The following is a 57,671-nucleotide window of genomic DNA, read 5'->3' as shown; positions in this document are numbered from 1 at the left end:
GGGTGGACGTCCATTCGTGCTGGAAACGGGCAAGCTGGCCAAGCAAGCGACGGCAGCTGTCAACGTTCAGTACGGAGAGACAGTGGTTCTGGCGACGGTTACAGCGTCGCAGGAACCGAAGGATTTGGACTTCTTTCCACTGACGGTCAATTATGAAGAACGACTGTACGCAGTCGGTAAAATTCCGGGCGGTTTCATCAAGCGAGAAGGGCGGCCGAGCGAGAAGGCCATCTTGGCGTCGCGATTGATCGACAGACCTATCCGTCCGTTGTTCCCAGAAGGCTTTCGCAACGATGTGCAAGTGGTCGACATTGTGATGTCGGTGGATCAAGATTGTGCGCCGGAGATTGCGGCGATGATTGGCACATCCGCGTCGTTGACGATTTCGGACATTCCGTTTGACGGTCCAATCGGCGGCGTTATCGTCGGTTTAATCGACGGCGAATTTATCATCAACCCAACGGTCGAGCAGGCGGAGAAGAGCGATCTCCATCTCGTGTTGGCGGGAACGAAGGACGCCATCGTGATGGTGGAGGCAGGCGCCAACGAGGTTCCCGAAGAAACCGTTTTGGAAGCGGTTTTATTCGGCCATCGCGTGATTGGCCAGATTTGCGATGAAATTCAAGTCTTTGCGGAAAAGGTCGGCGTGACCAAGCGCGAAGTCGTGCTTCATCAAGTGGATCCCGAACTCAACGCCGCTGTGCGCGAGTATGCGACGGATCGAATCAATGTAGCCGTTCGCAACGCGGACAAGCTTGCCCGCGAAGCCGCGCTGTCCGAGGTCAACGCGGAAATCCAGGAGCACTTCGCCGAGGCGTTCCCGGAGCGGGAGGCGGAAATTGCGGAGATTTTGCACGACATCCTGAAGGAGGAAGTCCGCAGGGCTATACTCAACGATGGCATCCGTCCGGACGGCCGCGCTTTGGATCAGATTCGCCCGATCTCTTGCGAAGTCGGTTTGTTGCCAAGAACTCACGGCTCCGCGCTGTTCACGCGCGGTCAGACACAGGCTTTGTCCATTTGCACGCTTGGCGCGATGGGCGACGAGCAAATGCTCGATGGACTCGAAGTGGAAAAGTCGAACCGCTACATGCACCATTACAATTTTCCTCCGTTCAGCGTCGGTGAGGCCCGGCCGCTGCGGGCACCCAGCCGCCGCGACATCGGGCACGGGGCTTTGGGCGAACGCGCGCTCGATCCCGTCATCCCTTCCCCGGAAGAGTTTCCTTACGCAATCCGCGTGGTGTCGGAGATTCTCGAATCGAACGGCTCGACATCGCAGGCGAGCATTTGCGGAAGCACGATGGCGCTCATGGACGCGGGCGTTCCCATCAAGGCGCCTGTCGCCGGCATCGCCATGGGACTGGTGAAAGAGAACGACCAAGTGGCCATCCTGAGTGACATTCAAGGGATGGAAGACCACTTGGGAGACATGGACTTCAAGGTGGCTGGCACCGAAAAGGGCGTCACCGCGCTCCAGATGGATATCAAGATCAACGGGATCGATCGCGAGATTCTCGAACGGGCATTGAAGCAAGCGCACGATGGACGGATGTTTATTCTCAGCAAGATGATGGAGGCCATCTCCGCGCCGCGGACGGATTTGTCGAGACATGCGCCGCGCGTCATCACGATCCGCATCAATCCAGACAAGATCCGCGACGTGATTGGACCGGGCGGACGTGTCATCAACAAGATCATCGAAGAGACAGGCGTCAAAATCGACATCGAACAGGACGGCCGTGTGTTTATCCACTCGTCGAGCGTGGAGCAGGCGGACAAGGCGAAAGAGATGATTCAAAACATCGTTCGCGAGGTGGAAGTTGGCGCAACGTACGTGGGCAAAGTCACGCGCGTCGAAAAGTATGGGGCGTTCGTCGAGATTCTGCCTGGCAAGGAAGGTCTCGTCCATATTTCGCAGCTCGATGTCGGGCGGGTCGCCAAGGTTGAAGATGTCTGCAACGTGGGGGATCCCATCACGGTCAAAGTCACCGAGATCGACAATCAGGGGCGGATCAATCTCTCCCGCAAAGAAGCTTTGAAAGCGCAAGAAACCGAATCGCCTGGCGCACATCCGTCGACGCGGGAATAAGCCGCGAATTCTAGTTTCATAGGCCGTCGTGACTGGCCGAATTGGCTATCTGTCCTGCACACAAGAGGGATGGATAGCCTTGTTTGCGTTGTCGATGCGTCAAACCAGGTTTGTCGGGCATTCTATCCACAGGATCAATTTGGGGGAATGACGATGAAACGTTGGCTACTATGGATGACGGTCGGAGCCTCTCTCCTCACCGGAGGCGGTAGCGTCGTCCACGCGATGCATCACGCCGCCGCAGGTGCTCCAGGCCACCCGCACAGTGTGGCGCCTGTCAAGACGTTTGCCGAACAACTCCAAGCGTACGATCACGATATGGGCACAGAACCCGTCGACGCCCGAACCCACCGCGTGTGGCACGCGATTCCCGGGCTTGCCGGCTGGCGGTTGGACGTGCCTGCAAGCGAGCGGGCCACCAAAGCGAGCACCGACGGCCGGACGCACCTTGTCTGGAACATGGTTCCGCCGCGGGTTCGGCTCTCGATGCTGCCTGCGGATCCCATCTACCGCGGACCCAACGTCGAAAAGTCGGTGGCTTTGATGGTCAACGTCTCGTGGGGCGAGGAATATGTGCCTGCCATGTTGAAGGCGCTTCGCGACGCCAACGTGAAGGCGACCTTTTTTCTCGACGGCAAATGGGTGAAGGCCCACCCGCAGTTGGTCAAGGCGATCACCGCCGACGGCCACGCCATTGGTTCACACGGAACCGGTCACCCGGATTTCCGACAACTGTCCGCGGGCGCGTTGGCCCGGCAACTCGACGAAACCAATGAGACGATTCGCCAAGCGACGGGCAAGGCCCCGCAACTGATCGCGCCGCCTGGCGGCTCGTACGACAATCGACTCGTGAACATGGCGCACGAGCGCGGGATGTATACGATCCTCTGGACCACCGACACCGTCGACTGGCGGCGGCCGCCTGCCGACGTGATCGTGGACAGGGTCAAACACGGCCTCACGCCAGGTGCATTGGTGCTGATGCATCCAACGGCTCCGACGGTGCAGGCGTTGCCGCAGATTCTGAAGCTGATTGCCGCTTCCGGTTTTCACACGAAGACCGTGGAGGACGTCGTCGCTGAGCGGCCCGCTTTCCATCCACCAACTGTCTTGAGTCCGGTCCCCACCTTTTGATATAGTGGGTCTATTGCGATTGTTGTGCGGTCAAGCACGGATCGGCGTAAGGAGGCACATCTTTGACGTACCGGGTGCAATTAGCAAACGGACTGCGAATTGTTGGTGAAGAAATCGACAGTGTTCGTTCCGTCAGTCTCGGCATTTGGATCAAAACCGGATCGCGTTACGAAACGCTGCGCGAGAACGGCGTGAGCCATTTTCTTGAACACATGTTCTTCAAGGGTACGGATAGATTTTCGGCTCGTGACCTTGCACAGGCGTTCGACGATCTCGGTGGACAAGTCAACGCCTTTACCTCAAAGGAATACACGTGTTTCTACGCGCGCGTCCTCGACGAGCACTTTTCCATTGCGCTCGACACGCTCGCGGACATGTTGCTCCATTCGAAATTCGCGCCGGACGAAATCGAGAAGGAGAAGCGTGTCGTGATCGAAGAAATCCGGATGTACGAAGATACGCCGGACGAGTTGGTGATGGATCTGCTCGCGGAAGGGATCTATCGGAAACACCCGCTCGGTTACACGATTCTCGGGCGTGAGGAAAACCTGCTGAGTTTTTCCCGGGACGATCTGTTGTCCTACATTGATCGGCGTTACCGGCCGGAGGAGATTGTGGTCTCCATCGCGGGGCACATTGAACAGTCGCAGGCCTGCGCGGAAGTGGAACGGCTGTTTGGCGGCCTTCGCCGTCCGCCTCTGAGCGCGGCGGTGCGTGTGGAGGAGCCCCCGTTCCACGTCTCCCTGCAGACGCGGGAAAAAGACATTGAGCAGGTGCATCTATGCCTTTCCTCGCCTGGATTCCAGGCTGGCAGCCGGGAAATGTATCCGTTGATCCTGCTGAACAACATCTTGGGCGGAACGCAGTCGTCGCGGCTGTTTCAGGAGATCCGCGAAGAGCGGGGCATGGCGTATTCGGTGTATTCATTCCACACCGCGTACCAGGATGCGGGGATGTTCGGCATTTACGCAGGTACTTCGCCGGAGAACGTCGAGGACGTGATGCAGGCGATTTACCGGGTGTGCGGAGAATTGCGAGACCGCCCTCTCAAACCTGCCGAACTGGAGAAGGCGAAGCAGCAGGTCAAGGGCGCCATGATGTTGGGACTTGAGAGCACGGGGAGCCGGATGAGCCGGATCGCGAAAAATGAGCTTCTGCTCGGCCGTGAAGTGACGATCGACGAAACGCTGGCGGGCATCGAGGCTGTGACGGCTGAAGACGTTCAGCGCATCGCGGAAAGGGTTCTCGGCCAACCGTTTGCGCTGTCCGCAGTCGGCCCTGTGGCGGATCTGGATCTGGACAAGTGGGTCGGGGAGAAAGCGTTGCAATGACCGAGCCCATTCCAGTGAAGCTTGCCATCGTCTCGCCGTTGTTTCAGCCGTCCTACATGCCGGCGTACGCCACGTCGGGTGCCGCCGGATTGGATTTGCACGCGTGCATTCCTCAGCCGGTGCTGTTTGAGCCAGGTGCGCGTATTCGCATTCCCACCGGCATTGCCATCGAATTGCCGCGCCAGGACGTCGTCGCGCTCGTGTACGCGCGAAGCGGCTGGGCGGCCAAGTACGGAGTCGGTTTGACCAATGGCGTCGGCGTGATCGACAGCGATTACAGGGGCGAGATCGCGGTGCTGCTGAGCCACCACGGCGACGAGGCATTGCGCATCGAACCTGGGGATCGAATCGCCCAGATGGTGATTGCGCCCTTGTACGTCGCCAACTGGACCGTAGTCGAGAGGCTCGACGACACGGATCGGGGCGCCGGCGGCTTCGGATCGACGGGCCGTTGAAGCTCGAATTTCAATGACGAATTTCAATGACGAATTTCAATGACATACGAATCGACGTCCTCCTGGGACTGTGGCCAATGCGCAACAGTCTTCGGGAGGATTTTTTTGGTTTGGCTCCAGATTCGGCCGCACCCTCGGCTGTGGCTTGGTCTTTCGGAACGGCTCCGTATCGCATCACCCCAATGGGCGATCCGACATAAGCTATCACACACGCAGAGGGGTGAAGGTCATGCTCACTGGAAAGCACCTCGTGTTTGTTGGCGGCGATGCCCGGCAACTCGAGGTTATCGCATATGTGACGGAGAACGACGCCAGTGCGACGTTGATTGGATTCACGCAAGCGAAACGGACGTTTGCGGACACGCAGTTGGGGGAACTGGCCGAGAACGTCTTCGCGGCGGCCGACGCCTTGGTCCTGCCGGTCGCGGGCATGGAGAACGACGGCAGGGTCGACACCCAGTTCGACGCCGATCCGATTATGCTGACCGAGGCGCACTTTCAAGCGATGCGCCCTGGCACCTTCGTCTTTACGGGAATCGCTCGCAGGGTGCTCACCGAATGGTGTGAGAGGTACTCCTTGAATCTCGTGAAGCTGATGGAATTGGACGAAGTGGCGATATTGAACTCCATTCCTACGGCCGAAGGCGCCATTGCCATCGCGATGCAAGAGACTGAGATCACGCTGCATGGAGCGAATGTGGTCGTTGTCGGGTTCGGACGATGCGGTCAAACGCTCGCCCACAAGCTTCGGGCGATGGGCGCCAACGTGCGCGTCTGTGCGCGATATCAACCCGAACTGGCGCGCATTCGCGAGCAGTCGATGGCCCCTTTTGCGATGAAGGATATCGATCACGCCATGCACGACGCGGACATCGTCTTCAACACGGTGCCAGCGCCTGTACTGTCGGCCGCGGTTCTGCGCAGTATGCCGCGCGACGCGGTGATCATCGACATCGCTTCGAAGCCTGGCGGCACCGACTTTCGGTACGCGGAGCGCCGCGGCATGAAGGCGATTCTGACGCCGAGTTTGCCTGGGCTGGTCGCCCCGAAGACGGCAGGCCGCATTATCGCGGTGTCGCTCACACGGATTCTGGCGAACGCAGACGAAGAAGAGGCGCAACACGAGGAGGAAGATTTATGGACCTGAAGGGAAAGACCATCGGTTTTGGTGTGACCGGCAGCCATTGCACGTACGAAGAGATTTTTCCGGAAGTGAAACGGCTGGTAGACCTTGGGGCAACGGTCGTTCCAGTTTTCTCCCACCATGTCATGGCAACTGATACACGTTTCGGGGAAGCAGGGGAATGGGCTCGTAAAATCGAAGAGGTGGCAGGGCAGCAAGCCATCACGTCGATCCCGGAAGCGGAGCCGCTTGGGCCTTCAAAGCGTTTGGATGTCATGTTGATTGCGCCTTGTACGGCGAGTTCCATGAGCAGGCTCGCACAAGCAAACACCGATTCGCCTGTGCTGATGGCGGCGAAGTCGACGCTTCGCAACGGCCGCCCGGTGGTCCTTGGCATTTCGACGAATGACGGACTGGGACTGAGCATGTATAATATCGCACGACTCATGAATACCAAAAACATTTACTTCGTTCCGTTCGGTCAGGACGCGCCGCATGATAAAATAAACTCACTCGTGTCCTTGATGAGTCTCATTCCCGACACGCTGTCAGCGGCCTTGGAAGGTCGACAGCTGCAACCGGTTCTCATCGAACGCTGGCGGGTATCGCGTCCATCCTGAGCGATTCCCGGCTACAGTGACCGAATGATTCTAGTTTCGACGTCCGTGTTCGGACTGTTTACAAGAAGAGGGGATCGCACATGCAAAAGAGAGATCGCTATTGTTTTGCGGTCCTCGGCGCCACTGGTGCCGTGGGCCGAAAGATGTTGAGCACCTTGGAGCGCCGCAATGTGCCGGTGGAGTCTGTGAAATTGCTGGCTTCGCCGAGATCGGCAGGCGAGAAGGTCGTCTTCCGCGGACAAGATTTGGTGGTTGAAGCGGTCACGCCGGATTCGTTCGAGGGTGTCGACATCGCTCTCTTCAGCGCTGGCGCGACGGCCAGCCAGATCTACGCGCCGGAGGCGGTCAAGCGCGGCGCTGTCGTGATTGACAATAGTTCCGCGTTCCGGATGGCCGATGATGTTCCGCTCGTCGTCCCGGAAGTCAATGCCCACGCCCTCGAAGGCCATCACGGGATCATCGCCAACCCCAACTGTTCGACCATCCAGTTGATGGTCGTGTTGAACAGCTTGCGATCGTTCGGCCTGGAGCATGTCACCGTTTCGACCTATCAAGCGGTCAGCGGCATGGGGCAAAAGGCTGTTGACGCCTTGGCCAGCGAGATCGGGGCGTGGCAAGCTGGAGAAGCGAACGCGACAACGATCTTCCCGGTCGTCAACCAGGAGCAGCACTACCCAATGGCGTTCAACGTGCTGCCGCAGTGCGATGTCTTTCTGGACAATGGTTATACAAAAGAAGAAATGAAGCTTGTGAACGAGTCTCGCAAGATTCTTGAACTGCCTGATCTCCTCGTGTCGCCGACCGCGGTTCGGGTACCTGTCCTGTACGGACACGCTGAATCGGTGTCCGTCCGCTTCCGGCAACCCGTGACACCCGAGGTCGCCCGCGAAATGATGAGAAAGTCGGAAAATCTCATCGTGGTCGACGATCCGGAACGGTTCGAATACCCACATCCACGCATGGTCGAGGGTACGGGAGAGACGTATGTCGGTCGGATTCGGCAGGATCTGGCGGATCCGAATACGCTTCTCCTGTTTGTCGTAGCCGATAATCTGCTCAAAGGCGCGGCATGGAACGCAGTGCAAATCGCTGAAGCGCTGATTGAGCGCGCGCAACACGTGTAAGGGAGACGACTTGCTTTGAAAATTGTCGTTCAGAAGTTTGGAGGGACGTCGGTTGCCACGCCGGAATCGCGGGCTGCGGCGTATCGTCACATCGAGCGGGCGAAGGCGGACGGCTACGCTGTCGTGGTCGTCGTTTCCGCGATGGGCAGGCGAGGCGATCCGTACGCGACCGACACCCTGTTGTCCCTGTTGGACGGAGAATCGGACGGCTCGTCGCGCGGACCCGACCTCCGCGACAAGGATCTGCTGATGGCTTGCGGCGAGACGATCTCTGCGGTCGTGTTCGCCCATGAACTCCGCAAGCGGGGGCATCAGGTCCGCGTACTGACCGGCGGCCAGGCAGGCATCATCACGAACTCGGATCATGGCAACGCGCGGATTCTCGACATTCGCACCGACACCTTGCTGTCCATCCTCTCAAGTGGAGAGATTGCGGTGGTAATGGGGTTCCAGGGTGTGGACGATCGCGGCGAGATCACCACGCTTGGCCGCGGCGGCAGCGATACCACCGCGACTGCGCTCGGTGTCGCGTTGCAGGCCGAGGTCGTCGACATCTTTACCGACGTGTCGGGCATTATGACGGCCGATCCGCGTTTGGTCGAAGACGCTCGCCAACTGACGCAAGTGACATACACGGAGATCTGCAACCTTGCCTATCAAGGTGCGAAAGTGATTCACCCGCGGGCTGTCGAGATCGCGATGCAGAAGAACATTCCAATTCGCGTGCGCAGCACGACTTCAGAGGATCCCGGAACGCTTGTCACGCAGTCGCAGCACCTGCTCGAGCACGCGGCTGTTCTCGATAAATTGGTGACTGGTATCGCACATACCGCCAACGTGTCGCAAATTCGGCTTCGCGGTGAAGGTATTGGCACAAGTTCGGTCTTTCAGTTGATGGCGGAACATCATATCTCCATCGATTTTATTTCCGTCACGCCGACGCAAGTCGCTTTCACGGTTCCAGATCACTTGGCGGGATTGGCGGTCCGTCATTTGGAAGCGCTCGGTTATCAAGTGGACGTTCGCAGCGGCTGTGCGAAAGTATCTGCCGTCGGCGCCGGCATGATGGGCGTCCCTGGCATCATGGCGCGGATTGTCGAAGCACTTGCGGCGAAGGGAATCGAAATTTTGCAATCTGCGGATTCGCACACAACCATTTGGGTACTTGTCGATGGTTCGCAGCTCGTTGAGGCTGTACGCGCCTTGCACCAGGTATTCCAACTGGCTGAAAAGGATGCGTAACGGCATTGGGGGAGAAGCATATGGATTTCGGTAGTCTCATCACGGCAATGGTCACACCGTTTGACGCGGCGGGGGAAGTCGACGAAAGCAAATTGCGGCCATTGGTCGATCACCTCATCAACACGGGCACTACGGCGATTGTCGCCGTCGGCACGACGGGGGAATCGCCGACGCTGACACACGACGAAAAGCTCCGCGTATTTGATGCGACGCTGAAGGCCGTCGATGGGAGAATTCCTGTTCTTGCAGGCACGGGCAGCAACGCGACGCGCGAGTCCGTCCAGTTGACGATAGAGGCCGCTCGCCTTGGCGTGCAGGGCATCCTGTTGGTCGCTCCGTACTATAACCGCCCATCCCAGGACGGACTTTACGCGCATTTCACGACGGTGGCGGAATCCACCACGCTTCCAATCATGATTTACAACGTGCCAGCGCGAACCGGGGTCAATATTCAGGCTGAGACGGTCCTGGAGTTGTCGAATGTGCCCAACATCGTGGCACTGAAAGAAGCCCACAGCGACTTTTCGCAAATTCTCCACATCGCGGCCGAGAAGCCGGACGACTTCTTGCTGTATTGCGGAGACGACAAACTGACCTTGCCGATGTTGAGCGTTGGCGCCGCGGGCGTCGTCAGTGTCGCCAGTCACGTGGTCGGTCGCCAGATGCGAACCATGATGGACTTGTTCTGGCAGGGACAGACCGACGAGGCGGCGTACTGGAGCGGAAGGCTGCTCCCGATTTTTGAAGCGATGTTCGCGACGGCGAGTCCCGCGCCGCTGAAGGAGGCCCTGTCGATTATTGGTCTTGATGTCGGCAGCGTCCGGGCTCCGTTGGTGCCAGCCTCCAGCGCACTGCGCGAGCACCTCGTCACTCTGCTGAATCGGCTTGGCGAAGTGTGATTGGGGCGATTGGGGCGAGACCGAACGGATTCTCGCCGCGGCGTTGAACTTCAAAGCGAAAAATCGTGTGATTTTTCTAGGCGGATGGGGGAACTTACCCATACCGCCTTTTTTTCATCCAGTGGCGTCTGTCCGGACAGCTTGTTGAGATGCGATTTAGCAGGTATAATGGTATCCGATAGTGACTTGTGCGGCCTTTTGAACATTGTGATCTAAAGCGCGTGACCGGGAGCATCCTTTTGTTCGGGATCATGAACTTGACATGGACACAAGATTGAGCGCGTAGGACTCTCTGCGAGTTCGGCGAACGGGATAGACCGAACAGACGTGGGTTCGCGGATGAAATACGCTCAATATGGCATCGACGTACGGAAATGAGCGCTTTCGTAAAGATCTGGGATTCTGTGGAATGATCGGGAAAGCGAAAACCATACGGACGAGCTGTGTGGCTTGCACGGCCTGTTTATGCATGGGCAGAATATCTTACTTACTTTGTTATTTCTTTACGGAGGTGCCGAATTGGCGAAGGGAAAAGCGAGACTTTCCATCGTTCCGCTCGGGGGCGTTGGAGAGATCGGGAAAAATATGACTTTGTATTGGTATGGCAACGACATGATTCTGGTCGATGCCGGACTCAAATTTCCGGATGAGGATATGCTTGGCATCGACATCGTGATTCCGGATATCACGTTTTTGTCAGAAAATCGCGACAAACTGCGAGCTATTTTTCTGACGCACGGTCACGAAGATCACATTGGCGGACTGCCGTACGTGTTGCGTGAAATGAATATACCGGTGTACTCGACCCGCCTGACGTTGGGACTTGTTGAAAACAAACTGAAGGAACATGGTCTGTCGGACAGCGTGAAAATGAACGTGATTCACGGCGATTCCCGAGTTCAAATCGGTGAATTTACCATCACGCCGTTTTACGTGAACCACAGTATTCCAGATACAGTTGGATTCGCGATTGAAACCCCGGAAGGGATCGTCATCCACACGGGCGACTTCAAGTTTGATCAAACCCCTGTCGATGGTCGTCACGCCGACGTCCACAAGCTGGCGCAATGGGGAGCGCAGGGCGTGTTGGCTCTGGTTGGCGACAGCACGAACTCGGAACGGCCTGGTTATACACCGTCCGAATTGACCGTCGGCGAGAAGATCGACGAGATCATCGCGAACGCCCCTGGCCGCGTCATTATGTCGACGTTCGCGTCGAATATCCACCGTCTGCAATTGATGATCCGGTCCGCCGAGAGACACGGACGGCGGGTCGCCGTCGTCGGGCGGAGCATGGTCAACAATATCCAAACGTCGCTGCAGCTCGGCTATTTGGAAGCTCTCCCCGAAACGTTTGTCGATGCGGACGACGTCAACAAGGTAGACCCAGAAAAGCTCGTGATCCTGTCCACCGGCAGCCAGGGCGAGCCGATGTCCGCACTCACGCGGATGGCCCGGGCGGCGCACCGGAAAATCGAGATCGTCCCAGGCGATACCGTCGTCTTGGCCAGCTCGCCGATTCCAGGCAATGAGAAGTACGTGGCTCGGACGATTGATCAATTGTTCCGTGCCGGCGCGCACGTGATTTATCGCGGTGTTCACGCGTCTGGACACGGCAGCCAGGAAGAGCTCAAGTGGATGCTGCAACTGGTGCGGCCGAAGTATTTCCTGCCTGTTCACGGTGAATTCCGCATGCAGCGGACGCACGCCAACTTGGCTATCGATCTCGGCGTCGACCCAGACAACATCTTCATCATGGAACTCGGCGACGTGGTCGAATTCGAAAACGGCCGCGGCCGCCTCGGCGGAAAGGTGCCGGCGGGAACTGTGATGATCGATGGGCTTGGCGTCGGAGACGTGGGCAATATCGTGCTCCGGGATCGCAAACTGTTGTCGCAGGACGGCATCCTCGTCGTGGTTGTGACGCTGTCGAAGGCGACAGGGCACGTCCTGTCCGGCCCAGACATCATTTCGCGCGGTTTTGTGTACGTCCGCGAGTCGGAAGCGCTGCTCGAGGAAGCGAACAAACTGGTCGAAAACACACTCGCGAAGCTTGTGTCCGACAACGTCAGCGAATGGTCGTCGTTGAAAACGGCTGTGCGCGACGCTTTGGGCCGCTTCCTGTATGAACAAACGAGACGCCGACCGATGATTCTGCCAATCATCATGGAGGCGTAACGGCAGAAGCATGGCAAGGGCCGCAAGCAGCGGCTGGAAGCGCGATCCCAACGGGATCGCAAAGATCAGAATCGACTGCCATCGACGGGCCTGCGGAGGTATTTCCGACAGGCCCGTCGTTCATACTACCCCGGTAGAGAGGGGTAGGACGACAGATGACACCAATCGATGAATCGAAATATGCAATGGTCATGAGAGCCGGCCGCGTTGGGAAGTTCGCGGCGGTGCGGGACGAGGCGCAACCCGAGGAACCGGACACGCCTGTCACTACCAATATCGAAGCGCTGGGAACGCCGGATCCTGCCTCCGCGCCGGACAGTCCAATCTTTTGTCTCTCCATCATTGGACAAGTCGAAGGGCATATGGTGCTTCCACCTCAAAACAAGACCACCAAGTATGAGCACATCATTCCGCAGTTGGTCGCGGTCGAAGAGAGCGAGAAAATCCGGGGCTTGTTGCTGATTCTCAACACAGTCGGTGGAGATGTCGAAGCCGGACTCGCAATCGCGGAGCTTGTCGCCTCGCTCAGCAAACCGTCGGTTTCGATTGTTCTGGGCGGCGGCCATTCCATTGGCGTACCCATCGCCGTCAGTTCCGATTACACGTTCATCGCCGAGTCGGCCAGCATGACGATTCACCCCGTACGTCTCAACGGGCTCGTCATTGGCGTTCAACAGTCGTTCGAATACCTGGAGAAAATGCAGGAGCGGGTGACGCGGTTTGTCGTCGAACACTCGTCCATCACTGAGGAAAAGTTTCGATCGCTCATGCTCAACACCGGTGAATTGGCAAGGGATATCGGGACCACCGTGATCGGGCGGGACGCGGTCAAGTACGGGCTGTGCGACGAGGTCGGCGGGCTGGGGCAGGCGATGCAGAAACTGCGTGAGTTGATTCGCCTGCGCGACGAATCGACGGCGAAGGCGAGTGTGGTGCAGTGATGCACTGGACAACGCTTTCGGATGTCGAGATCTTCACGTGGCCGAATGAGCAGAATGCCGTGGCCGCTGGCGTGCGGCAAGAAGTCGTGATGGGCCACGCGCGATTGATCGTCCTGCGCCAGGCGGACGGAACGGCGACGGTCGAACGGCTGATCAGCCCATACCCCGGGGACTACTTGAATCCCGCTTGGCAACCGGGGCAGCCGTATCGCGTCTAACCCTTGGCAGGAAAAGCTCGTCGGCGCCACGAAATCATCAGTCAGTAGGAAGGACTGGTGGGTAGTTCGTGGCGCGAAAACAGCAGCAGAAGAACATCTTGAAGTACGAAGTCACCGGGCTGGCCATGCTGACCGGGTGCGCGCTGGCTCTCGGTCGGCTCGGTGCCGTGGGCCAATTCTTGGCGAGCGTCAGCATCTATTTGGCTGGCAGTTGGTATTTTCTCATTCCCATCCTTGTCGGCTATGCGGCGGTGTACATGATGGTTCGCCGATCGCGATTCATCTGGGACAGCCGCCATCTTGGCCTGTTCATTCTCCTCCTCTGCGTACTCTCGATTATTGAGATGAATTTTTATTCGACACTCGCCGATCTCGGCCAGCAGAACCACTATTTCAGTCGTGAATGGAACGCGCTTCAGCAGCTGCGCATGTACATATTTCATCCGACGTCGAGTCAGCCGCCTTCCGCCGGCGGCGGCCTGATTGGGTTCGCCGTCTTCGATTTGCTGCGGATTCTCTTCAACTCCCCGCAAACGCACGAGATCGGGCCACGTTTGGTGATTGTGGCGGGCGGTCTGATTGGGATTGCGCTGGTCCTTCAAGTGTCGCTTGTGGCGATGGTGGGAAGGGGCACGCGCTTTACAGAAAAGCTGATGGACGGTCTCTGGCAGACGGTGAAGCGGCAGACAGGCGTCCTGTTCAGGGCGGACGACGAGAAAGCGGCGCCAGAACCCGTTGTGGCGGCACCCCGCCGGCGGCGGCCCACGCTCATCGTCGATGGAGAAGTCTTCGAAAGCGGTGCCAGCCAGGCTCCGCCGGACGAACCGGAGGTTGGTGCGGCGCCTGCGCCCGTTCCCATTATTCACGATTTTACGGCCCGAGCGAGGCAGCCGGGACTGGCCGACGATGCGCCTGAATCGGATTTGGCCAACGAACCATTGGCCGGTGACGACAGGATTGTTGAAGCGGGCGATAAAGGTCTTGTCGTCAAATTCCCGGATGTGGCCCAGGAGCGGCGCCCAATCACGACGCCGAAGCGGGAGCACGCGGTGGATCAGGATTACGAAGTTGGACCGATGGTTCACGACGACAACTACCAACTGCCTCCTCTGTCTCTCTTCTCGTTGCCGACGAACCAGGTCAGCGGATTTTCTTCCACCAGCGCTCAGGAAAACGCGGCGAAACTGCAAGCCACATTGCAGTCGTTCGGCGTTCAAGCGACAGTGGTCGAGATCAGCCGCGGTCCAACGGTGACCCGTTACGAATTGCAGCCTGCTGCAGGCGTCAAAGTGTCTCGAATCGTCGGTTTGACCGACGATATCGCGCTGGCGTTGGCGGCGCGCGATATTCGGATGGAGGCGCCCGTTCCCGGCAAGTCGGTGATTGGCATCGAGGTGCCAAACGACGAAGTCGCAGTGGTATCGCTGCGGGAAGTGCTGCAGTCTCCAGAGTTTCAGCAGACTTCGGCCAAGCTTGCGCTGGCTCTTGGCCGCGACATCTCCGGTGCGCCAATCGTCGGCGACTTGCAGAGAATGCCGCACTTGTTGGTCGCTGGAGCAACCGGCTCGGGCAAGAGCGTCTGTATCAACGGCATCATCGCGTCGCTCTTGATGCGATTTAAGCCGCATGAAGCGAAATTGTTGATGATTGACCCGAAAATGGTCGAGTTGAGCGGCTATAACGGCATTCCGCACCTTCTCGCGCCAGTCGTCACCGATCCGCGCAAAGCCGCGTTCGCGTTGAAGAAGATCGTCCAGGAGATGGAGAATCGATACCAGTTGATGGCCGAACGCGGGGCCCGCGACATTGAACGGTACAATCAACTTCTCCGCGAGGAGGGCCTGGAGCCGCTGCCGTTTATTGTCGTGATCGTCGACGAATTGGCGGATTTGATGATGGTGGCGCCAGGCGACGTCGAGGATGCCATCTGCCGCATTGCGCAGATGGCGCGTGCCGCCGGTATTCATTTGATCGTCGCCACACAGCGTCCGTCGGTCGACGTCATCACAGGCCTCATTAAGGCGAATATCCCGAGCCGGATCGCCTTCGCGGTATCGTCGATGGCAGACTCGCGGACGATTCTCGACAGCGGCGGCGCCGAGAAGCTGCTTGGCCGCGGCGACATGCTGTTTTTGCCTGTGGGCGCGGCAAAGGCGACTCGCGTGCAAGGCGCATACGTGTCGGAAGAGGAAATCGAACGTCTTGTCAATTACGTGAAAGAGCAACAGCAGGCGGTATACACGGTCGACTTGCATTCTGGCGCGGAAGATGAGGCCAACGAAGGGGACGCGGGCCCTGAACTCGACAGCCTGTTTATGGACGCGGTCGATCTCGTCGTCGAGATGGGGCAGGCGTCGGTCTCGATGCTACAGCGGCGCTTTCGCATCGGCTATTCGCGAGCAGCTCGCATCGTCGATCAAATGGAGTTGAGCGGCATCGTGGGTCCGTTCGAAGGCAGCAAACCGCGGGAAGTTTTGATTTCCAAGGAACAGTGGCTGCAAGCGAAGTCGTCGTTTACCCGTCCTGCCGAATAAATCTCGTCGCATACCGACGCCGTCTCGTCCATATATGTAGATTATGAGGATTGAGATCGGACAAGGGGTGGCGAGATGAGAACTCCGTCGAGAAGACGTCGGACGTTGACCGGATTGATCGCGATTGCGGCCTTGCTCGCTGTAGGCTATGGCCTGGTTGAGGAACAGCTCTTTCCGTCGGCGGATCGCGGCACAGGTGGACAGAGTCAAACCGTGTTGGCGTCGAACACCGTCGTCTCGAACGAAGCCGCGGATCCGGCGCCATCCGATGCGAGCCTCGCGAAACTGACGAAGGCTCTTGCGAACGTTTCTGGACTTTACGATATGGCTGTTCTGCCGGATGGGCTCGGCGACGGTTCGTTCGTGGTGTCCGCGATGGTCGATGTCAGCGAGGCGAACGGAAGCGTGCCATCCGCAAGCAGCGCGGATGAGACGATGAATCGCATGGTGGATCGATATTTTCAGGATGTGTACAGCGTCGACATGCCGATCAGCGAGGCCGAAGTGACATTTACGGAGGATGGCACGATGGTCGGCTCGGCGGGGCTGGGAAAGGCGGCGTACAAATCGCTCGCGTCGTCGGCCATGAACGGCGATTTGGCGTCCGCACTGCTTTCTTCGCCCATGAATACAAATAACTCCGCACAGGAAGAGTGGCTCGAATTCAAGCCGGAAACCGACGTGACACAGTAAACGCGATTCGTCAAAGAAAAAGGGCTGTTCCCTGGCACTGTAGGTGCTTCAGGGACAGCCCTTGCTATATGCTTGCAAACGGGATACGGTATACTTATGTGTGTCGCCGAGGCGTTGCTCCGTACATGAATCGCTGTGTGATCCCGATTTGCTCGCGGCGGAACGACCTCATCAACGCGCGAACAACAGGTTCATGACCCGTTCTCAGCAAGGTATCGACAATCGTCTGCAGTGTGAACGATTCGTCGAGGCAGTGCTCGACGTCCGGATTGTCGTCCAGATAGTACAACCAGCGCTCGTCGTATTGACTGCCGCGCTGTTCCTTGTACGCTGCAGCATATAAATAGTAAATATCAAACGGGGCGTCGAGCTGATCCAGGTAGAATTCGAGTTGGTAGAGTGCTTTTGCTACCGACAAATGTTCGCCGTGCATGTTGGCCAACGGTTTTCACCCTTTCATACATATTATGTGAGAGGGCAAACATAAAGGCAAGTGGAGATTCAGTAGAGCAGAGATAGGAGAAACGCATCTATGAACCGTACGTCGAAACCGTTCACGGCTTTCACCGTGATTCTCGCGCTCGGATTCGCCGCCGGATGTGGTGCGCCGGATCTTGCGGCCATGCGGCCTCAAGTGAGCAAGTCGTCAGCCGCCATTTTTTACGTCGACCATCCGAGCATGGAGTCGGGAACCGGTTTGAATCACGACGAAGAGGGCAGGATGGTATATAAAACCATCGACGTTTCGACAGGAGATTTCGAGACGCAGATTGCTTCGGCCCTCACCAATGACGATCTGAATTTCGTCGTGGTTGTGGTCGACAACGCTGCGCCATATTCCACATTCCTATCGCAACTGGCGCAAAAGTATGCGGACATTCACTTTGAAGTTTTGAGCGATCAGCCAGGCACCTTTCCATCCTTGCAGAACCTCCGCACCGTGTCGGCAAATCCCGATCTCGTCGCATACGGCATCGGCTATCTGGTCGGAACCTACCTGTCTTGGCTTGCAACGAAGGCGACGGTGAGCTCAACGTACGGCATGGTCGTTCAACCGACGCTGGGCTACGTGAAGTCGACCGCACCGAAAGATCAGCAAGAAGCCTTCTTCGCGGGATTGTATACCGCCGATGCAAGCGCACAGGTCGTTCCTCTTGCTTCGAGCAGCGGGACAAGCGCGTCGCAAGGCTATCCAGGATCTTCGACCGCGTTCGGTTATGTGAACGCTCTGCCGCTGAGCGGTGTCGTATACAGCAGCGCCTTGTCGAAATCGACCATCGCGGCCCTGGCTTCCCAGACGAACACATTTTTCTCGTTCGGCGACGAGTTCTCTGGTCTGCCGTGCTTGATACGTCCAGGCCATTTGTCTCCGACTGAAGTAAGCGACGCAATTTCTGCGGCCGAGAGAGGACAATGGCAGCCTGGGAACGAAGAGAAGATAGACTTTTCATCGATTGCTCTGCAAACTTCTGCACTGCCGCCGTCTGTGTCCGAGATGTGGGGCTCATTGCAAACCACCTTGTCGACATCGACGACTGACTGGCGACAAAAGTTCGAGCAGTTGCCGACACAGACGCGAAGCATGTTGTCGACGCAATTTGGCTCGACGTAGGTGCCGGATCGAAAGGGGATCTCGAAGCGGCGTGTCCGAGTATTACTTTCAGTACCACATTCGTCGAGACCGTCCAGGACTGCTTGGCGACATCGCCTCGCTCCTTGGCATGCTCGGGGTGAACATTCGCCAGCTTTCCAGTGTGTCTGAACACGGCCGGGGCTTTCTCATCCAGGCGGACAGGCCGGATTCGCTGGACGTGCTGATGACCATGCTGTCGTCCATGGAAGATATCGAAGTGACCGCCTTGCGGGAACCGACCCTGCGGGATCGGCTGGCGCTTCGCCACGGTCGTTTCATCGAACGGAGCGACACCGAGACTCGCACATATCGTTTCGTTCGCGACGAATTGGGCGTGTTGGTCGATTTTCTCGGCGAGATTTTGCAAAGGCCGGGCAGGCACGTGATTGGCGTTCGCGGACAGCCGCGCGTCGGCAAGACGGAAGCCTTGGTCGCGGCGAGCGTATACGCGAACAAGCGGTGGCTGTTGATCTCGTCGACCCTATTAAAGCAGACGATGATGCGAGAAATGCCATCCAACGATTTTTTATCTGACCATTTCGTGTATATTATTGATGGAGCTGTATCAGCCCTCCGGGGCGATGAAGCGCATATGCGCTGTGTCGATGAGATTCTTCGGATGCGAGGTTCGGTGGTGATCGAGCATCCTGATATTTTTGTAAAACGGTCTCGGTATACTTGGGACTTGTTTGATATGATCGTCGAACTGCGCAGGGATCCACAAGAAGAATTGCGGTACGACGAGATTGAACGTGAATCCGCTGGTTGGGGCGGCGAGTGAGTCCATCGGACAAGGGGGGACATACATGCAGGAACTTGGCCGGATTTTGCGCGAAAAGCGCGAGTCGCTTGGTTTGACGGTCGAAGACATCGAAGACAAGACGAAGATCCGAAGGCGCTACGTCGAAGCGTTGGAGAACGGGGATTGGACCGTGCTGCCGGGTCGCGTGTATGCGCGCGGTTTCGTTCGCAGCTACGCTGAAGTGATTGGATTGGACGGCGTCGAATTGCTGCAGCGGTATGTGGATGGCCAGGAGATCCCTGGAATGCATGGCGATCACGAGACAGGGCAGTTTGACGACGCGACGATTCGCGTCAAACGCGTCGATTCGTCCGCTGTCTCCGACGCCGCAGGGCCAGTGCGAAAGCCAGCCGCGAAGATGGTGGAACCGAGATCGTTGAACGAATTTCAGCGCCAACGGGCTGCCGAGAAGGTTGACCGGACCGAGCGGGTGGAGCGCCAGACTGAGGCAAAAGCCCCGACGCAGTCAAGGACGGAACGAATCGGGACCGACACGCCGAGAAGGTCGCTCAACGCGTCTCGGGGAAGCCGCCACGTTGGGGGATTCGTCGGCCAAATGGCGATGATCGTGGGAGCGCTCGTCGTGATCGGCGGAGCGTATATGTACCTGCACGACCGACATCGCACGAGCGGCGCTGCGACACAGAATACCACGCCCGTTGCCGGCAGCGGCGTCAACGCGACGAACGCGGCCTCGGCGAATTCCAGTGCCGCGAACAACACGGCCAATCAAGTTGCGAATGGCGCGAGCAACAACTCGAATGGCAATTCGGCGGCAGGCAATCAGACCGGATCGGGCAACACGGCCAATCAGACGTCTCAGGCGCCGCCTGTTACCGTGACGGCGGAGCCGTTCGCGAACGGCAAGTATACATATGACGTGAAGAACGTCAAGAACTTGCAGGTTCAATTGAAGGTCGTGAGCGGTCAATGCTGGATCAGCGTCTACAGCGACGGCAGCGGAGTGGATCCGAACGACATCCTCAATCCGGGCGAGACGAAGACCTTTACCGCCAACCAGGCGGTGACCATGACGCTCGGCCACGTACAAGGCGTGCAGTTGATCGTCAATGGGCAGCCGGTGCCCCTGCCAGTGACGGGGTCCGCGCCGACTATCGTGATTCAGAAGCAAGGTTGAAGGTGAGGGAGTAACATGGCAAAAGACGCGTCTTTTGACGTCGTTTCGAAAGTCGACCTGCAGGAAGTGAGCAACGCGATTGACCAAGCTCGCCGCGAAATCGAAACGAGGTTCGACTTTAAGGGCAGCAAGAGCGAAATCCGTTTTGAAGACGACAAGATCACGCTGATTTCGGACGACGAGTACAAACTCTCGCAAGTATACGATGTTTTGCAGACCAAACTGGTGAAACGGGACGTGTCGCTGAAGGCTCTGAAGCCTGGCAAGATTGAACCGGCCGCGGGCGGCACAGTCCGTCAGGTTTGTGCGCTGCAGCAAGGTATCGACGCCGATGTCGCCAAGCGGATCACGAAGGCCATCAAGGACTCCAAACTCAAGGTGCAGGCGCAAATCCAGGGCGACCAGGTTCGCGTAACGGGCAAGAGCCGCGACGACTTGCAGGCGGTCATTCAGCTCTTGCGCCAATCCGATATCGACATTCCGTTGCAGTTCACCAATTATCGGTAACCGGGCCGACGGCTGTAACCTGGTTTGTCTTCATAGGCAACTGTTGCCTTCCGACAGGAGCGTGAACACTTGAATCTCGCGAATCGAATCACGCTGGCCAGAATTTTCTTGGTTCCAGTTGTCGCTTTGGTGCTGCTCATGCACTACGACTTTTGGTCCTTCACCATCAACGGCCAGACGACGACGGGCAGCGAAATTGTCGCCACCCTCGTGTTTTTGCTCGCCGCGAGCACCGACGGTCTGGACGGCTATATCGCACGCAAGCGGAAAATTATCACGAACTTCGGCAAGTTTCTCGATCCTTTGGCAGACAAACTGCTCGTTTCCGCAGTGCTGATCAGCTTGGTGCAAATGCAGAGGCTGCCAGCGTGGGTTGCCATCGTCATCATCAGTCGGGAGTTTGCCGTGACAGGCCTTCGCTTAGTCGCCGCTGCCGAGGGTTTGGTAATCGCGGCCAGCTCGTTTGCAAAATTGAAGACGGTGACGCAGATGATCGCGATGGCGGCGCTCATCCTGAACAACTTCCCGTTTTCGCTGTTTGGCTTCCCATTTGCGAGTGTGATGTTGTATATCATGGTTGTTGCCACAGTTCTCTCGGGTCTCGATTACTTCGTGAAAAACAAGCAGATTATTCGAGTGACGGATTGACGGAGATGATGCGAATGGCGCGGGATTGCCGCGTTGAACTATTGGCTGTCGGCACAGAGATTTTGTTGGGCCAGATTCATAATGCGCACGCTCAGTACATCTCGCAGGAACTTGCCAAATTCGGTTTCTACGTGTACCATCACGGTGCAGTGGGAGACAACGAAGCACGGATTTCAGCGGCGTTTGACGTTGCCGTGAAACGGTCGAACGTGGTCATTGTCACAGGCGGCCTCGGGCCGACCGGCGATGATTTGACCAAGGAGGCCCTGGCCCGTTTTTTGAAGCGGGATTTGGTGTTGTCCAACGAAGCACTTGATCACCTCATGCAATACTTCGCGAATCGACAGCGCCCCATGCCGGAGGAAAATCGCAAACAAGCATACTGCATCGAGGGTGGCACCCTCATTCCGAACGAAAATGGCACCGCACCTGGTCAATACATTTTCGCGCAAGGAGTCCACTTCTTTCTCCTTCCGGGACCACCCCTTGAAATGCGTCCGATGCTGAAAACGTACGTCCTGCCCAAGCTCATGGAAGTATTCGGAGGAGCGCAGGTACTCATTTCACGCGTACTTCATTTCTGCGGAATTGGCGAATCGGACGTCGATGAGCAGATCCGCGATTTGACCGCGCAAGACAATCCAACCGTTGCGCCGCTCGCGGGTGAAGGGGAGATGCTGTTGCGCATCACCGCCACAGGGAAGACGGAGTCCGAGGCGAAGCAGCGCATCGCTCCTGTCGAGGCCGAACTTCGCAGGCGTTTCGGCGATTTCCTCTATGGAGTGGACGACGAGACGCTGCCGTCGGTGGTGATCGATCGCCTCGTCGAGAGAGGCCGCACACTGGCGGTCGCCGAGAGTTGCACCGGCGGCATGATGGCGGAGATGTTGACCGACGTTCCGGGGAGTTCACAGGCGTTTCAAGGTGGGATTGTCGCGTACGACAACCGCGTGAAGCAGCAATTATTGGGCGTTCCTGCCGATGTGCTGGATCTCGACGGCGCCGTGTCGGAACAGACCGCGATCGCGATGGCGAAGGGTGTCCGCGAACGGCTTGCCACCGACTATGGCGTCGGCATCACCGGGATCGCCGGTCCGGGGGGCGGCACGCCCGAAAAGCCGGTTGGACTCGTGTTCGTCGCTGTTGCGGACGCCGCGGATACCGCGGTGTATCGGTTGCAACTTCGCGGATCGCGGGCACAGATTCGCCTGCGTACCTGCAAACAAGCGTTTTGGCGGCTCCTGCAGCACATACAAAGACAAGTGTAACGAGATTCTGATGTAGGAAGGTTGAGAAAATGTCCGTTTTTGAAGAATTGGGTATACATCGCCGTGTCGTGCAGGCGATTCACGATATGGGTTTTGAAGAGCCATCTCCGATCCAACAAGCCTGCATTCCCATCGTCATGGAAGGCGTCGACGTCATTGGTCAGGCGCAGACCGGTACCGGCAAGACTGCCGCGTTCGGCATTCCGCTCGTCGACAAAGTCACGCCGGAGGGCCATGTGCAGGCCATCGTGTTGACACCGACGCGTGAACTGGCCATTCAGGTCGCTGGCGAGGTGCGCAAGCTTGCCAAGTACAAGCGCGTGCGTTCGGTGCCGATCTACGGCGGCCAATCCATCGGCCACCAGATTCGCGCGCTCAAGCAGGGCGTGCACATCGTCATCGGCACGCCGGGCCGTGTGCTGGATCACATTCGCCGCGGCACGTTGCAGTTGAATCAAGTGCGCACAGTCGTGCTCGACGAAGCGGATGAGATGCTGGATATGGGCTTCATCGACGATATCGAGGCAATTCTGCGCGAGACGCCGGCGGATCGACAAACCCTCCTGTTTTCCGCGACGTTCCCGAACGAAGTGAAACGACTGTCCGGGAGGTATATGCGGGATCCGCGCCATGTCACGGTGAATCGGGGCGAGATGACCGTTCCCCGAATCGATCAAATCGGCTACAAAGTCCTTGATCGGAACAAGCTTGAAAGCCTCTGCCGGATCGTGGACAGCGAGGAAATCCAGTTGGGCATCATCTTCTGCCGGACCAAGCGCGGCGTTGACGATCTCGTCGAAGCTTTGCTCGCCCGCGGCTATATGGCGGACGGTTTGCACGGAGATCTCAGTCAGGCGCAGCGCGATCGCGTGATGCGGCGCTTCCGCCGCAACGAGATCGAACTGCTCGTTGCGACCGACGTGGCCGCACGCGGCCTCGACGTCGACGATGTGACGCACGTCATCAACTACGACATTCCGCAGGACCCCGAATCGTACGTTCACCGGATCGGCAGAACCGGCCGCGCGGGCAAGCATGGCCTCGCCATCACGCTGGTGACGCCGCGCGAGTTCAAGCTGCTGAAGCAAATCGAGCGCGAGACCAAAGTGACGATGGATATGCGGGAAGTGCCGTCACTTGAGGATGTCGCCGAGCGGCAGGCTGAAGTCTGGCGAAATCGCGTGCTCGAGGTTCTGCGCAGCGAGAGCCTCGGCCAATATCGCGCAATCCTTGGCACCTTGGTCGACGAGCACGATCCGATCGACATCGCCTCAGCGCTCCTGAAGCTCTTGACATCGGGCGAGAGTTCCCAGGGCGAAGGCGAGGATTACGATTTTGGCGACACCGGCGCTCGTCCAGGCATGGTTCGCTTCTTCGTCAATATTGGACGGACCGCTCGCATGAGTCCGACCGACTTCGTGCGCGCCATCTCCGAAGAAGCCGGCGTGCCGAGCGAAGCCGTCGGGCGGATCGACATGTTTGACAAGTTCACCTTTATCGAAGTGGATCAGGACAGCGCCCCGTTTGTCTACGAGGCCCTGCGCCAAAGCCGGATCAACGGCGCTCGCGTCAACCTCGAACCCGCGAAGCCTCGCGCCAGCCGTCGATAAGGTTTGCCGGGCAACGCAAATCCGAATCGGCCCGAGTGAGGGCCGATTCGCTTGTCTGGCGCTGGACAGGCGGCTCACAGAGACCGTCGATTAACAAGGTGACAGGAGTCGGATTTTTCGGGGAGGTTCCGTACTCGCGGAGAAAATTTCAGGGTTCGAAATGGACTGTGTCCCCCATTCTCACACAAGGCCGATTGCCACGACCAACCGCCTTTTACAATCTGTCTGAAAAGTCTGACATATATTGATGCGTTCCATGAGTCGACAGTGTCTCTAAGTATGCAACTGGGGCTGGCAGTAGGCGGCGGCAGATGGCCGAACGATCGCGAGGGGGGGGAACGCCACCCTATTTAAGGCGGCGCGATCGCGGCGATGGACGATGGGGCGAAGGCAAGCACTGGTGATGCACTGGTGATGCACTGGTGATGCACTGGTGATGCACGGGTCAGCCGGAAAATAAGCGGCCCTGGGCCGCTTATTTCGAAGAAATCACCGGATGAAGGGCAAATAGGCGGCCGTGGGCGGCTTATTTGTCCTCTTTGCCCCCGGAGTGGCCTCGTTTCAACCACTTAAGCAGCCGTGCACCGCTTATTTGGCACCCATCAGACGATTCGACACACATAAGCGGCCGCGGGCGGCTTATGTGCCATGGCCCTCGGAGCAACGCGCCCGGTTGGTGGCAATAGGGCGACGCGATCGCGCTGGCGGGAACAGGCGGGAACTGCTGCTGGCGGGCAAATAGGCGGCCGTGGGCGGCTTATTTCCGCGAAAAGGTCGGAGTGTCAGCAAATAGGCGGCCCTGAGCCGCTTATTCGCCGATGGTGGCCCTGAAACAGCGGGGTGACAGTCACTTAAGCGGGCGTGGGCCGCTTATTCAAGGCGAATGAGACGATTCGACACACATAAGCGGCCGCGGGCGGCCTATTTGCCACCGCATCCGGAACGACGCGGCCAGTTGGTGGCAATGAAGCTGCGCGATCACGCTAACGGCGCTAACGCGCCTTGATCGGCTATCGATGAACCGGGTTACAAAGAGTGGTTTTCCATGTTCGAGGGATATCTCATATTTTGAGGATATCCCACATTATCAGAACCGATTTCAGCCAATTCCAGCCTCGCCGAGGATGAAGTTTTTCCGATTGAACTCTTCAAATCGAACCCAAGGCAGTTTCAGGGTCCGAAAGGGTCCTGCCCCAGCCCCGGTCCGCCCCTGGCACAAGACCAATGCGCGCGACCGCCCTTCAAAATCGCTCCAAAAACTCCAATGGGCAGTTGTGGACCCAAATAGACAGGCTCTGTGAAGCGCTCGCGCTCCCGGGCATCGCCTTCCGTCCTCACTCCTTCCGTCCTCACTCCTTCCGTCCTCACTCATTGCGCCTAACTCCTTCGGTCCGGCTATGGGATAGGGCTGCGCGAGGTCGAAATCCAGCCCGTCCTCGCTGACTGCCCCTATTCTATGTACCTCTTCTATGTCACTCCCCAACCACTGCTAAAATCCCTGGCTGAAACGCGAACAAATGTTTGCATTTCAGAGTGGAGTTGATACAATATGATCAGAGGAAAGACGATAGAAAGCTAGAACTAGTAGACGAACGAATTGATGTGGCTAGCTACCGAGGGATGGTGTGGTATGGGAGACAATAAACGAGCGGCCCTGGATATGGCCCTGAAGCAAATTGAGAAACAGTTTGGCAAAGGGTCCATCATGAAGCTGGGTGAGGCGTCCGCTACGATGAATGTGGAAACGGTGCCTACTGGTTCCATCGCGCTCGATATCGCGTTGGGAGTCGGCGGCTTGCCGCGTGGACGTATTATCGAAATTTATGGACCTGAATCCTCCGGTAAAACGACGGTAGCGCTGCACGCGGTCGCTGAGGTGCAAAAGCTCGGCGGGCAAGCGGCGTTTGTGGATGCTGAACACGCGCTGGATCCTGCGTACGCGCAGAAGCTTGGCGTGAATATCGATGAATTGCTGATTTCACAGCCGGATACCGGGGAACAGGCGCTTGAGATCGCCGAGGCGCTCGTTCGAAGCGGAGCTGTCGACGTCATTGTCATTGACTCGGTGGCGGCCTTGGTTCCGAAGAACGAACTTGAAGGCGACATGGGCGATTCGCACGTCGGCCTGCAGGCGCGCTTGATGTCGCAGGCGTTGCGCAAACTCGCGGGTGCGATTAGCAAATCCAAGACCATTGCAATTTTCATCAACCAGATTCGGGAAAAGGTCGGCGTCATGTTTGGCAATCCAGAAACGACGACGGGTGGACGCGCGCTCAAGTTCTACGCGACGGTTCGTTTGGAAGTGCGTCGGGCTGAAGCCATCAAACAAGGCAACGACGTGGTGGGGTCGCGAACGCGGATCAAAGTGGTGAAGAACAAAGTGGCGCCGCCGTTCCGACAAGCGGACGTCGACATCATGTTTGGTGAAGGAATCTCTAAAGAAGGCAGCCTTGTCGACATGGCGACGGACCTCGACATCATCCAAAAGAGCGGCGCTTGGTATTCGTACCAAGAAGAGCGACTGGGTCAGGGACGCGAAAACGCCAAGCAGTACTTGAAGGAACATCCTGATATTGCGGCCCAAATCGAAACGGCGATTCGACAACACTTCAACGTCGTCGCGAGCAAGGCCATCGAATCGGTCGACAGTTCCGATGTCGAAGAGGATGATTTTGAGTTTGACACACTCTGATTCAATCCAAATTGTAGGGAGAGGATCCTCTCCAAGCGGGGACCCGGATGTGATTCGGGTCCTCTTTTCCGATTCATCCACATGTGTGCTGACTGTTGCGGACTGGGTGGATTTGGGCCTGCGCGTTGGGAAAGAGGTACCGCATTCACTCAAGCAGGAAATCGATGCGCGATCTCGGTGTGTCGAAGCCGAACGGATCGCGGTTTCATACTTAACCGGCCGCGTGAAGACGGCCGCGCAAGTGCGCCAATACCTGCAGCGCCGCGAACTGGAGGCCGACGTGATCGACACCGTCATTCGACGCTTGGAAGCGCGCGGCATGATTGACGATGCGCTGTATGCCGCGTGGTACGTCGAACGGGAGGGGCAGCGTCTCGGACGGGCTCAGTTGATACAGCGCTTGAAACACCGCGGTATTGCACCCGATGTCGCGCAATTCGCGGTCCGCGACCATTTGGCGCCCGATGTCGAATTGGACACCGCCCTTCGACTCGCCCAGAAGTATCTTCGGCGCAGGGGCTGGTTCAAGACGTCGGCGGATCGGTTGAAATTCATGGCGTATTTGTATGGCAAGGGCGTCAGCAGCGAATTGGCAGGCCGCGTGTTACGGAGCTTGGAGCGAACGCGCGAGGATTCGTCAACGACCGATTCTTGACACAATTCTGGACAAACACGTAGAATGTATGTGCGTATCAGTTACGGCCTCTAGCTCGAATTCGTCAGTTGACGCGAACAGTTGATCTTGGAAAGATTGACTGGAGCAGGGAGGCATTGCCTTTGAACGTTCCCATTTGGTCGTGTATCGTTATAGGATTGGCTTGTTTAGTTGTCGGATTGTTTATTGGTTACCTTGCTCGGCGCATGATGGCCGAGTCGAAAATTGGTACCGCAGAAGCGCGTGCCTTGCAGATTATAGAATCGGCTCAACGTGATGTAGAGGCTCGTAGAAAAGAAGCGGTGTTGGAAGCGAAGGAAGAGACGCATCGGATTCGACAGGAAGCGGAGAAGGAACTTCGCGAGCGTCGAAACGAAATTCAGCGGTTGGAGAGAAGAATTCTTCAAAAGGAAGAATCGCTGGATAGGAAGCTGGAGCTCCAAGAGCAAAAAGCGGAAGAATTGCGTGCTCAAGAACAGTCTGTGCAGTTGCTGAAGGACGAGATTGAACACTTGCGACAGGAACAGGTTCGGGAACTTGAGCGGGTGTCTGGATTGACACGTGAAAGTGCCCGCGCGCTGATTCTGGAACAAGTGGAGCGCGAATCGCGCCATGACGCGGCGATGCTCGTGAAACAAATTGAACAGGAAACCAAGCGTGAAGCGGATCGGCGGGCTCGCGAGATCGTGGCGAACGCGGTTCAGCGCTGTGCAGCAGATCACGCATCCGAAATCACGGTTTCCGTCGTCACCTTGCCGAACGATGAGATGAAAGGTCGAATCATCGGACGTGAAGGTCGGAACATTCGAACACTTGAAACGCTCACTGGAATCGACCTGATTATCGATGATACACCGGAAGCGGTGATTTTGTCCGGATTTGACCCGATTCGACGAGAGATTGCTCGAGTCGCGTTGGAACGATTGGTCGCTGATGGCCGAATCCACCCGGCCCGCATCGAGGAAATGGTGGAAAAGGCTCGCCGCGACGTGGATGATTTGGTTCGCGAAGAGGGCGAACAAGCGACGTTTGACACCAACGTTCACGGCTTACACCCGGATTTGATCAAGCTCCTTGGAAGGTTGCGTTTCCGTACCAGCTATGGACAAAACGTATTAAAGCATTCCATTGAGGTGGCGCATTTGGCAGGAATGATGGCTGCCGAACTGGGGTTGGATGTCGCGTTGGCGCGCCGCGGTGGATTGCTTCACGACATTGGCAAATCGGTTACGCACGAGGTGGAGGGTTCGCATGTCGAAATTGGTGTGGATCTCGCCCGTCGGTACAAGGAACATCCTGTCGTTATCAACTCGATTGCCGCGCACCACGGGGATGTGGAGTTCTCGTCGCCGGTGTCCGTCATTGTAGCTGCGGCTGACGCGATTTCTGCGGCACGCCCCGGAGCTCGACGCGAGACTTTGGAGATCTACATGAAACGGCTGGAGAAGTTGGAAAACATCGCAGAATCATTTGCCGGTGTCGAGAAGAGCTACGCAATTCAAGCTGGGCGTGAAATTCGCATCATCGTCAAACCGGAAATGGTTGACGATGCGGAGTCGGCGTTGGTTGCGAAGGAGATTTCCAAAAAGATCGAGAACGAACTCGATTATCCTGGTCAAATTAAAGTGACCGTGATTCGAGAAACTAGAGCCGTTGAATACGCAAAATAGAGTAGCCAAATGGGCTACTCTATTTTTCTTCCATGGCGTGAAGGTTGCGTGAAGGCTGATTGGAACGCAGGAGGTGGATGTGTGAAAGTTTTGTTCTTGGGGGATATCGTGGGCGAACCAGGGCGCAGGTACGCCGCTCAGACGTTGTCATCCATCATCGACGAGCTTCGACCCGATTTGGTGATTGCCAATGCGGAGAATGCGACCAAAGGGCGCGGGTTGTCGCTGAAGTCGGCGGAGGAGTTGTACGACGCCGGGATCGAAATTGTCACGATGGGGAATCACACTTGGGATCAACGCCAGATTTTTGATTTTATCGACGATGACGCTCGGATTGTCAGACCGGCCAATTATCCGGCTGGTACTCCGGGACGTGGATATACCGTATGCAAAGTGAATGGAGTGGACGTGCTCATCGTCAGTCTGATGGGACGCACGTTTCTCAGTCAACTGGACTGTCCATTCGCGACGTTGGAACGCATTTTGGCCGACCATGCGCAAATCAAACACGTCATTGTCGACATGCACGCGGAAACGACGTCGGAGAAACTGGCCCTGGCATGGGACTTCGACGGACGCGTTTCGGCGGTCATTGGAACGCATACCCACGTGCCGACTGCCGATGAGGACATCCTGCCCAATGGCACGGCCTACATCACGGATGTGGGCATGGTTGGCCCGCGCGATGGGATCCTTGGGATGCGCCGGAGAGAGGTGATTTTGCGTATGCGGACCCACTTGCCTCAGCGTTTCGAAGTGGCGGATGGCCCGCGCCAATTTTGCGCCGTTTGGTTTGAGTTGAACGCGGAGGGTAAGGCGTTGAACATCCAGCCGATCCGGCGGTGCGAACCCCGCCAGGAGCAGCGCTTCTAACTTTCGGGCACTGAGCCGGCTGCGCCACTTTCTCCAAGCTGCTTGGCATAAACGGAATACCGAAGAATATCGTATAGTGTCCTACTGCCGAAGGGGGATAGAGGAGGTCATTTCATAGTGGATGTGTTAAAAGTCTCGGCTAAGTCAAATCCGAACTCAGTTGCGGGGGCTTTGGCAGGGGTATTGCGGGAACAGGGTACTGCTGAAATCCAGGCGATTGGGGCTGGCGCGTTAAATCAGGCGGTCAAGGCCGTGGCCATTGCCCGTGGGTTCGTCGCTCCAAGCGGTGTGGATTTAATTTGTATACCAGCATTTACAGATATCCAAATCGATGGTGAAGATCGCACAGCCATTCGGCTGCTTGTCGAGCCCAGATAATCACACGGACCATGCGCGTTCCGAATGAAAGGAGAAGCTTCTTTGGACCAGTTATTCGTCGCAGACGCGCACGTAGACGTTTTAATGAAATTATTGAATCCTAAAATTCACTTCGGCGTTGATGATCCTCGATTGGCCGCAAATCTGCCTTCCCTTGCGGCCGGTGGCGTAGCCACGCAAGTATTTGCACTGTTCGTGATGCCGGACGCCGACGCGTCCGCGCAACTCCACGATGTTTTACTCGAGATTGACGCGTTTTACAACCAAGTTGCGTCCGTGCCCACGGTCCGCCCCGTACAAACCCGGGACGACCTTCGAATGGCCAGACAGCATGGCCAAATGGCTGCCATCCTGTCTTTGGAAGGCGCCGGATGCCTTCGAGGAAGCGTGGAAATTCTTCGAATTCTGTATCACCTTGGCGTCCGCGGCGTAGGACTCACCTGGAACGACGCCAATGAATTGGCCGATGGCTGCGGCGAATTGCGCGGCAGCGGTCTGACGCGTGCTGGCCGCGCCGTCATCCGGGAGATGCAGCATCTCTCGATGTGGATCGATTTGGCGCATCTTCACGATCGCGGTGTCAGGGACGTGTTGCGGCTTACGGATGGCCCGGTGATGGCTTCTCACGCAAACGCCCGTGCCATTCACGATCACCGGCGGAATCTGACGGACGACGTGATTCGAGAGTTGATTCGTCGAGACGGTTGGATCGGCCTTACCTTTGAACCAAGTTTCGTGGCGGACGGTTCGGTGACCATCGACGACATCTTCGCTCATCTCGATCACGTCATTGAACTCGGCGGAGTGCGAAACGTGGGGTTCGGTTCCGACTTCGACGGTACCACCAACGAGCTGCCGGGGCTCGCCAAGAGCAGCGACTACGCGGCATTCGCCGAACGTGTGGTGCAACGGTACGGGAGCGATCTCGGACGAGCCATTTTGTTTGACAACTTCGAGTCTTTCCTCAACCGCCAACTTCCGCTGTAACTCTCACCACGCACGACAATTGGGCTGTCCCTGAGGCATGAGGTGCCTCCTGGACAGCCCAATTTTGATCCGCGTGGCCTCCCGCCGGAAGTGCGCCCATTTTTCGTGGGCGAAATGCCCGCAAGGCGCACGTTTATGGGCAAACGCATACGATGTGCTGTGGTTGCGAATGGGCGAAGGCACGCACCAATGATCGTTGGCACGGCATTCACCACCCCTACTCGCCCCGCATACCGATAGACCATCACGCTCGGGCGCGAGTCACGCCTACCCGCCCGGGGACTCACAGAGGAGGTTGCCGCATGGTGCTTTCAAGTAAAGACCTGAACTACCGCGAGATCATGGCGAATGCGGTCTGTGGCCGGGGCAATAAATACGCTCAAACGACGTACACAGTACGCCCCACCCATCGACCAAGCACGATTGGCGGTTGCTGGGTCATGAACCATGTGTATGAAGCGGAACTAGTTGGCGATTACGTCGAAGTTCGCGGTCGTTTTGACGTCAACGTATGGTACTCCTACAACAACAACTCCGACACGGCAGTTGCCAAGGAGACCGTATCCTATGTGGAGCAAATCGCGCTTCGCGATGTCGATCCCGAATGCATCCGCGATTCTCGGGAAGTTCGGGTCAGCGTTCTGCAAAGCCCGAATTGCCTCGACGCGACGCTGACTGGCAATGGCTCGGAAGTTTTGGTTCGAGTCGAGAAGGAGCTTGGTGTCGAGATTATCGGCACGACGAAGCTCTGTGTGTTGACCTGCGAGATGGTCGAGAAGAAAGACGAGGACTTCTTCGAGGAAGAGAGTGTGCTGGAAGAAGTCGAGATCGAAGACTGACTTCGGTTCGGAATGAACTTGGGGCGATGTGTCGCCCCATTTTCGTTTCATCAGGCGCAATCCGACAGTGGTATCTCTCTGCGCTGCTGTCGAGGGGCTGTTGAGAGGGGAGCGAGAGCGATGGAAGGTAAACCCGTGTTGGGGCTGTACATCGAAGGCGTCCAGCGTGGAGACCGTCCGTTTGGGGAACAAACCCGTATGTTTGAGGAAATGAGTACATATGGAGACGAGATGGGGGTCCGCGTGATTGTCCTCACCCCAGGCGATTATGGGACAAACCAAGGTCTCCGCTACAACCCAGAACGGCGGACGTGGGTGCGCGAACGCGCGGTGGTGCCAGATATCGTGCTGAGGAGATCGAGTTCGTTCAGCAAGGCGACAGCGGCCCTGGCGACAAGAGAACTCAATCAGTTGAAGGCAATCGGCAAGCTCCACACACTCCCTCGCATCGCCAGCAACAAGTGGACGTTCTACAAACTGCTTGCACGAGTGCCACAACTGCGCGGGCATCTTCCGCGAACGTCCCTGTGCAGCAGCGGACGTGAACTATTCAACACCTTGCAATCGCGTTCTGACGTCTACATCAAGCCGCTCGGCGGATCTCGGGGCGTGTCGATCTACCGATTGAGGAGGGACGGCGCCGCCCTGCTCGCATCGTGGGAAAGGCGAATCGTGCCGCGCAAGCACGATCAGACAAGCAACGTGTTTCAACCGGACACGCGGATTGAAGAAAGGGCCATCCCCACGCTGGCAGATTGTCTGGCTTTCTGGAAGGAGACGAAACTCCGCCGGGCCATCGTCCAGGACACGGTTTGTCTGCCGAAGCGCGACGGATCGCCGTACGATTTTCGGTGGCTGATGGGCGGGAGCGACAAACCTCAGGTCGTGGCGAGAATCGCTCGCTTGGGGCGTCCGCAGTCGATCACGACCAACATTCACACCGGCGGGCGCGCCGTCGAGGCGGAGGAGATGATCGAGGATATCGTCGGCAAGAGCCAACGCGACCAGACCGTCCGCCGATTGGATCAGGTCGCGATGCGGGTGGTCCAAACGCTGGCCAAGGCGTACGGCCCGTTTGCCGAAGTCGGGATCGATCTCGCGCTCACGGAGAATGGGGACATCTACATCTTTGAAATGAATCCAACACCAGGCCGACGCATGCTGCGAAACGTGGACTCCAGCCTGCATCGTCTGTCACTTGAAGCGATCCTTGAATATGTTATCAGGGCCACGGCCCCCTCGCGGGGACGTTCGGGAAAGGAGCGCTGACTATGAGCGGTGAACAGATGAGACTGCGAGTGGCGACATTCGACGGACAGGAGGCCACAATTCGCGTGTACCCTACATTTGGCCGCGGTCGACCACTTTGGCAGCGGCCTTTCGTCGCATGCGTGCACGGAGAGCGGCGAAAGGATGTCAAATTGGTCGTCGATCCGTTTTTGCCGGAGGGTACTGTCGCAATCAGTCGACCTGTCGCCGTTCAGTTGAGACTAGCGGAGTTGCCCTGGCCCAATGTGGTGCAAATCTCCGACCAAGAGATCCGGTTCGGTCCGCTCATCGGCATCTTGGCGAATCCGCGTTGGGACAAGGAAAAGGGTACGTTGCGCCAGACATCGCAATTGGAAGGCATTCGGAAGATGATTCAATTTGCCGACGAACAAGGGGCGCGCTGTTTCGTCTTCAGTCTGTCAGCGGTCGACTTGAGACAGCGACTCATCAGGGGATACACCTTGTACGACGGGAAGTGGTTCAGACGAACGTTCCCGATGCCTGACGTGATTTACGACCAACTCGTCTCCCGAAAGCTTGAACGTGATCCCAGCATGCGAGACAAGCGATCCGCGATTTCGCGCGAGTACGGCGACAAGTTTTTTAACGATGGCTTCTTTGACAAATGGCAGGTCTACGAATGGCTCCGAGAAGATACCGAACTGCGCCGCCATATTCCGCAAACCATTCGGCACAAATCGGTGCAGGAGGCAGTCGCCTTTATCAACCGCCATCCCATCACATTTCTCAAACCGCTTCACGGCAGTCTCGGACTCGGGATCATTCGCATCGTCAGACATCGCGACGGCAGTCTGACGTACGAGATCAAACACAACGCGACCAGCGTGACGCGCGGCAAAGGCAATTCGACGCGAGAAGTCGTCGAGTCGTTCCGCACGCGTTTGAAGCGACGGCCGTATATCTGGCAAGAGGGTCTTACGCTTGCGACATACCAGAACCGCCCACTCGATATTCGCATCCTGATGCAACGAGACGGGACGGGCGAGTGGAAGCGGACCAAAATGTTTGCCCGCGTTGCGAAATCTGGGGAATTTACGTCGAATCTTGCGACAGGCGGCGACGCGATGTCGGTCGACAAAGCGCTCGCCGAATGTTTTCCCAGCGCGCAACAACGGAATCGGGCGAAAGCGCAAATTCGCAGGTTGTCCAAGCGGATCGTGGAAGCGATGGAAGAAGCGTCGGGCCGCAAGTTTGGCGAAATGGGCATCGATTTGGGCTTGGATGAAACCGGAAAGGTCTGGGTCATTGAGGTGAACTCCAAACCTCGCAAAGCGCCGTCGACGAAGAGCGGACGGCAAGACCTTGTCGACTTGTCGTTTGAACGGCCCATCAGCTATGCCATCTATCTGGCGAAACGGTAGGTTAGTGGAAGTCATGCGAAGATAAAGGGGGAGTAGAGGATGGCATTCTATCTTCTATATAAGAATCAACCCTCCGCGAAACGACTGTTGTCCGGCGTGCCTAAACTCGCCCGGTATGTTGCGAGCAACCGTGTGACAGATCGCGATGTGCTGTTTCGGTGGGGCGCCGCAGACGAAAGCGATCCGCCGCAAGGCACGGTGATCAACACGAAGGAGGCCATCGCGCGGGTGGCTTCGCGTGCGCAGATGGCCAGGTTCCTTCGCCGGATCGGCGTGCGCGTCGCGCCGCGAGTGACAAAGTCCGGGATGCCGTCGTCGTTCAGCCGGCAATATCGGATACCGATGTTCGATCTCCTGCCCTTGGCATGCTTTCGATCCGACTCGGGAGCGAACTGGACGCAGGCTCGCATTTCGCGGATCCACGCTTCCTTTCAGGAGATCGATCCGAGGGAAGACAACCAAGCGCGCCGCGCAGTTTATCTCGCCACACGCACGCTGCACGCGCTCGGTTTGGACTTTGGGCTCGTCAGCGTCGGCGTGTCGGAAAAAGGATTCTTGCAGCTGCTCGACGTCAGCGCGACCCCGGTGCTCGAGGGCCGAGTGCTGGAACTGTTTCGCACCGCGGTCGCCAACTTCGTCGAGCGGGAGGAGCGTGCTCGGCTCAGCAGCAGCCAGACGGTGACCTTGGGAACGGACGTGGAAATCATGCTTCGCAATCCACAAGGAAAGATGGTGCTCGCAAGCAACTACTTTCCGAGGCGCGGGCGAATTGGCTGCGATGACCGAAGCGTCAACTTCGACGGCCGGCGCTTGCCTCTTATGGAACTTCGTCCGCAGCCTGACACAAACCCGAATGGACTCATCCTGAATTTGCGGGCGTTGATGCGCGAAGCCAGCGAGAGAATCAATCGGAAGGGCGTCGAATGGCGAGCCGGCAGCATGCCGTTTCGCCCCTATTGCACGGGCGGCCACATTCATTTCTCCGGCATCCCGTTCTCGAGCAAACTGGTCAAGGCCTTGGACCATTATTTGGCCCTGCCGTTGATGGCGGTGGAGGACCGCGTTCGCGCGCAAGGCCGTAGGCCGAAATACGGTTATTTGGGCGATGTTCGCCAAAAAGACTACGGCGGTTTCGAGTATCGAACGCCGTCCAGTTTTGTCTGCAGCCAGACAGCGACCATTGCCGCCTATCATCTGGCGCATATGATTGCGCTCCATTATCGCGATTTGCCGCTTCTCGATCTCTATGCGCCAGCGACGCAGTACGCCTTTTACGAAGGCCAATTACACGCGCTTCGGCCGATCATTCTGCGGAACATAGAAGCGATTCGGATGCATCCTGCATACAGTCAATATCGGGAGTACGTCGAACCGCTCTTCGGCATGGTCGAGCGTGGTGAAACGTGGGATGAGACGCGAGACGTCCGTGTCGAGTGGGATGTTCCGCTTGCTCGCACCGTGGTCCGCAAGGCAGTCAAATCTAGGCGCACGCGCGTTGCCGCGTATTGAGAAAAGAGGTCTCAGAAGTTGAACAGCCTCTCGAACGCTGAACTAATCTGGTATCGCCGAGACGGCGAGATTCGCATGGCGGTGCGGCCCGTGGCTCCGCAGAGTATCGACAGAGGCATGACGGTCGCCCGCTTTTCACACTTGGATTTGGCTGTTCCGATTTTGCGCCGGAGACCGGCGGGAGTGCTCTATCACGCGCCGACGAGCCTCTCCTCGGCCTTCGGAACCGCGCGGATCGAGGGCGATGTGTTTGCCATCTTGGCTGGCTCGGGCCGAGATGGTTTTGCCGGCGCGCGCCTCAATTTCCGCGACGTGATTGAGGAAGGGCGGAAACAAGGCGCACTTGTCTACGTCGTTTCGACGGACGATGTCACGACGGATCGGATTTGGCAAGGTTATGTCCGCCTGGGATACAAACAGTGGATCCGTTTGCCGATGCCGCGCCCACAGGCGATGTACAATCGGATACCCACGCGGGCCCTCGAACGCAACGGGAGCTCGCTGCGCGCGCGCGATCTCGTGAGGCGTCTGTCGATCCCGATGTTCAATCCCAGTTATTTCAGCAAGGCTGCCATGTACGGCATCGTCTCCCGACACGGCCTGTCCGCCAACGTACCTGAGACGTTGACCAGCCTCGAACGGGATTCGTTGCTTCGCATGTGCGAACGATACGAGGGTGTGTATTTGAAGCCTTCCGGCGGCAGCGTCGGCCACGGGATGATTCGTGTCGACAAACGTGCGGGGGGCGGATCGGAACATCCCGAGTATACGATCGCCGTGTTGAAGCATGGGAAGACGGAGCGATTTGCGGCACATTCGGGGGCTGAACTGTGGCAGATTGTGTCACGGCAACGCGTCCTTGGCAAGTACGTCGTTCAGCAGGCGATCCCACTCGTCCTCTATCGGGGCCAGCCATGCGATTTTCGAGTTCTTCTTCAGAAAGTTCGAGACGAGTGGACGCTGGTTGGCGTTGGCGTGCGCGTGAGCGGGAAAGGGCGAATCACCACGCACGTGCCGAACGGAGGCACCATTGCCAACGCCGACACCGTGCTGTCCGAGGCATTCGGCAACGACGCGCCCCGAGTCCTGGCTGATCTTGAGTCGTTTGTAATCCGGGCGGCGGAAGCGCTCGATGCGGAGTTTGGCAAGCAGCTTGGCGAGATGTCCATGGATATTGGCATCGATCCCAACGGCAAGCCATGGTTTTTCGAAGCGAACGCGAAACCGATGAAATTTGACGAACCGGACATTCGAGCCCGTTCCCTGCGCGGGATCATCGATCAACTGCGCTATCGCGCAGGCCGTTGATGCCCGGTGGTGTTGAGACCTTGTTCAAGCTTCGCGTTCAAGCCCTTCGCGCGTACCGGACACGCTCTATACGAGCGGCCACGGCAGCGCGAAGCGCCGCTTGCCCTTCACGATTTCGCGAATTTGATGAAACGGTACATAGTGCCATTTGCTGTCGTAGACCAACAGGGCCTGATGGGTCCGGATGATCTTGTCGATGTCAGGAAAGTCGCTTGCGAACGACCCCTTGTCCGGCGCCACCACGGCGCCGTCGTACCCTTCGGCCTGATTCAGCAAGCATATTTCGAACGTCGGGATGTTCAGCTTCTCCGACACCGTCATTCCTCCAAATTCCGTGTGAGACATTCCTCCATTATGGTATCATCTAGGGATAGATGTGCAACGAATTTTTCAAGGTATCTCGTGAGTCCGGAAGTTGTGTTCCGGAAGCCAATTTGGACGACGGAGTGGTAGAGGTTGGAGAATTTGATAAAACTCGCGCGCGAAGGTCGTCTTGAACGTGGACTTGGGTTGACGTTTGGCACAACGCATCGTCCGAATCAGGCGGAACGCGTGTCCTATGACATAGAAGCTTTGACGAAGAAATACCAGATCGGCCGCAAGGCGGACGGTTCCCCGTACCGCTTCAAAATTTTGACGTACGGCTGCCAAATGAACGAGCACGATACCGAGGTCATGGCAGGGCTGCTTTACGGTATGGGCTATCAGCAAACGGAGTCGGAGGAGGACGCCGACTTCATTCTGTTCAATACCTGTGCGGTCCGCGAAAACGCGGAGGACAAGGTGTTCGGCCAAATTGGCCGGATGCGGCCGCTCAAATTCCGCAATCCTGAGCTATTGTTTGGTTTGTGCGGATGCATGGCGCAGGAACAAGGCGTGCAAAAGCTTGTGCTCGAAAAGTTCCCGTGGGTGGATCTCGTCTTTGGCACCCACAACATCCAGCGTTTGCCCGAGCTTGTATTTCAGGCGAAGAACTCGACGGAGACCGTGCTTGAAGTGTGGGACAAGGCGCCGGAGACCGTCGAGGATTGGCCGAAGATCCGCAAAGACAGCGTTCGCGCCTGGGTGAACATTCAGTACGGCTGCAACAAGTTCTGCACCTATTGCATCGTGCCGTATACGCGTGGCGTCGAACGAAGCCGCTTGCCGGAAGACATTCTGGCTGAAGTGGCGTCGCTCGTCGCCGAAGGGTATCGCGACATCACGCTGCTTGGACAAAACGTCAACGACTACGGTGTCGATCTCGGCACGACCAATTTTGCTGGACTCTTGAGGAAGGTGAACGAGATTCCCGGAATCGATCGGATCCGCTTCACGACGTCCAATCCGTGGAACTTCACGGATGAGTTGATCGACGCCATCGCGCAGTCCGAGCACGTCGTCGAGCATATTCACCTGCCTGTCCAATCTGGCAGCAACCGTATTTTGAAGCGGATGAACCGCTCACATACACGAGAGTACTATCTCAACCTCGTGCACAAGATTCGCGGCGCAATTCCGAACGTCGTCTTGACGACCGATATCATCGTCGGGTTTCCAGGCGAGACTGAGGATGATTTTGAACAAACGGTCTCGCTCGTGCGCGAGGTCGAGTTCGACAACGCGTTCACGTTTATCTACTCTCCGCGCGAGAACACGCCTGCGGCGAGCTTTGAGGATACGGCCACATTGGCTGAGAAAAAGGATCGTCTGCGTCGGTTGAACGACGTGCAAAACGAGATCAGTCTGCGTCACAACCTGCAACTGCGGGGCGAGATCGTCGACGTGCTCGTGGAGGGCGAGAGCCGGACGAACAAAGATGTGCTCTCCGGTCGTACGCGAGGCAATCGACTCGTGTTGTTTCCTGGAGACGCTTCGATGCAGGGCCGCCATGTCGAAGTCGAAATTACAGAACCGCAGACGTTTTTGCTGAAGGGGCGAGTGGTGAGGGCTCCTGAGGTGCAGGAGGTTATCTCATGATGATGATGGTAGGGACGGATCGACAGACGGTGTTGCAAAAGGCCGACGAGATTGCGTCGTTGATTGCGTCTTCCGAAGAGGCCGAGGCGTTTTGGCAGGCTCGCGCCAAGATGGAACGGCATCGGGAAGCGCAAACGCTGTTTGACGCGTTAAAGAAGAAGACCAACGCCATGCTGGTGCTGGGGGAACGGCAAGGCGCAGGCAGCGAGAAGTACGAGCGGGTGCGTCTGGAGGTGCAGCAAATCGAGGAACGGCTCGCTGAAATTCCGGTGGCGATGCAATATAAATCCGCTCAGGCGGAACTCAACGCGATGTTGCAGGAAGTGACGCTCGTCCTTTTGGCGCGGTTGAAAGAACGGCTTCCGGTCGAGCCAGGGCCGCGTTCGTGCGGTTCCGGCGGCTCATGTTCCACGGGCGGGTGCGGCGGATCGTGCGGGACGAACTGATGAACTGCAGGAGGTAGACAGATGGCGCTGACGCCGATGATGCGTCAATACCAGGAAATCAAGGCGACGCTCGACGACACGTTGCTGATGTTCAGACTGGGTGACTTTTACGAACTGTTCTTCGACGACGCTGTCGTCGCGAGCCGCGCGCTCGATATCACGTTAACGGGGCGGGACGCGGGAGAGGCCGGGCGCATTCCGATGTGCGGCGTCCCGTATCACGCTCTCGAAGGTTATTTGGAACGGCTGATTGAACAAGGGTTTCGTGTGGCGATCTGCGAGCAGATCGAGGATCCGAAGACAGCGAAGGGGCTCGTTCAGCGCGAGATCGTTCGGATTGTGACACCGGGGACGGCTCTGTCCAAAGAGCAGGACAATCGCTTCCTGGGGGCGCTCGCGCCGGGTGACACCGAACACGGTTTGGCGTTCGTCGACGTCGGGACGGGCGAGGTTATGGTCGGCCTTTCTTCCATGGAGGCGTGTCTGGAACGCATTCAATTGTGGCGCCCCATCGAATTGCTGCTCCCTGGATCGTACGAGGTTCCGCTCGATTTGCAGCGCGTGCTGGATGAAAGCCAACTCGTCGTGACGCGCCGCGCGTTTCGCATCGAAGGTGTCTTGGAACAACAGTACGGCGTCGCGGCTCCGGAAGCCTTGGGCATGGCGGCGGGTTCGCTCTCGCATCAGGCCCTGGAAGCGACGCTCGTCTATCTGCGCGATACCCAGAAAGTGACCCTGCGCCATCTCCAAGGGCCGCGCCCCATGTTCGAACACGCCTATATGGAATTGAACCAGACGGCCATCGGCCATTTGGAGTTGATCGCCTCTGCGCGGGATCGCTCGAAGAAAGGCTCGCTGCTCGGTTTGTTGGACAAGTCCATCACGGCTGGCGGAGGGCGCATGCTCAAGGCGTGGCTGGAGCGGCCGCTCCGGGATCGAACCGAAATTGAGCGCAGGCATGACGTCGTTTCGTTCTTCTACGACGACTTGATTCTCCGCGAGGAAGTTCGGCAAAGTCTGCGAGGCGTCCACGACCTGGCGCGCCTCCTCGCGAAATTCTCCTTCGGGAGCGCGAACGCGCGCGACGCGAAGGCTTTGGTCCATTCACTTGATCACGCCGCGCTCGCCGTCGAATGCTTGCAGTCCGCGACCCTGCCCGATCTGTTGAACGAGGAAATTTCGGGTCTGCCGGACTTGACGGAGTTTCGAGACACCGTGCGCAATCAGATCGTCGACGAACCTCCCGTATCGATTCGCGAGGGCGGCATGTTCAAGATGGGCGTGCATCCGGAGCTGGACAGGCTGCGCACCTTGCAATCGTCGGGAAGGACTTGGCTGCGCGACTTGGAGGTCCGGGAACGCGAACGGACCGGGATTAAATCGCTGAAGATCGGCTACAACAAGGTGTTTGGGTACTATATCGAGGTATCGAAATCGAATCTGCAAAACGTTCCTGCCGACTACGAACGGCGGCAAACGCTCGCGTCCGCGGAGCGCTTTGTCCTGCCGGAATTGAAGGCGCGGGAGGAAGAGATCCTGTCGGCCGAAGAGCGGGCCATCGCCTTTGAATTGGAGCTGTTTCAGGCTTTGGCGCAAGAGGTCATCGCGCTCGGTTCCGCCATCCAACGCTGGGCCGACGCCGTCGCGAGAATCGACGTGTTGAGCACCCTCGCGCAGGTTGCGACCGAGTATCGATACGTGCGGCCCGTGATGCGAGACGAGGTCGGGATCGAGATCGAAGCGGGCCGTCACCCTGTGGTCGAGGCACACGCCGCGTCGCCGTTTGTGCCAAACGACGCCAGTCTCACGCCGGATCGGCATATCATCTTGCTCACCGGGCCGAACATGGGCGGCAAGAGCACGTACATGCGGCAGACGGCGGTGATCTGCGTGATGGCGCAAATGGGCGGATTCGTCCCGGCGAAACAGGCGACGATTGGCATTGTGGATCGCATTTTCGCGCGCATTGGCGCCTCGGACGATTTGAACCGCGGCCAAAGCACGTTCATGGTCGAAATGATTGAGTTGGCGGAGATTTTGCGCACTGCGACTGGGCGGAGTCTCGTGCTGCTCGACGAGATTGGCCGAGGAACGTCGACGTATGACGGACTCTCCATCGCGGAGGCTGTGCTCGAAGAATTGGCGGTTCGCAAGGAGCGTCCGTTGACGATGTTTGCGACCCATTATCACGAATTGGTCGGTTTCTCGCGGCGTTTCCCTGGTGTGAAGAACCATTCGATGGCGGTGGAAGAGTCGCAGGACGGGATTCGTTTTCTGCATACCGTCGTGGATCGTCCATCCGACAAGAGCTACGGGATTCAGGTCGCTCGGTTGGCGGGCCTGCCGACCAGCGTGATCGAGCGGGCACAGACCTTGCTCGAAGCGCGAGAGACCGTCGGTGTCGAAGGCGCTGACTCGATTCGCGACAGGTCCTTGGGTGCCCTGTCCGACGCAGGCCAGGAGGTCGCCGCTGCGAAGGAACTGCTGCCGGAACCACTGCCGCCCTTGGCGCTGTTTGCTGGACCGACCGAAGCGTTCGCGCAGGAGGTTGCGCAACTCGACGTGCTGAACATGACGCCGATCGCGGCCATGAATCGAATCCATGAACTCGTGGAGAAAGCGAGGAAGCTGGTCCAATGGGAAACATCCAGTTGATGACCGCGACGCTCGCCAACCAAATCGCCGCGGGTGAAGTCGTGACGAGGCCGGCGTCGTGCGTGAAAGAGTTGGTTGAGAACGCGTTGGACGCAGGGGCAAAAGCTGTGCGCGTGTCTCTGCGGGAAGGCGGGATTGCGGAGATTGTGGTGCAGGACGACGGCGTCGGCATGGACGACGAAGACGCCGTGCTCGCTTTTCAGCGGCATGCGACGAGCAAGGTGTACGATGAGCGCGATCTCGCCCGCATTCGCACACTCGGCTTTCGCGGCGAAGCCTTGGCGTCCATCGCGGCGGTGTCACGCGTGACCTTGACCACGCGCACCAACCAGGTGGAGACCGGGATCGAAGTGACCGTCGAAGGCGGCGAAATCACGGAGAAGCGCAAGGTCGGAGCGCCGGTGGGAACGCGGATCGCGGTGCGGGATCTGTTTTTCAACACGCCTGCGCGCTTGAAGTATCTTCGCACGGTCCATACCGAGCAGGCGAAATCGGTCGAGGTCGTGCAGCAGGCCGCGCTGTCACGGCCCGACGTGGCGTTCACGTGTGAAACGGAGCACCAGGTGCTGTTTCAAACCCCTGGCAACGGCGATGTGCGGACGGTGTTGGCGGCGCTCTACGGCGTCGGCGAAGCCAAGATGATGCTGGCATTGCGAGGGGAGACAGCCGACTACCGGGTGTCAGGCTTCATTGGACGGCCGACGCAGGGGCGGGGGACTCGATCCTATGCCCACCTGTTTGTCAACGGACGTCCGGTGCGCAATCTCGCCATCCACCAAGCCGTCGTCCAGGGTTACAAAAACCGCCTGATGGTTGGCAAGCATCCGATGTATGCCGTGTACTTGGAGATGGATCCGTCGCTTGTGGACGTCAACGTCCACCCACACAAGGCGGAGGTCCGTTTCAGCGAGGAAGCCGACCTGGTTCGCCTGGTCGCGAAATCGGTCATGGAAGCGATGGATGACACACTGTTGGCTGCCACGCCGAGGAGAACGGTCGGCGAGGCGGTCCATGCTCGTGTGCAGCCGCTCGAACTGACTTGGCAAGGGCCTGAAGCCGGAAAGTCCAGTGGTCGGGATGAAGCGGCGGCTACAACCGCGTGGAAGCCGCGAGCGCATGTCGAGTTTCAGCGAACATCGCGAGTCGATACCGCCCATGAACTGTCGTCCATCTACGGGAAGTCCGACAACCGGGGCGAGACAGATTCCACGTCGCTCGTGCCCCCAGGCTCAGCGCAGACCGATGCGGTGCAGGCGGGATTGCAGCCTGAGGAAGCGCGCAAACAGGATTGGACGCTGCGGCCCATCGGCCAGGCGCTCGGCATGTACGTCGTTGCGGACGACGGCGAGTCGCTCTACATCATCGATCAACACGCGGCGCACGAGCGGATCTTGTACGAAGAGTTCACCGACCGCATGCGACGCCAGGATGTGCGCGCGATGCCGCTGTTGACGCCGATCCAGATCGCCCTTTCGCCAAGCGCGTTTGAGGCGGCGATGTCGAAGCAGGCGGCGCTTGAAGAAGTCGGGATCGAGTTTGAGCACTTCGGCGCGTACGATGTCGTCGTTCGCACCGTGCCGGATATTTGGGAAGGTCTCGATATTGATCTCCTGGTCCACGAGATGTTCGACGACGTCGTCAATCCATCGTCATCCGACGTTTTGGAGAGGATTCAGGACGTCATCGCGACGCGCGCTTGTAAGGCGGCTGTGAAAGCCAACTGGTTCTTGTCGCAGCCAGAGTTGGAGGCGCTGTGTCACGCCTTGGTCCGCTGTCGCGATCCGTTCCATTGCCCGCACGGCCGCCCTATCTTCTTACGGTTCACGGACAAGCAGTTGGAAAAGGAGTTTTTCCGCATTGTCTAATCGCGGTGTTGCCAACGCGTTCGACTTGCGGCAGGCGGTCGTCACAGTCCCCCGCGTGGGTTCGAGTGAGGCTCACGCGCTCGCCCAGGGGCTCTCGGCCTTTTTTGGCGTTCCCTTCGTCGATCGCGCCGATCGCGGCGTCGCCGATCTGTTCGAGGCGACTGGCGCGGACGTGCTCTTCGTTGCGGATGATCCGGTGCGCATTCTCACGGCGGATATGGAACATCCGCTGTTTTTCCACCCGAGCATGGCCGCTCAGCGCATTGAGCGGGAGCAGCTTCGCGGCGAGCGCGATCGACTGCTGCGCATCGCCGATGTCCGTGAAGGCGATGTCGTCGTCGACGCGACGCTCGGCCTTGGCTCCGACGCAATCGTGTTCGCACACGCGGTCGGCGCTTCTGGCCGGGTGATTGGCCTCGAGAAGAGCCCGGTTTTGGCTGGCTTGCTGCAGGCCGTTCAGGTCTTCGGCTGCCAGCGCTATGCCGCTGCCGCTCAACTGCTGCAGCGTGTGGATGTGCAGGCTGTGGACCATGTCACGTGGCTCAAACAGCAGCCTTCAGCCAGTGTGGACGTGGTGTATTTCGATCCGATGTTCCGCATGCCCGCGTCGGCTTCGGCGTCGATTGAACCTGTTCGGCCGTTTGCCGCGATGGACGAGCTGTCGGACGCAGCCATCGAAGAAGCGAAGCGGGTCGCGCGGCGCGCTGTGGTGGTGAAGGAGCGCCCGGCTTCCGGCGTGTTCCAGCGGCACGGCCTTGTGCCCGACGCGCTGCGGCGAAAGGTTGGGTATGGCGTATGGAGGAGACTCGGATGAGCAAGACATCGATTGTCGTGATCGTGGGCCCGACTGGCATCGGCAAAAGCGAACTGGCCGTCGCCATCGGCAAGCGGTGGAACGGCGAAGTCGTATCGGCCGATTCGATGCAGGTGTATCGGGGCATGGACATTGGCACCGCCAAGCTGACCGTGGACGAGATGCAAGGCGTGAGACACCACCTGATCGACGTGATCGAACCCACACAGACGTGCACCGCGGCACTGTGGAAGACGTGGGCTGACGAGGCCATCGCCGAGATCGCGGGCCGAGGCCGTCTCCCCGTCGTCTGCGGCGGCACGGGGCTCTATATCCGCGGACTGACGGACGATCTCGATTTCTCCACAGGCTCTTCCGAATCGCCTGCCCGCGCCCATTGGCGCGCGTTTCTCGCGGAGCACGGCAATACCGCGTTGTACGCGGCCTTGGTGGAGCGCGATCCCGCCCGCGCAAGCCAACTTCACCCGAACGACACCAAGCGCGTCCTGCGCGCCTTGGAAGTGCACGACACGGCCGAACGGCCCATGTCCGCAAACTATGACTGGTCCACGAGGGAAGGCCGGTATCGCGTCCTGATGCTGGGACTCTGCATGGAACGCGAAGTGTTGTACCGGCGCGTCGACGATCGCGTCGATACGATGTGGAAAGCGGGGTTGGTCGAGGAAGTGGCCGCCTTGCGCCGCGCCGGCGTCACAGGTGAGCACACGTGTCTGCAGGCCATCGGCTACAAGGAAGTGGTCGATTTGTTGGACCATCGATTGACGGAAGAGCAAGCAATCGATACCATCAAACGCAACACCAGGCGCTTCGTGAAACGGCAAATGTCGTGGTTCGCGCGCGATCCGCGAATTCATTGGTTCGCCAAGACCAGCGACGGGCGATTTGCCGATGGGGAAGAACAACGCATGTGGGAAATCATCTCAAGTTTCGTGGAAGGAATATCTAAAGAGTCCCCCGAATAAATAAGCGATCCGGAGAATGGAGAGTGAACTGCCAGATGTCGAAGCAACAAATCAACATTCAAGATACATTTTTGAATCAAGTTCGAAAAGACAAAATACCGGTGATTGTGTATTTGGTCAACGGTTTTCAAATTCGCGGCATTGTCCGCGCGTTTGATAATTTCACCATCGTCGTGGAAGCGGACGGCAAGCAGCAGATGATCTACAAGCACGCCATTTCCACCTTTATCCCGATGCGCCAGGTGTCGTTGGTGGTCGAATCCGCAGAGACTGACGAGGGGCAAGCCTAGGCCATCTCCGGCCCGATTTCGGGCTGGTGTGGCCCGATTTGCGCCATTCGCAGGACGTTCGCGAAAGCTTCCCGTTTTTACCTTTGGCCGTGCACGGATTTTTGCGTTGACAAATAAGATGACCGTGTGCTATTTTAAAACCTGTCGCCACGGATGCCAGCGTAGCTCAGTAGGTAGAGCAACTGACTTGTAATCAGTAGGTCGCGGGTTCGATTCCTGTCGCTGGCTCCAACTCGGAGGGATACCAAAGTGGCCAAATGGGGCGGACTGTAAATCCGTTGCGGAAGCTTCGAAGGTTCGAATCCTTCTCCCTCCACCAACATCATAGGGGCGTAGTTCAGCTGGTAGAACGGCGGTCTCCAAAACCGCATGTCGTGGGTTCGAATCCTGCCGCCCCTGCCAGATTCCTGCTTAGGGGGTATAGCTCAGCTGGGAGAGCACCTGCCTTGCAAGCAGGGGGTCGTCGGTTCGAATCCGTCTACCTCCACCAACCGTTCCTCGATAGCTCAGCGGTAGAGCATCCGGCTGTTAACCGGAGGGTCGTAGGTTCGAATCCTACTCGGGGAGCCAGGAATCTTTTTATCACCGCCGCCGCGTTGTTTTTTCATCAACTTCGTTCCAGCTTTGGGTTTCGTGTCTTGCGTATCGTGCTCCCATAGCTCAGTTGGCAGAGCGCATCCATGGTAAGGATGAGGTCACCAGTTCAAGCCTGGTTGGGAGCTCCATGCGGGCGTTTAGCTCAGTTGGGAGAGCATCTGCCTTACAAGCAGAGGGTCGGCGGTTCGAGCCCGTCAACGCCCACCACAAAAAATCCCGCAACGGCGCGGATGATCGGGATGGGTCCACCTTACAGGTGGGTCCGTTTTGCGTTTTGCGAACCTGTGAGTCTGTAGTCAGTACGCTCGTCGTGTGCCCAACATGATTTAGAACGACAATAAATGGTCGGAATATTCACATGACTACGATGAACCACAATCCTAGAATGGATGACAAATCGTTTGTGTTGTAAACAAATAGACGCTTCACACGAGGGGAGGTGGTGGCACCAGCGCATGAGGAGGCGTTTCTGCCAAATTGATGTAAGCGCTTTCTTATATGACCGCCGTATGGCGGGACGTCGATGTCGGCGTTTCCGGGCGAGCGGAAGAGCAAAGTGCAAATTCTGAGTTGTGGGAAACAAGTTGTTTTTTGTTTCTTCCGTTGGTCACAAGAACTCGAACTGCTTAAAAGGGGGAATACGATGAAATCGGCAGCGAAAATCAGGTTGTCCGCAGGAACGGCAGTCGTTGGCCTCGCGTTGGTGGCGGGGATGGTAAGTCATAGGGTTGACACGACTTCATCAAGCACCGTGGGAGCCGCATCGACCACGGCGACCCAAGGCAAATCCATCACGATTCTTCCAACACCATCTGGCAATTATGCGGACAACTTTAATCCATTTGCCGTAACAAATGATTACGGAACCTTCGGTTTTATTTATGAGTCTCTTTTCTACTATGACACCCAAACAGGTAAAATGTGGCCCATTTTGGGTCAATCGTACAAATGGAGCAACGGCAACAAGACGTTGACGGTTTCCTTGAACCCGAAGGCAAAGTGGACGGACGGTCAGCCGTTTACAGCGAATGATGTCGCATTCACATTCGATTTGTTAAAGAAGGATCCTTCAGCCGACACGAATGGAATTTGGACACAGTTGTCCAGCGTGGCGACCAAGGGGGACAATACGGTTATTTTCAACTTTAAGAACGCGAACGTCCCATTCGGTCTTGAGTACGTGCTGGGAACGTACATTGTTCCGCAGCATATCTGGTCAAAGATCAGCAATCCGACGAAAGTCACCATCACCAACCCAGTTGGTACTGGGCCATATGTCTTGAATAGCTTTGCTCCGCAGGACTACACGCTGAAGGCAAACCCCAACTATTATCGGGGAAAACCGCCTGTGCCGGAACTCAATTTTCCTGCGTTTGATTCGAACGCGAGCGCGAGTCTGGCCATGATTCAAGGAGAGATCGACTGGGCGGCTGTATTTATGCCGAATATTCAACAGGTGTATGCGGCAAAGAGCCCGAATAATCATTACTGGTTTCCGCTCGGCGTTACGCTGAATCTATCGGTCGATCTGAAAAATCCTCTTTTGAACCAGGCGGTCGTGCGTCGCGCGATGAGCATGGCAATCAACCGCAATGATCTTGCGTCAAAAGGGGAGGACGGTTACGACAAACCGGCCGAGCCGGATGCCGTTCCGTACAACATGAGTTCCTGGCAAGATCCAAATTTGCCCGCTCAGGACAAATCGTTCAGCTACAACCCTGCCAGCGCGGAAGCGCTGCTGAACAAGGCTGGCTATAAGAAAAATTCGTCCGGTATTCTCGTGTCTCCAAGTGGAAAGCCGCTTAGTTTTACCTTGATTGTCGTAGCCGGTTGGTCTGACGAAGATACGGACGCGTCGCTGATCGCAGACGACCTGAAGAAAATTGGTATTCAAGTAAATGTCAAAGAAGTCACTGCGACGGCTTACCAAAATCAGTTGTCCGCGCATCAATTCCAGTTGGCTATCAATGCCGCATATGGCGGGCCAAACCCGTACTATGTGTATCAGGAAAACTATGATCCGCACGGCGAAGCTGACTGGATGCAGTTTAACAACCCAACTGTCAATCAGGCGTTGGATCAATTTGCGCAGACTACGGATCCAACGCAGCAAGAACAATTGGTTTACAAAATTGAGCGGGTCGTCGCTGAACAACTCCCCACCATACCGTTGTTGTATGGTGCGACGTGGTACGAGTACAATACAAGCCGATATACGAATTGGCCGTCGGCAAGCAACGCCTATATTTCGCCGTCGATATGGAATTACGAGGGTGCGGCGATTGTCGTGATGCATCTGAAACCTGTGAACTGACGTGTCAACTGCGTAGCTGAGTGGTTCAACTATGGATCCGACGCATCATCAACATGCATCAAGAGCAGGTGTTCGTTGCGCACCCGCTCTTGATGCGCCTCACTTGCCTGGACGGATGCAGATTCTGACGTTTGGCTGCTGCTCGCAGTTTCCTAGGAAACGGATGTGAGTTTCAGCCGTAGATTTGGTACATGCCAACGCCAATCAGTAGGACACCCGAGACCAGCGACGAGTATTTGCCAACGAATCGCGCGAATAGGCCGTAACCAATCATATGTCCCAACCACAGCAGAATGTAACCCCACACAGCGATGCTGATGGCACACATCCAGAGCGACGTTGTGCCTGATACGGTTGAACCAAAACCGAGAACGATATTGTCGAGCGACATGACAAATCCAAGGACAATCCCTTGCCAGAGGCCGGGCATGGGGATCCTCAGATGCTTCGCTTTTCTTGATAGGTGTGGATGGATGTACGCCGCGTACCAAAAGAACATTCCGATTCCACACAATGCGATGCAAGAAAGCCAGTCCGCGACGGCAACGGGCATGAGCTGCGAAATCTCGTCGCCGACAAACGCGCCCAATAGACCCATGGTTCCGCCGACGATGTTTGCTATCGCGTTCACCCAGTGCGGGAATTTGATCTTGTCGGCGCCATATGCCAATCCTACTCCAGTGTTGTCAAAATTCGAACCAATTCCAATCAGATTGACCGCAATAAGCGATGCCCACCCCATCACACTCACCGTCCTGTGCATCGATAGATGTTGAAAGTGAGTTTGTCATTGACCACACCTCAATTTAATAAATTTGTCACTCGCTAGGGTACGAGATCGCCACCGTTGAGGAACTGGACAAACGGACAGTAACGTGTCCAATTGACTTGGGACAAAGTGAATTTTGGGCGTTTGGGTGGACCGATCAGATGTCCGTATCCGTTTTGGCGATGAGTCGACTATGGTATTTCAAGCCAATCGAGACTTCCCCTCTCCGAATGGCTTTGGCCGTGGGGGCCGCTAGGTCCTCACGGATTGGGTAAATGTTCGTTGCAAGATGCTCAACGAGGCGTATCATGGTGACAAACGAATCGGTGATGGAGTTCACCGTAACGTCCGAAAGGACTAATGACTCCTGCGAGATGTTCCATTCGCAGGAGTCATTTTGTTTGTAGGCGAGGAGGAAGACTCAATGAACATCATTCTTGTGTTCATACTCGGAGCGATGGGCGGGATCGCTCGCTTTGCGGTTGGAGAAGGTATGGTTGCGACATTGGCAGTCAATCTGATCGGCGCTTTCTGTCTCGGGGGATTGAACGGCTTCGTGGAATTCCATGCGGTGAGACCTTGGATTCACGACGGCCTATCCGCGGGCTTTCTGGGCTCGTTCACAACGTTCTCCTCGTTTGCGGAAGATGCCGTCCATCTCATGGGAAACCATCCATGGCTCTCTGGCATCTATATTCTAGGAACAATCGTTGGCGGGATCAGTCTCGCGTATTTGGGGAGGCGAATATCGGGGAGCCTGTACACGTCGGCTAGTCGATCAATCCAACGACGACGAGCGCTACACCAGACAAAAACGCAGCGTACTTTGTGAATTGTGGCGGTATCCATCGACGAATCAATGACGGCACGACCAGGAATGCGAAACTGAACATCCCGACACTGGCGGCGGTCGCCCATCCATTGATTCCAGTAAAGACACTGCCAAAGCCGATGGAAAGATCGCCCATCGCTTGCGCGGTACCGATCAGCATCATCTCATGAAATCGGATGAAACGACTGTCTATGGACGGGGTGTCTTTCGCCACGACGGACTGAACGGCGGTCCACAGGCCGATTGCGATCAAAATGCATGAGCCGACCAAACTCCACTGATGAGCAGAAGCGATACCGATAATCCTTCTTCCGGTCAAAGCGCCGAAGAAACATGCTGAGAACGACATCACAGCGACAGCGATACTGAAGAACAGCGGAATCCGCGTACGATGCATACCGTAAGAGAGTCCGATGCCGACATTGTCGAGGTTTGAGCTGACGCCGAGGACCAAGCTCATCACCAAACCGGGAATTCCCACTTTTTCACACCCCATATTCGTGGAAGGCAGTTACTGTCACGATATGGAGGCAAAGCTGTCTCATAAACAGACAAGCGACTACACAGGCCGCCCGTTTTTCATGTCCCCAATGCTCAAGCGAGCGCTTGCGTCTGGTCTACTTTCTCGTCGCTCTGATTTTTCGAATGTACATCGCGAATTCGATGGCCACGAACAGAACGGCGGCGATGAGGGAAACATGAGCAGGGTTGACAGAATGAGCGGGTAAGCGATCCCGAATGAACGGGTCTTTCATCATGGCTTTTACCGCCGTCTGTGTCATAACGCCTGATGCTATGATTTGGACCCAGGGCATTTCTGTAAATACTTTCGTGATAACGGGGAGCAGAAGAAGCAGCGGCACGATACTGAAGAACACCCCGATTGCCACCGCGGCGACGTGGGTCGTCACAGCGACAATGGCAACGAGGTTGTCAAAGCTGACCGCGAAGTCGGTTATCATCACGAGTCCGAGGAGTTTGAGCAAGGATGTGTTCAGCATCTTGGGGTGGCGGCCTGTGATACGATTTTGCGGGCTGTCGATGGTTGCGGTACGAATTGCGAGGGCAAACAGGACGATTCCAAGTCCCAATTGAACGCCGGACAGTAGTGCGAGCCGTCCGACCGCCAGAACCAGCAGCGCCCTGATTATCGTCAGTATGACGGCGGAGCACATGGCGAGTGGCCAATATTGCGTTTTGTGTTCCTTAAAGATAGCCGCATAACCGCCCGTTGAGGGCTGATGGCTCCTGCGAATGGATTTTGTCGTTCGCAGGAGCCTTTTTCATGGAGGTGCATGTTCGTGGCAATCGAACAGATGGATCCGAACTCACACGTTCACGAGTTGGTCGTCGACTATCTCGCGCAAATCAGTCGATTTCATTTGCTGCACCGAGATGATGAAATTCGACTGTCGAACTTGGCGCTGTCGGGAGACCTGGATGCAAAGCAGCAAATGGTCAGGTCGAATCTTCGACTCGTTGTGTCTATCGCCAAAAAGTATAGGGGGCGAGGGTTGGAGTTTGAGGATTTGATTCAGGAAGGGAATCTGGGGTTGATCAAAGCCGTGGGAAAGTACAACCCCAATTCCGGATACAAATTCAGTACGTATGCCACCTGGTGGATACGACAGTCGATCACACGGGCAATCGCCGACAAGTCGCGATTGGTTCGATTGCCGGTGCACAGTTTCGACGATCTCCGTCGACTGAAAGTGGAATGGTATACAGCATATTCGCAATTGGGAAAAGAGCCATCCATTGAGTACCTCGCAGAGAAGCTCAAGAAGAGTCCGGCTCATATTGAATTGTTGATGACGTGGATGGCGGAACCGCTGTCGATGGAGATCGACATGGGGGAAGAGGGAGACATGTCGTTGAAGGCCGTCATCCGAGACGACAACCAGGAAGATCTGCACGAAGGGTTGATTCGTGAGGAACAGAAGAGCCTGATTCGGGATATGCTCGGGCAGTTGACGGAGCGGGAAGCGAAAATTATAAGCCTAAGGTACGGTTTGTCCGGGGGAGAACCCATGACTTTGGAACGGGTTGGGAAGATGATTGGTGTGACGCGTGAGCGAGTTCGCCAAATTCAAGATGGCGCTTTGAATAAACTGCGGAAACGCGAGGGGTTCTCGTCAGATTGACGATGTACGGATGCGTTGGGAGGGATTCTGATGAAGATTCCTGGTTTTCGGGACGGCGAAAACGACAGTCCAACAAAACGCCACACGAAAGGAAACAGAGAACGGGCTCGAATCGCCCGAAACGGCGCGTGGCTCGGCAACCTTCCGCGATCAGTTTCGCGGGCCGTCAAAAGTTTGCACGCGAACCGGATGCTTTCTTGGATGAAAGAGAACGCGTTGTCTCCGCCGGGGAAGAAAGCGGCGGATCGGCAGATTTTTTCGATCACGTTTCAGGATGTCGCGGGCAACGATGCAGAAAAGGAGCAGCTGTGGGATATTGTCGATTTTTTGCGGCATCCCGAGATCTATCGAGCGCAGGGGGCGACATTGCCGAAGGGCGTTCTGTTGACAGGCCCTCCTGGCGTAGGCAAGACATTGCTTGCGAAAAGCGTCGCGGGAGAGGCGCACGTGCCCTTTTTCGCCGCGAGTGGATCAGATTTTCAGGAAGTGTACGTCGGGGTTGGCGCACAACGCGTGAGACAATTGTTCGCAAGAGCGAAGGAGGCGGCGCCGAGCATTATCTTCATCGACGAGTTCGACGCGTTGGCTCGGAAGCGCGATGGCGCGCACGAGGAGAGTGCGCGAACGTTGAACGCGCTGTTGACGGAGATGGATGGCTTTTCGACGATGGAGTCGATTGTCGTTATCGCTGCGACCAATTTTCCAGAATTGTTGGACGCGGCTGCGACAAGGCCGGGGCGGTTTGATCGCGTTGTCGATTTGATGTACCCGGATCGCGTCGCGAGGGAACAAATCCTGCGAGTCCACTTGCGCAACAAAAAGGCGCTTGATGTCGATCTCGCGGATCTATCGCGAAAGACAGCTGGGATGACCGGAGCCCATCTGGCCACCATTCTGAATGAAGCTGCGATTTTGGCGGTGAAGGATCGGACGCCAGGGATCACCCAATCGCATATCGATGAAGCTCTGGCGCGCGTCGTCGCCGGCTTGAAACACACCCGAGTGGACCCGGCGATTCGAACGCGTATCGCCATTCACGAGGCGGGGCACGCCATCGTCGCGCTCGCTCTGCATCGACCAATCGATTATGTGACCATCGAACCGCGCGGAAAGGCGCTGGGCTACGTCTTCTACAGTGAACGAAGAGACGAACTGTTGCTTACGGAAGAGGATTTGGAGTCAGAGGTGCTCATTTTGCTCGGGGGCCGCGCAGCGGAATGGCTCATTCTCCATAGCCGCAGTACCGGAGCGGCCAACGACTTGGAGCGGGCGGCGCAACTGCTGCGCAATATGCTCTGCAAGTATGGCATGGGCGAGGCGATATGGATGGGATCGAATCACGCCGACGAAGAGTTGGCACGGCGTCTCGAAATGTATCACCAACGGGCCGAGGGGCTGATTGAACGGTACCGCGGCGATTTTGACGAATTGGTGAACCGTTTGCTGCGAGATGAAGTTGTGTCGGGGCAAACCATCTTGTTTCATTCACCGTAAAAGGGTTGAATGTGGTTAGGGGAACAGGACCTGTCGCATAGGATTGACATGTTGCAGTCTACGTTACTTCAGGACAAAGGGAGCGAGCGCAAGGTGACGAGGGATCTACCGGTGGGAAATGGACATTTGTTGGTGAATCACGATTTGGCTGGCAATATTCGCTGTATTTATTACCCTCATGCTGGCCATGAGAATCACGCCCTTGATCACCTGTCGAGATTCGGTGTCTGGGTCGATGGCGCGTTCTTTTGGCTCGGCGATTCAGAACTGAGCATTGATCGGGAATACAGGGATGATTCGATGGTCGCACATTTTGTCGTGAAGCATGCTCGCCTTGGCTTGACGCTCGATATCGAGGATGTGGTGGATCATCACAGCAACGTGTTCATTCGCAGGGTCGGCGTTCAGGATACGCTCGGCGTGCCTCGATCCGTGCGTTTGTTTTTTCACTTGGATATCAACTTGTACGGAAGTCAAATTGCGAACACGTGTTATTTCGATCCCGATTTGCAAAGCATCGTCTTTTATAAGGGCCATCGCTACGTATCGCTGTCAAGTGGCGTAGTCGCGCCGCAGTTCTCGGTTCAATGCGATGGCTACGCCTGCGGGCAGAAGGGCATTCACGGATTGGAAGGGACTTGGAAGGACGCCGAAGACGGAAGGCTTGAAGGATTTCCAATCTCTCAGGGATCGATCGACGGCGTAGTCCAGCTGAACGTCGACGTCGAAGCGAATCAGAAAGCTGAAGGTTGGTTTTGGTTCTGCTTCGGCAAGAGCTTGAACGAAGTGAAGGCGGTGGAGAAAGACGTTCGCACGCAAGGACCGGACGATTTTCTAACGCGGACACTGGCTCATTGGAGGCGCTGGGTGGATCGAGACAGACATCCCATTGAACGACTGCCGGACGACATCGCGAAGGCGTATCGAACGAGTCTGCTGATCATCCGGACGAATACCGATCACGATGGCGCGTTTATCGCCGCGAACGATTCCACCATGTTGACGAGCGCCCAGGATACGTATTCGTATATGTGGCCGAGAGACGGCGCATTGATTGCGCATGCGCTGGATAGGTCTGGTTACCATGACCTGACCCGCGGTTTTTTTTCGTTTTGCAAGCGCGTAATCACCCCTGAAGGGTATTTGATGCACAAATACAACCCAGATGGTTCCGTCGGAGCGAGTTGGCTTGCCTGGATCAACGCGAAGGGAGAAAGACAACTGCCGATTCAGGAAGACGAAACGGCCCTTGTACTGTACGCACTGTGGAATCACTACGAAGTCTCCGACACATTGGACGATTCTTTGGACGATTTCGAAAACATGGTGATTCCGGCAGCGAATTTCATGGTCGATTTTCGCGATGAAAACGGACTTCCCAAGCCGTCCTACGACTTGTGGGAAGAACGTTTTGGCATATTTGCCTTTACGGCGGCGAGCGTCTATCAAGGACTTCTGGCCGCGGCGAAATTTGCGGATTTTCACGGCGATGAGAAACTGCGGGCAAAATATGCGAAGGCGGCGGAGGAAGTCAAAGAAGCCATCGTCCACCATTTTTATGACGCCAACCAGGCGAGGTTCGTTCGTGCGCTGTACCCGGTGGATGAACATGGATATCGCGGGTATGTGAAGGATATGGAGCCTGACAGCAGTTTGTACGCCTTGTTTGATTTTGATGTGGTTCCAGCAGGCGATGAGCGCGTCGAAAACACGATGCGTTTTCTGAGAGAAACATTGTGGGTGCCCACCGAGATAGGCGGAATCGCGAGATATCGCAATGATCGATATTATGCCCAGGTGGGTGAGCAGTCGAATGTTCCTGGAAACCCGTGGTTCATATGCACGTTGTGGTACGCGGAATGGCTGCTTGCGCGCGCTGTGAGCCAAGCGGATCTCGATGAAGCGCTCGGCATGCTCCGCTGGTGCGTACAACGCGCCTTGCCTTCCGGGGTCATGGCGGAACAGGTGCATCCGTTTACCGGCGAACCTCTGTCGGTGTCGCCGCTGACTTGGTCGCATGCGACGTACATCAAGGTGGTCCAGGAATTTTTGGCCGCGCAGGAACGCTTGGGGGTGTGATTGCGTGACGGTAACCAGGGTGCTTCTTCCAAGTGACGCGGTGTTTCCGAACAGCTATGGCGAAGACGTCCTGTACGGGATGGCGTTGTCGCCTGACCAGATATATCTGTATTGGGAATTGACAGAATGGCGCATCCGTCTTTATCAAACACATGGTCTCCAGCGGAACATCGACTCGTTGATTCTGCGAGGTTACGAACAGACGCAGGCGGAACACGGCCCTGTCTGTACATTTTCGACCGGGATCACAGAACGCGTAGGGGAACGCTTCATCCGAGACTTGTCGCGCAAAGGAGCGTATTTTTTTCAAATCGGAGTGGATCACGACGGGTTTGTTCCGTTATTGACTTCCAACGTCATCGATCTTCCGGGCGCAACAACGAGCAATCTCTCGACTTCCATGCCAGAACAAGCGGAGTGGTGGCAAGTTTTTCTGACGTACACCGTATACGAACCCAGTCCGTGGATTGGAGGCGCCATATGACCGCCGCCCGAGGGAAACTCTGCTTCGTCCTGCATGCGCACATTCCATATGTTGCCCACAGCGCCGCCGGCAGAATGGAAGAACGCTGGTTCTATGAAGCGCTCACGGAGACCTATTTGCCGCTCTTGCGATTGTTCAACACGTTACAAGAGAAAGGCAGCCCTTATTTGGCGCTCTCCGTGACGCCCACCTTGCTCGCGATGATGGAAAATGAA

At 57.0% G+C, this 57,671-nt stretch carries 51 protein-coding genes, 7 tRNA genes and 1 riboswitch (2 of these 59 cut by a window edge); of the genes, 53 read left to right on the top strand and 5 right to left on the bottom strand.

Going from position 1 to position 57,671, the window contains the following annotated elements; all coding sequences use genetic code 11:
• From AAC01S_RS00520 to AAC01S_RS00455, 14 genes are all read left to right on the top strand, one after another.
• A protein-coding gene (locus tag AAC01S_RS00520; protein WP_067617085.1) for a polyribonucleotide nucleotidyltransferase crosses the window boundary here: on the top strand, positions 1-2,092 show its 3' portion. Its footprint begins 26 nt before the window's first position; only the last 2,092 of its 2,118 coding nucleotides appear in the window; the start codon falls outside the window, past its left edge; the stop codon is at positions 2,090-2,092.
• Between the two features lie 153 nt (positions 2,093-2,245).
• A complete protein-coding gene (locus AAC01S_RS00515; protein ID WP_245629985.1) occupies positions 2,246-3,226 on the top strand; it encodes a polysaccharide deacetylase family protein in 981 nt (326 codons plus the stop codon).
• A 62-nt stretch (positions 3,227-3,288) separates the two neighbouring features.
• Positions 3,289-4,557: a M16 family metallopeptidase gene (locus tag AAC01S_RS00510; RefSeq protein ID WP_067617082.1), complete on the top strand. Its 1,269-nt coding sequence runs from the start codon at positions 3,289-3,291 to the stop codon at positions 4,555-4,557.
• The gene (gene dut / locus AAC01S_RS00505) at positions 4,554-5,012 is read left to right on the top strand and encodes a dUTP diphosphatase (RefSeq protein ID WP_067617079.1); all 459 of its coding nucleotides are present in this window, start codon (positions 4,554-4,556) and stop codon (positions 5,010-5,012) included. The genes AAC01S_RS00510 and dut overlap by 4 nt, the downstream gene beginning before the upstream one ends.
• Before the next feature lie 229 nt (positions 5,013-5,241).
• Positions 5,242-6,159 (top strand): dipicolinate synthase subunit DpsA, encoded by a 918-nt coding sequence (dpsA, locus tag AAC01S_RS00500; RefSeq protein WP_067617076.1) that lies wholly within the window; start codon positions 5,242-5,244, stop codon positions 6,157-6,159.
• Positions 6,150-6,755, top strand: coding sequence for a dipicolinate synthase subunit B (locus AAC01S_RS00495; protein WP_067617073.1), 606 nt, complete (start codon positions 6,150-6,152; stop codon positions 6,753-6,755). The genes dpsA and AAC01S_RS00495 overlap by 10 nt, the downstream gene beginning before the upstream one ends.
• Before the next feature lie 80 nt (positions 6,756-6,835).
• Positions 6,836-7,879: an aspartate-semialdehyde dehydrogenase gene (locus AAC01S_RS00490; protein WP_067617070.1), complete on the top strand. Its 1,044-nt coding sequence runs from the start codon at positions 6,836-6,838 to the stop codon at positions 7,877-7,879.
• 15 nt (positions 7,880-7,894) lie between these two features.
• Positions 7,895-9,121 (top strand): aspartate kinase, encoded by a 1,227-nt coding sequence (dapG, locus tag AAC01S_RS00485; protein ID WP_067617067.1) that lies wholly within the window; start codon positions 7,895-7,897, stop codon positions 9,119-9,121.
• A 20-nt stretch (positions 9,122-9,141) separates the two neighbouring features.
• The gene (gene dapA / locus AAC01S_RS00480; protein ID WP_067617063.1) at positions 9,142-10,020 is read left to right on the top strand and encodes a 4-hydroxy-tetrahydrodipicolinate synthase; all 879 of its coding nucleotides are present in this window, start codon (positions 9,142-9,144) and stop codon (positions 10,018-10,020) included.
• Between the two features lie 519 nt (positions 10,021-10,539).
• Entirely contained in the window at positions 10,540-12,198 is a 1,659-nt protein-coding gene (locus AAC01S_RS00475; protein ID WP_067617060.1) for a ribonuclease J, read from the top strand.
• Positions 12,199-12,389: 191 nt separating this feature from the next.
• Positions 12,390-13,139, top strand: coding sequence for a ClpP family protease (locus AAC01S_RS00470; protein WP_067617336.1), 750 nt, complete (start codon positions 12,390-12,392; stop codon positions 13,137-13,139).
• Positions 13,139-13,357: a YlzJ-like family protein gene (locus AAC01S_RS00465; protein ID WP_067617056.1), complete on the top strand. Its 219-nt coding sequence runs from the start codon at positions 13,139-13,141 to the stop codon at positions 13,355-13,357. Before AAC01S_RS00470 ends, AAC01S_RS00465 begins: the two co-directional genes overlap by 1 nt.
• Positions 13,358-13,425: 68 nt before the next feature.
• Complete coding sequence (locus tag AAC01S_RS00460) at positions 13,426-15,891, top strand: FtsK/SpoIIIE family DNA translocase (protein WP_067617053.1); 2,466 nt, start codon at positions 13,426-13,428, stop codon at positions 15,889-15,891.
• A gap of 75 nt (positions 15,892-15,966) precedes the next feature.
• Complete coding sequence (locus AAC01S_RS00455) at positions 15,967-16,584, top strand: hypothetical protein (RefSeq protein ID WP_157070983.1); 618 nt, start codon at positions 15,967-15,969, stop codon at positions 16,582-16,584.
• Positions 16,585-16,678: 94 nt separating this feature from the next.
• Here AAC01S_RS00455 and AAC01S_RS00450 read toward each other — a convergent pair whose 3' ends face one another.
• Positions 16,679-17,017: a hypothetical protein gene (locus tag AAC01S_RS00450; RefSeq protein WP_245629997.1), complete on the bottom strand. Its 339-nt coding sequence runs from the start codon at positions 17,015-17,017 to the stop codon at positions 16,679-16,681.
• A gap of 99 nt (positions 17,018-17,116) precedes the next feature.
• Between AAC01S_RS00450 and AAC01S_RS00445 the strand changes: the two genes are divergently transcribed.
• From AAC01S_RS00445 to AAC01S_RS00355, 18 genes are all read left to right on the top strand, one after another.
• Complete coding sequence (locus tag AAC01S_RS00445) at positions 17,117-18,196, top strand: hypothetical protein (RefSeq protein WP_067617044.1); 1,080 nt, start codon at positions 17,117-17,119, stop codon at positions 18,194-18,196.
• Positions 18,197-18,227: 31 nt separating this feature from the next.
• Positions 18,228-18,998, top strand: a complete 771-nt coding sequence (locus AAC01S_RS00440; RefSeq protein ID WP_067617041.1) for a DUF3388 domain-containing protein — start codon at positions 18,228-18,230, stop codon at positions 18,996-18,998.
• Between the two features lie 25 nt (positions 18,999-19,023).
• The gene (locus AAC01S_RS00435; RefSeq protein ID WP_067617038.1) at positions 19,024-20,157 is read left to right on the top strand and encodes a helix-turn-helix domain-containing protein; all 1,134 of its coding nucleotides are present in this window, start codon (positions 19,024-19,026) and stop codon (positions 20,155-20,157) included.
• Positions 20,158-20,172: 15 nt separating this feature from the next.
• On the top strand, positions 20,173-20,664 hold the full coding sequence (locus tag AAC01S_RS00430; RefSeq protein ID WP_067617035.1) for a YajQ family cyclic di-GMP-binding protein: 492 nt from the start codon (positions 20,173-20,175) through the stop codon (positions 20,662-20,664).
• Between the two features lie 69 nt (positions 20,665-20,733).
• Positions 20,734-21,312, top strand: coding sequence for a CDP-diacylglycerol--glycerol-3-phosphate 3-phosphatidyltransferase (gene pgsA, locus AAC01S_RS00425; protein ID WP_067617032.1), 579 nt, complete (start codon positions 20,734-20,736; stop codon positions 21,310-21,312).
• Positions 21,313-21,326: 14 nt separating this feature from the next.
• Entirely contained in the window at positions 21,327-22,580 is a 1,254-nt protein-coding gene (locus tag AAC01S_RS00420; protein WP_306307162.1) for a competence/damage-inducible protein A, read from the top strand.
• A gap of 29 nt (positions 22,581-22,609) precedes the next feature.
• Positions 22,610-24,190, top strand: coding sequence for a DEAD/DEAH box helicase (locus AAC01S_RS00415; RefSeq protein ID WP_067617029.1), 1,581 nt, complete (start codon positions 22,610-22,612; stop codon positions 24,188-24,190).
• 1,630 nt (positions 24,191-25,820) lie between these two features.
• Positions 25,821-26,882 (top strand): recombinase RecA, encoded by a 1,062-nt coding sequence (recA, locus tag AAC01S_RS00405; RefSeq protein ID WP_067617023.1) that lies wholly within the window; start codon positions 25,821-25,823, stop codon positions 26,880-26,882.
• Positions 26,883-26,931: 49 nt separating this feature from the next.
• Entirely contained in the window at positions 26,932-27,537 is a 606-nt protein-coding gene (locus AAC01S_RS00400; protein WP_067617020.1) for a regulatory protein RecX, read from the top strand.
• Positions 27,538-27,659: 122 nt separating this feature from the next.
• Complete coding sequence (rny, locus tag AAC01S_RS00395) at positions 27,660-29,207, top strand: ribonuclease Y (RefSeq protein WP_067617017.1); 1,548 nt, start codon at positions 27,660-27,662, stop codon at positions 29,205-29,207.
• Between the two features lie 81 nt (positions 29,208-29,288).
• The gene (locus tag AAC01S_RS00390; RefSeq protein ID WP_067617014.1) at positions 29,289-30,080 is read left to right on the top strand and encodes a TIGR00282 family metallophosphoesterase; all 792 of its coding nucleotides are present in this window, start codon (positions 29,289-29,291) and stop codon (positions 30,078-30,080) included.
• A 117-nt stretch (positions 30,081-30,197) separates the two neighbouring features.
• A complete protein-coding gene (locus tag AAC01S_RS00385) occupies positions 30,198-30,458 on the top strand; it encodes a stage V sporulation protein S (protein ID WP_067617011.1) in 261 nt (86 codons plus the stop codon).
• A gap of 42 nt (positions 30,459-30,500) precedes the next feature.
• The gene (locus tag AAC01S_RS00380; RefSeq protein WP_245629983.1) at positions 30,501-31,445 is read left to right on the top strand and encodes a dipeptidase; all 945 of its coding nucleotides are present in this window, start codon (positions 30,501-30,503) and stop codon (positions 31,443-31,445) included.
• 302 nt (positions 31,446-31,747) lie between these two features.
• The gene (gene cotE / locus AAC01S_RS00375; RefSeq protein WP_067617007.1) at positions 31,748-32,284 is read left to right on the top strand and encodes an outer spore coat protein CotE; all 537 of its coding nucleotides are present in this window, start codon (positions 31,748-31,750) and stop codon (positions 32,282-32,284) included.
• 120 nt (positions 32,285-32,404) lie between these two features.
• A complete protein-coding gene (locus AAC01S_RS00370) occupies positions 32,405-33,553 on the top strand; it encodes a YheC/YheD family protein (RefSeq protein WP_067617005.1) in 1,149 nt (382 codons plus the stop codon).
• A 2-nt stretch (positions 33,554-33,555) separates the two neighbouring features.
• A complete protein-coding gene (locus tag AAC01S_RS00365; protein ID WP_083511391.1) occupies positions 33,556-34,935 on the top strand; it encodes a YheC/YheD family endospore coat-associated protein in 1,380 nt (459 codons plus the stop codon).
• 39 nt (positions 34,936-34,974) lie between these two features.
• On the top strand, positions 34,975-36,444 hold the full coding sequence (locus AAC01S_RS00360) for a putative amidoligase domain-containing protein (protein WP_067617003.1): 1,470 nt from the start codon (positions 34,975-34,977) through the stop codon (positions 36,442-36,444).
• Positions 36,445-36,462: 18 nt separating this feature from the next.
• A complete protein-coding gene (locus tag AAC01S_RS00355; protein ID WP_067617001.1) occupies positions 36,463-37,752 on the top strand; it encodes a YheC/YheD family endospore coat-associated protein in 1,290 nt (429 codons plus the stop codon).
• A 66-nt stretch (positions 37,753-37,818) separates the two neighbouring features.
• On the opposite strand, the gene AAC01S_RS00350 is transcribed toward AAC01S_RS00355, so the two are convergent.
• Positions 37,819-38,073, bottom strand: a complete 255-nt coding sequence (locus AAC01S_RS00350) for a hypothetical protein (RefSeq protein WP_245629996.1) — start codon at positions 38,071-38,073, stop codon at positions 37,819-37,821.
• A 135-nt stretch (positions 38,074-38,208) separates the two neighbouring features.
• On the opposite strand from AAC01S_RS00350, the gene miaB reads away from it, so the two are divergent.
• The 15 genes from miaB to AAC01S_RS00275 all read left to right on the top strand — a co-directional run bounded on the left by miaB (position 38,209) and on the right by AAC01S_RS00275 (position 49,654).
• On the top strand, positions 38,209-39,711 hold the full coding sequence (miaB, locus tag AAC01S_RS00345) for a tRNA (N6-isopentenyl adenosine(37)-C2)-methylthiotransferase MiaB (protein ID WP_067616997.1): 1,503 nt from the start codon (positions 38,209-38,211) through the stop codon (positions 39,709-39,711).
• On the top strand, positions 39,708-40,157 hold the full coding sequence (locus tag AAC01S_RS00340) for a YlbF/YmcA family competence regulator (protein ID WP_067616994.1): 450 nt from the start codon (positions 39,708-39,710) through the stop codon (positions 40,155-40,157). Before miaB ends, AAC01S_RS00340 begins: the two co-directional genes overlap by 4 nt.
• 21 nt (positions 40,158-40,178) lie before the next feature.
• Entirely contained in the window at positions 40,179-42,812 is a 2,634-nt protein-coding gene (gene mutS / locus AAC01S_RS00335) for a DNA mismatch repair protein MutS (protein WP_067616991.1), read from the top strand.
• The gene (mutL, locus tag AAC01S_RS00330; protein WP_245629982.1) at positions 42,794-44,677 is read left to right on the top strand and encodes a DNA mismatch repair endonuclease MutL; all 1,884 of its coding nucleotides are present in this window, start codon (positions 42,794-42,796) and stop codon (positions 44,675-44,677) included. The genes mutS and mutL overlap by 19 nt, the downstream gene beginning before the upstream one ends.
• On the top strand, positions 44,670-45,491 hold the full coding sequence (locus AAC01S_RS00325) for a class I SAM-dependent methyltransferase (RefSeq protein ID WP_067616988.1): 822 nt from the start codon (positions 44,670-44,672) through the stop codon (positions 45,489-45,491). The genes mutL and AAC01S_RS00325 overlap by 8 nt, the downstream gene beginning before the upstream one ends.
• Positions 45,488-46,453 carry a tRNA (adenosine(37)-N6)-dimethylallyltransferase MiaA gene (gene miaA, locus AAC01S_RS00320; RefSeq protein WP_067616985.1) on the top strand — a complete coding sequence of 322 codons (966 nt, stop codon included), beginning with the start codon at positions 45,488-45,490 and terminating at the stop codon, positions 46,451-46,453. The genes AAC01S_RS00325 and miaA overlap by 4 nt, the downstream gene beginning before the upstream one ends.
• Positions 46,454-46,488: 35 nt before the next feature.
• Positions 46,489-46,743: an RNA chaperone Hfq gene (gene hfq / locus AAC01S_RS00315; protein ID WP_067616981.1), complete on the top strand. Its 255-nt coding sequence runs from the start codon at positions 46,489-46,491 to the stop codon at positions 46,741-46,743.
• A gap of 155 nt (positions 46,744-46,898) precedes the next feature.
• Positions 46,899-46,974 (top strand) — tRNA-Thr (locus AAC01S_RS00310).
• Between the two features lie 4 nt (positions 46,975-46,978).
• Positions 46,979-47,062: transfer RNA gene (locus AAC01S_RS00305), tRNA-Tyr, on the top strand.
• Positions 47,063-47,069: 7 nt separating this feature from the next.
• A tRNA-Trp gene (locus tag AAC01S_RS00300) sits at positions 47,070-47,145 on the top strand.
• A 12-nt stretch (positions 47,146-47,157) separates the two neighbouring features.
• Positions 47,158-47,233 (top strand) — tRNA-Ala (locus tag AAC01S_RS00295).
• A 5-nt stretch (positions 47,234-47,238) separates the two neighbouring features.
• A tRNA-Asn gene (locus AAC01S_RS00290) sits at positions 47,239-47,313 on the top strand.
• A gap of 79 nt (positions 47,314-47,392) precedes the next feature.
• A tRNA-Thr gene (locus AAC01S_RS00285) sits at positions 47,393-47,468 on the top strand.
• 3 nt (positions 47,469-47,471) lie between these two features.
• A tRNA-Val gene (locus AAC01S_RS00280) sits at positions 47,472-47,547 on the top strand.
• A gap of 436 nt (positions 47,548-47,983) precedes the next feature.
• Entirely contained in the window at positions 47,984-49,654 is a 1,671-nt protein-coding gene (locus AAC01S_RS00275) for an ABC transporter substrate-binding protein (RefSeq protein WP_083511402.1), read from the top strand.
• Positions 49,655-49,826: 172 nt separating this feature from the next.
• Here AAC01S_RS00275 and AAC01S_RS00270 read toward each other — a convergent pair whose 3' ends face one another.
• Complete coding sequence (locus AAC01S_RS00270) at positions 49,827-50,396, bottom strand: manganese efflux pump MntP (protein ID WP_067616974.1); 570 nt, start codon at positions 50,394-50,396, stop codon at positions 49,827-49,829.
• A 343-nt stretch (positions 50,397-50,739) separates the two neighbouring features.
• Positions 50,740-50,800, top strand: a riboswitch (Fluoride riboswitch).
• Between the two features lie 47 nt (positions 50,801-50,847).
• Here AAC01S_RS00270 and AAC01S_RS20160 point away from each other — a divergent pair.
• Positions 50,848-51,255, top strand: coding sequence for a fluoride efflux transporter FluC (locus tag AAC01S_RS20160; protein ID WP_083511390.1), 408 nt, complete (start codon positions 50,848-50,850; stop codon positions 51,253-51,255).
• Here AAC01S_RS20160 and AAC01S_RS00260 read toward each other — a convergent pair.
• Together AAC01S_RS00260 and AAC01S_RS00255 are read right to left on the bottom strand one after the other, a co-directional pair.
• Positions 51,194-51,736 carry a manganese efflux pump MntP gene (locus tag AAC01S_RS00260; protein WP_067616968.1) on the bottom strand — a complete coding sequence of 181 codons (543 nt, stop codon included), beginning with the start codon at positions 51,734-51,736 and terminating at the stop codon, positions 51,194-51,196. The genes AAC01S_RS20160 and AAC01S_RS00260 overlap by 62 nt on opposite strands.
• A 136-nt stretch (positions 51,737-51,872) precedes the next feature.
• Positions 51,873-52,430, bottom strand: coding sequence for a TerC family protein (locus AAC01S_RS00255; RefSeq protein WP_067616964.1), 558 nt, complete (start codon positions 52,428-52,430; stop codon positions 51,873-51,875).
• Positions 52,431-52,556: 126 nt separating this feature from the next.
• Between AAC01S_RS00255 and AAC01S_RS00250 the strand changes: the two genes are divergently transcribed.
• The 5 genes from AAC01S_RS00250 to AAC01S_RS00230 form a co-directional block, all read left to right on the top strand.
• On the top strand, positions 52,557-53,399 hold the full coding sequence (locus AAC01S_RS00250) for a sigma-70 family RNA polymerase sigma factor (RefSeq protein WP_169793982.1): 843 nt from the start codon (positions 52,557-52,559) through the stop codon (positions 53,397-53,399).
• A gap of 30 nt (positions 53,400-53,429) precedes the next feature.
• Entirely contained in the window at positions 53,430-54,893 is a 1,464-nt protein-coding gene (locus tag AAC01S_RS00245; protein ID WP_067616958.1) for an AAA family ATPase, read from the top strand.
• Positions 54,894-55,004: 111 nt separating this feature from the next.
• Positions 55,005-56,972, top strand: a complete 1,968-nt coding sequence (locus AAC01S_RS00240; protein WP_067616955.1) for a glycoside hydrolase family 15 protein — start codon at positions 55,005-55,007, stop codon at positions 56,970-56,972.
• A 4-nt stretch (positions 56,973-56,976) separates the two neighbouring features.
• The gene (locus tag AAC01S_RS00235) at positions 56,977-57,456 is read left to right on the top strand and encodes a DUF4912 domain-containing protein (protein ID WP_067616951.1); all 480 of its coding nucleotides are present in this window, start codon (positions 56,977-56,979) and stop codon (positions 57,454-57,456) included.
• A protein-coding gene (locus AAC01S_RS00230; protein ID WP_067616948.1) for a 1,4-alpha-glucan branching protein domain-containing protein crosses the window boundary here: on the top strand, positions 57,453-57,671 show its 5' end (the start). Its footprint extends 2,544 nt past the window's final position; the window shows 219 of its 2,763 coding nt (coding positions 1-219); it begins with the start codon at positions 57,453-57,455; its stop codon lies off the right edge, out of view. Before AAC01S_RS00235 ends, AAC01S_RS00230 begins: the two co-directional genes overlap by 4 nt.

It is taken from the genome of Alicyclobacillus acidiphilus NBRC 100859 (assembly GCF_001544355.1).
GTDB lineage: Bacteria > Bacillota > Bacilli > Alicyclobacillales > Alicyclobacillaceae > Alicyclobacillus > Alicyclobacillus acidiphilus.
Note: the sequence above shows the minus strand (reverse complement) of the source record. Positions and strands in the feature narration are given on the sequence as shown.

What these genes read in the sequence shown, in the direction of transcription:
- AAC01S_RS00455 (WP_157070983.1), top strand. Translation starts at nt 15,967, where the DNA reads ATGAGAACTCCGTCGAGAAGACGTCGGACGTTGACCGGATTGATCGCG.
- AAC01S_RS00470 (WP_067617336.1), top strand. Translation starts at nt 12,390, where the DNA reads ATGAGAGCCGGCCGCGTTGGGAAGTTCGCGGCGGTGCGGGACGAGGCG.
- dpsA (WP_067617076.1), top strand. Translation starts at nt 5,242, where the DNA reads ATGCTCACTGGAAAGCACCTCGTGTTTGTTGGCGGCGATGCCCGGCAA.
- AAC01S_RS00350 (WP_245629996.1), bottom strand. Translation starts at nt 38,073, where the DNA reads ATGACGGTGTCGGAGAAGCTGAACATCCCGACGTTCGAAATATGCTTG.
- AAC01S_RS00435 (WP_067617038.1), top strand. Translation starts at nt 19,024, where the DNA reads ATGCAGGAACTTGGCCGGATTTTGCGCGAAAAGCGCGAGTCGCTTGGT.
- mutL (WP_245629982.1), top strand. Translation starts at nt 42,794, where the DNA reads ATGGGAAACATCCAGTTGATGACCGCGACGCTCGCCAACCAAATCGCC.
- AAC01S_RS00420 (WP_306307162.1), top strand. Translation starts at nt 21,327, where the DNA reads ATGGCGCGGGATTGCCGCGTTGAACTATTGGCTGTCGGCACAGAGATT.
- AAC01S_RS00275 (WP_083511402.1), top strand. Translation starts at nt 47,984, where the DNA reads ATGAAATCGGCAGCGAAAATCAGGTTGTCCGCAGGAACGGCAGTCGTT.
- AAC01S_RS00365 (WP_083511391.1), top strand. Translation starts at nt 33,556, where the DNA reads ATGAGCGGTGAACAGATGAGACTGCGAGTGGCGACATTCGACGGACAG.
- AAC01S_RS00450 (WP_245629997.1), bottom strand. Translation starts at nt 17,017, where the DNA reads ATGCACGGCGAACATTTGTCGGTAGCAAAAGCACTCTACCAACTCGAA.
- AAC01S_RS00515 (WP_245629985.1), top strand. Translation starts at nt 2,246, where the DNA reads ATGAAACGTTGGCTACTATGGATGACGGTCGGAGCCTCTCTCCTCACC.
- AAC01S_RS00360 (WP_067617003.1), top strand. Translation starts at nt 34,975, where the DNA reads ATGGCATTCTATCTTCTATATAAGAATCAACCCTCCGCGAAACGACTG.
- dapA (WP_067617063.1), top strand. Translation starts at nt 9,142, where the DNA reads ATGGATTTCGGTAGTCTCATCACGGCAATGGTCACACCGTTTGACGCG.
- AAC01S_RS00495 (WP_067617073.1), top strand. Translation starts at nt 6,150, where the DNA reads ATGGACCTGAAGGGAAAGACCATCGGTTTTGGTGTGACCGGCAGCCAT.
- AAC01S_RS00490 (WP_067617070.1), top strand. Translation starts at nt 6,836, where the DNA reads ATGCAAAAGAGAGATCGCTATTGTTTTGCGGTCCTCGGCGCCACTGGT.
- AAC01S_RS00370 (WP_067617005.1), top strand. Translation starts at nt 32,405, where the DNA reads ATGGAAGGTAAACCCGTGTTGGGGCTGTACATCGAAGGCGTCCAGCGT.
- AAC01S_RS00445 (WP_067617044.1), top strand. Translation starts at nt 17,117, where the DNA reads ATGAACCGTACGTCGAAACCGTTCACGGCTTTCACCGTGATTCTCGCG.
- miaA (WP_067616985.1), top strand. Translation starts at nt 45,488, where the DNA reads ATGAGCAAGACATCGATTGTCGTGATCGTGGGCCCGACTGGCATCGGC.
- AAC01S_RS00270 (WP_067616974.1), bottom strand. Translation starts at nt 50,396, where the DNA reads ATGGGGTGGGCATCGCTTATTGCGGTCAATCTGATTGGAATTGGTTCG.
- hfq (WP_067616981.1), top strand. Translation starts at nt 46,489, where the DNA reads ATGTCGAAGCAACAAATCAACATTCAAGATACATTTTTGAATCAAGTT.
- mutS (WP_067616991.1), top strand. Translation starts at nt 40,179, where the DNA reads ATGGCGCTGACGCCGATGATGCGTCAATACCAGGAAATCAAGGCGACG.
- recA (WP_067617023.1), top strand. Translation starts at nt 25,821, where the DNA reads ATGGGAGACAATAAACGAGCGGCCCTGGATATGGCCCTGAAGCAAATT.
- cotE (WP_067617007.1), top strand. Translation starts at nt 31,748, where the DNA reads ATGGTGCTTTCAAGTAAAGACCTGAACTACCGCGAGATCATGGCGAAT.
- AAC01S_RS00465 (WP_067617056.1), top strand. Translation starts at nt 13,139, where the DNA reads ATGCACTGGACAACGCTTTCGGATGTCGAGATCTTCACGTGGCCGAAT.
- AAC01S_RS00415 (WP_067617029.1), top strand. Translation starts at nt 22,610, where the DNA reads ATGTCCGTTTTTGAAGAATTGGGTATACATCGCCGTGTCGTGCAGGCG.
- AAC01S_RS00340 (WP_067616994.1), top strand. Translation starts at nt 39,708, where the DNA reads ATGATGATGATGGTAGGGACGGATCGACAGACGGTGTTGCAAAAGGCC.
- AAC01S_RS00430 (WP_067617035.1), top strand. Translation starts at nt 20,173, where the DNA reads ATGGCAAAAGACGCGTCTTTTGACGTCGTTTCGAAAGTCGACCTGCAG.
- AAC01S_RS00245 (WP_067616958.1), top strand. Translation starts at nt 53,430, where the DNA reads ATGAAGATTCCTGGTTTTCGGGACGGCGAAAACGACAGTCCAACAAAA.
- dut (WP_067617079.1), top strand. Translation starts at nt 4,554, where the DNA reads ATGACCGAGCCCATTCCAGTGAAGCTTGCCATCGTCTCGCCGTTGTTT.
- AAC01S_RS00255 (WP_067616964.1), bottom strand. Translation starts at nt 52,430, where the DNA reads ATGTGCTCCGCCGTCATACTGACGATAATCAGGGCGCTGCTGGTTCTG.
- AAC01S_RS20160 (WP_083511390.1), top strand. Translation starts at nt 50,848, where the DNA reads ATGAACATCATTCTTGTGTTCATACTCGGAGCGATGGGCGGGATCGCT.